The 57,671-nt window shown below is 65.6% G+C and carries 36 protein-coding genes and 1 riboswitch (2 of these 37 running past the window's edge); of the genes, 24 read left to right on the top strand and 12 right to left on the bottom strand.

Annotated elements, in window-relative coordinates; all coding sequences use genetic code 11:
• The 8 genes from C1A13_RS12035 to C1A13_RS12000 all read right to left on the bottom strand — a co-directional run.
• Positions 1 to 1,264, bottom strand: partial view of a hypothetical protein gene (locus tag C1A13_RS12035; protein WP_101552330.1) — the 5' portion only. Its footprint begins 536 nt before the window's first position; only the first 1,264 of its 1,800 coding nucleotides appear in the window; it begins with the start codon at positions 1,262 to 1,264; the stop codon falls past the left edge of the window.
• Positions 1,265 to 1,312: 48 nt separating this feature from the next.
• Positions 1,313 to 7,858: a chitobiase/beta-hexosaminidase C-terminal domain-containing protein gene (locus C1A13_RS12030; RefSeq protein WP_101552328.1), complete on the bottom strand. Its 6,546-nt coding sequence runs from the start codon at positions 7,856 to 7,858 to the stop codon at positions 1,313 to 1,315.
• A complete protein-coding gene (locus C1A13_RS15145; protein ID WP_101552326.1) occupies positions 7,855 to 9,654 on the bottom strand; it encodes an ATP-binding protein in 1,800 nt (599 codons plus the stop codon). Before C1A13_RS15145 ends, C1A13_RS12030 begins: the two co-directional genes overlap by 4 nt.
• On the bottom strand, positions 9,651 to 10,448 hold the full coding sequence (locus C1A13_RS12020; RefSeq protein ID WP_101552324.1) for a hypothetical protein: 798 nt from the start codon (positions 10,446 to 10,448) through the stop codon (positions 9,651 to 9,653). Before C1A13_RS12020 ends, C1A13_RS15145 begins: the two co-directional genes overlap by 4 nt.
• A 102-nt stretch (positions 10,449 to 10,550) precedes the next feature.
• A complete protein-coding gene (locus C1A13_RS12015; protein WP_101552322.1) occupies positions 10,551 to 12,056 on the bottom strand; it encodes a LuxR C-terminal-related transcriptional regulator in 1,506 nt (501 codons plus the stop codon).
• A 61-nt stretch (positions 12,057 to 12,117) separates the two neighbouring features.
• On the bottom strand, positions 12,118 to 12,498 hold the full coding sequence (locus tag C1A13_RS12010) for a hypothetical protein (RefSeq protein ID WP_101552320.1): 381 nt from the start codon (positions 12,496 to 12,498) through the stop codon (positions 12,118 to 12,120).
• A gap of 172 nt (positions 12,499 to 12,670) precedes the next feature.
• The gene (locus tag C1A13_RS12005; protein ID WP_172439272.1) at positions 12,671 to 14,779 is read right to left on the bottom strand and encodes a dynamin family protein; all 2,109 of its coding nucleotides are present in this window, start codon (positions 14,777 to 14,779) and stop codon (positions 12,671 to 12,673) included.
• Positions 14,763 to 16,352 carry a dynamin family protein gene (locus C1A13_RS12000; protein ID WP_172439271.1) on the bottom strand — a complete coding sequence of 530 codons (1,590 nt, stop codon included), beginning with the start codon at positions 16,350 to 16,352 and terminating at the stop codon, positions 14,763 to 14,765. Before C1A13_RS12000 ends, C1A13_RS12005 begins: the two co-directional genes overlap by 17 nt.
• A 184-nt stretch (positions 16,353 to 16,536) precedes the next feature.
• Between C1A13_RS12000 and C1A13_RS11995 the strand changes: the two genes are divergently transcribed.
• The 10 genes from C1A13_RS11995 to C1A13_RS11950 all read left to right on the top strand — a co-directional run bounded on the left by C1A13_RS11995 (position 16,537) and on the right by C1A13_RS11950 (position 38,244).
• Positions 16,537 to 17,247 (top strand): response regulator transcription factor, encoded by a 711-nt coding sequence (locus C1A13_RS11995; protein WP_101552313.1) that lies wholly within the window; start codon positions 16,537 to 16,539, stop codon positions 17,245 to 17,247.
• Complete coding sequence (locus C1A13_RS11990) at positions 17,244 to 19,694, top strand: hypothetical protein (protein ID WP_101552311.1); 2,451 nt, start codon at positions 17,244 to 17,246, stop codon at positions 19,692 to 19,694. Before C1A13_RS11995 ends, C1A13_RS11990 begins: the two co-directional genes overlap by 4 nt.
• Entirely contained in the window at positions 19,684 to 21,594 is a 1,911-nt protein-coding gene (locus C1A13_RS11985) for a sensor histidine kinase (protein WP_242970870.1), read from the top strand. The genes C1A13_RS11990 and C1A13_RS11985 overlap by 11 nt, the downstream gene beginning before the upstream one ends.
• Positions 21,595 to 21,896: 302 nt before the next feature.
• Positions 21,897 to 24,467 (top strand): EAL domain-containing protein, encoded by a 2,571-nt coding sequence (locus tag C1A13_RS11980; protein ID WP_101552309.1) that lies wholly within the window; start codon positions 21,897 to 21,899, stop codon positions 24,465 to 24,467.
• On the top strand, positions 24,455 to 28,060 hold the full coding sequence (locus C1A13_RS11975) for a response regulator (protein ID WP_242970869.1): 3,606 nt from the start codon (positions 24,455 to 24,457) through the stop codon (positions 28,058 to 28,060). The genes C1A13_RS11980 and C1A13_RS11975 overlap by 13 nt, the downstream gene beginning before the upstream one ends.
• Before the next feature lie 3 nt (positions 28,061 to 28,063).
• A complete protein-coding gene (locus C1A13_RS11970) occupies positions 28,064 to 28,432 on the top strand; it encodes an Hpt domain-containing protein (RefSeq protein ID WP_101552305.1) in 369 nt (122 codons plus the stop codon).
• On the top strand, positions 28,429 to 33,093 hold the full coding sequence (locus tag C1A13_RS11965; RefSeq protein WP_101552303.1) for a PAS domain-containing protein: 4,665 nt from the start codon (positions 28,429 to 28,431) through the stop codon (positions 33,091 to 33,093). Before C1A13_RS11970 ends, C1A13_RS11965 begins: the two co-directional genes overlap by 4 nt.
• Before the next feature lie 21 nt (positions 33,094 to 33,114).
• Positions 33,115 to 34,458, top strand: coding sequence for a GntR family transcriptional regulator (locus tag C1A13_RS11960; protein WP_101552302.1), 1,344 nt, complete (start codon positions 33,115 to 33,117; stop codon positions 34,456 to 34,458).
• Positions 34,459 to 34,526: 68 nt separating this feature from the next.
• Positions 34,527 to 36,983 (top strand): hybrid sensor histidine kinase/response regulator, encoded by a 2,457-nt coding sequence (locus C1A13_RS11955; RefSeq protein WP_101552300.1) that lies wholly within the window; start codon positions 34,527 to 34,529, stop codon positions 36,981 to 36,983.
• A complete protein-coding gene (locus tag C1A13_RS11950) occupies positions 36,967 to 38,244 on the top strand; it encodes an ABC transporter substrate-binding protein (protein ID WP_101552298.1) in 1,278 nt (425 codons plus the stop codon). The genes C1A13_RS11955 and C1A13_RS11950 overlap by 17 nt, the downstream gene beginning before the upstream one ends.
• Positions 38,245 to 38,375: 131 nt before the next feature.
• On the opposite strand, the gene C1A13_RS11945 is transcribed toward C1A13_RS11950, so the two are convergent.
• Positions 38,376 to 39,509, bottom strand: coding sequence for an aldo/keto reductase (locus C1A13_RS11945; protein ID WP_101552296.1), 1,134 nt, complete (start codon positions 39,507 to 39,509; stop codon positions 38,376 to 38,378).
• A 44-nt stretch (positions 39,510 to 39,553) separates the two neighbouring features.
• Positions 39,554 to 40,708 carry a serine hydrolase domain-containing protein gene (locus C1A13_RS11940; protein WP_101552294.1) on the bottom strand — a complete coding sequence of 385 codons (1,155 nt, stop codon included), beginning with the start codon at positions 40,706 to 40,708 and terminating at the stop codon, positions 39,554 to 39,556.
• Between the two features lie 313 nt (positions 40,709 to 41,021).
• Here C1A13_RS11940 and C1A13_RS11935 point away from each other — a divergent pair, with 313 nt between their 5' ends.
• From C1A13_RS11935 to C1A13_RS11890, 10 genes are all read left to right on the top strand, one after another.
• A complete protein-coding gene (locus C1A13_RS11935) occupies positions 41,022 to 42,170 on the top strand; it encodes an aldo/keto reductase (RefSeq protein ID WP_101552292.1) in 1,149 nt (382 codons plus the stop codon).
• Positions 42,171 to 42,186: 16 nt separating this feature from the next.
• Entirely contained in the window at positions 42,187 to 42,567 is a 381-nt protein-coding gene (locus C1A13_RS11930; protein WP_101552290.1) for a MerR family transcriptional regulator, read from the top strand.
• Between the two features lie 344 nt (positions 42,568 to 42,911).
• Positions 42,912 to 43,829, top strand: a complete 918-nt coding sequence (locus C1A13_RS11925) for an ABC transporter permease (RefSeq protein WP_101552288.1) — start codon at positions 42,912 to 42,914, stop codon at positions 43,827 to 43,829.
• A 13-nt stretch (positions 43,830 to 43,842) separates the two neighbouring features.
• A complete protein-coding gene (locus C1A13_RS11920; protein WP_101552285.1) occupies positions 43,843 to 44,892 on the top strand; it encodes an ABC transporter permease in 1,050 nt (349 codons plus the stop codon).
• A 16-nt stretch (positions 44,893 to 44,908) separates the two neighbouring features.
• Complete coding sequence (locus tag C1A13_RS11915; protein WP_101552283.1) at positions 44,909 to 45,913, top strand: ABC transporter ATP-binding protein; 1,005 nt, start codon at positions 44,909 to 44,911, stop codon at positions 45,911 to 45,913.
• The gene (locus tag C1A13_RS11910; RefSeq protein WP_101552281.1) at positions 45,910 to 46,965 is read left to right on the top strand and encodes an ABC transporter ATP-binding protein; all 1,056 of its coding nucleotides are present in this window, start codon (positions 45,910 to 45,912) and stop codon (positions 46,963 to 46,965) included. Before C1A13_RS11915 ends, C1A13_RS11910 begins: the two co-directional genes overlap by 4 nt.
• A gap of 313 nt (positions 46,966 to 47,278) precedes the next feature.
• Entirely contained in the window at positions 47,279 to 48,925 is a 1,647-nt protein-coding gene (locus C1A13_RS11905) for a peptide ABC transporter substrate-binding protein (RefSeq protein ID WP_101552278.1), read from the top strand.
• Positions 48,926 to 49,058: 133 nt separating this feature from the next.
• The gene (locus C1A13_RS11900) at positions 49,059 to 49,526 is read left to right on the top strand and encodes a nucleoside-diphosphate kinase (protein WP_101552276.1); all 468 of its coding nucleotides are present in this window, start codon (positions 49,059 to 49,061) and stop codon (positions 49,524 to 49,526) included.
• 90 nt (positions 49,527 to 49,616) lie between these two features.
• Positions 49,617 to 50,240, top strand: coding sequence for an AAA family ATPase (locus tag C1A13_RS11895; protein ID WP_101552275.1), 624 nt, complete (start codon positions 49,617 to 49,619; stop codon positions 50,238 to 50,240).
• 236 nt (positions 50,241 to 50,476) lie between these two features.
• Positions 50,477 to 51,661, top strand: a complete 1,185-nt coding sequence (locus tag C1A13_RS11890; protein ID WP_101552273.1) for a hypothetical protein — start codon at positions 50,477 to 50,479, stop codon at positions 51,659 to 51,661.
• Positions 51,662 to 51,757: 96 nt separating this feature from the next.
• On the opposite strand, the gene C1A13_RS11885 is transcribed toward C1A13_RS11890, so the two are convergent.
• Positions 51,758 to 51,979 carry a helix-turn-helix domain-containing protein gene (locus tag C1A13_RS11885; protein ID WP_101552271.1) on the bottom strand — a complete coding sequence of 74 codons (222 nt, stop codon included), beginning with the start codon at positions 51,977 to 51,979 and terminating at the stop codon, positions 51,758 to 51,760.
• A 93-nt stretch (positions 51,980 to 52,072) separates the two neighbouring features.
• Here C1A13_RS11885 and C1A13_RS11880 point away from each other — a divergent pair, with 93 nt between their 5' ends.
• The 4 genes from C1A13_RS11880 (at position 52,073) to thiT (ending at position 56,446) form a co-directional block, all read left to right on the top strand.
• Entirely contained in the window at positions 52,073 to 52,300 is a 228-nt protein-coding gene (locus C1A13_RS11880; protein WP_101552269.1) for a DUF6809 family protein, read from the top strand.
• Between the two features lie 347 nt (positions 52,301 to 52,647).
• Positions 52,648 to 53,862 (top strand): hypothetical protein, encoded by a 1,215-nt coding sequence (locus C1A13_RS11875; protein WP_101552267.1) that lies wholly within the window; start codon positions 52,648 to 52,650, stop codon positions 53,860 to 53,862.
• 461 nt (positions 53,863 to 54,323) lie between these two features.
• Positions 54,324 to 55,577 carry a hypothetical protein gene (locus tag C1A13_RS11870; RefSeq protein ID WP_101552264.1) on the top strand — a complete coding sequence of 418 codons (1,254 nt, stop codon included), beginning with the start codon at positions 54,324 to 54,326 and terminating at the stop codon, positions 55,575 to 55,577.
• A 122-nt stretch (positions 55,578 to 55,699) separates the two neighbouring features.
• Positions 55,700 to 55,811, top strand: a riboswitch (TPP riboswitch).
• Between the two features lie 62 nt (positions 55,812 to 55,873).
• Positions 55,874 to 56,446 (top strand): energy-coupled thiamine transporter ThiT, encoded by a 573-nt coding sequence (gene thiT / locus C1A13_RS11865; protein ID WP_101552262.1) that lies wholly within the window; start codon positions 55,874 to 55,876, stop codon positions 56,444 to 56,446.
• A 393-nt stretch (positions 56,447 to 56,839) separates the two neighbouring features.
• Here the strand turns inward: thiT and C1A13_RS11860 are convergent, their stop codons facing one another.
• On the bottom strand, positions 56,840 to 57,671 hold the 3' portion of the coding sequence (locus C1A13_RS11860) for a lipopolysaccharide biosynthesis protein (protein ID WP_101552260.1). It continues 557 nt past the right edge of the window; the window shows 832 of its 1,389 coding nt (coding positions 558–1,389); its start codon lies beyond the right edge, outside the window — the gene reads right to left on this strand; it ends in the stop codon at positions 56,840 to 56,842.

Here is a 57,671-nt window from a genome sequence, read left to right as displayed (position 1 = left end):
CGTCCACGTAGACCGGGCCCTTGCCGAGCCCGTGCATGATCTCCTCTGAAAAGGCGGGGCCCTTCTGGTCCGCGCCCAGCCCCAGCGAGAGGTTGAAGATGCCGCAGGCGGTGCTGCGCAGCCCGCCGGGCTCGGGGGCCGATACGGCCGGGGCTTCCGCCGTCCGGCCGGCGGGCGGGGCTTCCGCCTCCCCGCGCGGCGCGGGGTAGTATTCCTCCAGCTCCCGCAGCAGCATGAGCTGCTGGGCGTTGTAGCTGTACTGGCCAAAGGGCGGCGGCAGCACCCGGTCGACGATGATCGAGCTTCCGCGCCGCAGGAGCAGCAGCTTCGCGATCCAGAGCCGCTCGTCGAACGTTTCGGTGAGCTGCTTATCCATCGGCCTGCCGTAGCAGGCCGAGAGGTAAAAGGCGTCGAGCGTCTGGTCCACCGGCTTGACCACCGCTTCCATCCGGCGGTTGAGGGTGAACTCCTCGTCGCCGCGGCGGATCGCGAAGTTCTCCACGGCCAGCGTCACCGCGCCGCCGCCCCACAGGTAGGGCTCCGGGCGCAGCAGATAGTCGAAGGACCGCTGTTCCCCGTGGGAGAGCTTCACCTTGTCCGCCGAGATCTCCAGCGCCGCCCCGCTCCCGGTCTGGAAGCCCGGGGCCCCGAGCCGGCAGGAGAAGGCGTATTCCCCGGTGCCGGGCGTCTGGCGGGTGATGGTGAAGCGCACCCGCAGCGCGCTCTCCCTGGGCAGGCAGGCGGGAACCAGCAGCGCGGCCTCCACATCCTCGGCGGCGTAAATGACCACGCGGTTGACAAATTCATCCAGCTCCCGCGGCACCCTGGCGGCCATTGACTCGTCCGTCAGCGTGAGCTTGTAGCCCTCCGCCAGCTTGTTGAAGCGCGGCGCGCCGTTCTCGTCGCTCATCACCGAGTAGACCTCCTCCTCCGGCGTCTCCCCGTAGGAGATGCCGAGGTAGGCGCAGTTGGAGGTGAGCCGGTCGTAGCCCTCCACAGTGGGGAGCTTGATGACCCGGGTCTCCGGCACCACGATCTCGCGGCCGCTGGCGTCGAGCGCGCAGCCCGCCTGCAGGATCACCGAGGCGTCGTCCGCCATGATGACCCCCAGGCCGGCCACGATGCCGCTGCCGCCGAAGAGCCGGTTCATGAGGCGCCGCTTGTCGTTCATGTACCGCTGCTCCGCCTCGAAGTCGCGGGCGGTGAGCAGCTTGCCGGGATAAAAGGAGTTCCGTTCAAACGGAAAATACCTGCGGTTTTGCATCCGATCGACCTGCTTTCTCTATAGATTTGGAAGCGGACCCCGCGGCCGTCAGGCCTCCGGTAAATCCTCGCTCCGCTGTTTTTTCCTTCTCCGGCGGAGCGCCGCCAGGACGATCCCGGCCGCGGCCGCGGATGCGGCCAGGCCGCCGAGTGCCCATGGGAGACCGGAGCGCGCGCCCCCGCTCATGGCGGCGGCCGCTTCCGGGACGATGATCGCGTATTTGGAAAGATGGTCGCGCATGGCGTAGGCGATCCCGCCGGAACGCCGGGTGTCGCAGGCCTCCACCGACCCGTCCTCGGCCAGCCGGCAGATCATGACCACGCCGTTCTGGTAGTCCGCGGGGACCGGAAGCCCGAGCTCGGCCTCGCCGGAGAGCCCGATCTCCTCGCCGCCGCGTTCGAGCGTCACCTCAAAGGCGGAGACGATGGCGTAGCCGAACTGGGTCTGCACCGCCTGCCGCTCCTTCCTCGAGGGCTCCACCCTGCGGATCACCAGCCGGGCGTCCCCGGGGACGCTCCCGTCCGGTGCGGAGAGCACGGCGTTGAACTGGGTATCCACGAGCACGACGTCGGAGAAGCTCGGCCCGGCGGTCTCGTCCGAATAGGTCCGGCGGCTTGCCAGCCGGTCGGTCTCCAGACGCAGCAGCTTATCGGCTTCGTTTTCGGTTTCCGGCTTTTCCGGTTCGAAGACGGTGTAGGTGGCGGCGTTCACCACGCTGTCGTGGAGTCCGGGCAGCGCCGCCTTCGCCTTGAGGGTCACCGGCCGCATGATGGTCACCGGGGCGGTGTAGGTCATGCTCTGCTCGGTGGGCTCGGTGCCGTCGGTCGTGTAGTAGATGACCGCGCCGAGCGTCTCGGTTTTCAGCTCCACCTTGGTGCCCTGCTCGATCTCGCCGCCCGGCACGCTCATCACCGGCGCGGCCGTCTGGCCGGCGTGGGTGTAGACGTACTGGACGATCTCGCTGGGCTCCTTGCCCTCCGCGACGGCGACGGCCTTGAGCACCATCGAGCCGGTGACGGAGATGGGGCCTGTGTAGAGGGTGCTGGAGGTGGTCGGGTCGGCGCCGTCGGTCGTGTAGAAGATGTCGCCCTCCTTGACGGTGAGGACCACCGCCGCGCCGTCGAGCGTGACCGCCCCGGAGGGGATCGACGCGGTGGGCGCGGGGGTGCGCTCGGCGATCTGGTAGGAGAAGACGACCGTGGTGCCGCCGTCGCCGCCGTCCTGCACCGCCGTGGCCCGGATGGTGAAGGTGCTGCCGGGCTCTCCCTCCACCGGCACGGTGCTGCCCTCGACGGCGTCGCCCCGCGCCGAGTGGCGGTAGCTGCTTCCGGAGGAACGCACGTCGGGCGCGTCGCCGCCGACCGTGTAGAAGATCATGCCGTCGGTGAGCGAGGTGGTGAGGGTCACCGAGTCGTCCGGCCGCAGGACGCTGCCCGCCGGGGGAACCGCCGTCAGGTAGTCCTCCTTTTCACAGATGGTGTAGGTAAAGGTCGACGTCTCGCTGGGGGTCTTGCCGCCGCCGTAGCAGAAGGCGGTCACGGTCACCGATTCCCCGAAGTCGGCGTCGATCACCACGTTCTCGCCGTAGAGCACCTGGTCGTCCTTCTCCTTTTCGCCCGTGGTCACGGTGATGGTGGTGCCGCCGCCGGAGGAGTCCTTCTTGTCGTCCTCCTTCAGGATGGCCTTGGGATCGCTGCCGTCCACCGTGTAGGCGATCGTCTCCTTGCCGGAAAGCCTGATGCGGGTGCCCTTGTAGACCACCGAGCCGCTGTCGAGCGAGGAGGAGGGCTTCTTCAGGGTGCCCGCCACCTCGTAGTCGTAGACCGCCTCGGCGCTTTGCATCCCGTCCTTCTCGGCGATGGCCCGGATGACCGTGTCCTCGTCGATCTGGATGGGGGAGGAGTAGACGGGGCTCTTGTAGGGCTCGGGCGTGCTGTCGTTGGTGGTGTAATAGATGGTCGCGTCCCTGGTGGTGCAGGTGAGGGTGACCTTGGTGCCCTTCACGATCTCATCGCTGTCGTCCGGGCTGGCCAGCACCGCCTGCACCCGCGCGGGAAGCTGGTAGCGGAAGACCGCGACCTCGCTCTGGTCGTAGCCCGGGGTGACCGCGAACGCCCGGATGATGTAGAAGGTGAGGGCGTCCTTGTTCATGGGGATGCCGGTCTTCGGGTCGTAGAGCCTGGTGGTGCCGTCCGGAGTGCCGTCCGACTTCAGGGCGGGCGGAGTGTCGTCGTCAGTGTAGTAGATGCTTGCGCCGGCGGTCTTGCTGGACAGCTTGATCGTCTCGTCCGGCCGCAGCTCGAGCGCCTCGTCGTCCGGAGGCTTCGGCGACGCCTCGGGCGCCGCCGTCCGGTCCAGCAGCCGGTAGAGGAAGGTGGAAACCGCGCTGTTGTCATAGGTTTCGCTCTTGGTGAGCACCGCCGCCTTCACGGTGACGGATTTCTTGGGTTCCCCCTCGAGTGTGATCGTCTGGGGATTGCGATAGCTGACCGTGTAGGTCGTGACGCCCGCGTCGTCGGTGGTGCTGGTGACCGTCCGCAGCCCGTAGGAATAGGCGGTGCCCGCCGCGATCGGATCCTCGTCCCCCATGACATACTGCAGGGTGGGCATGGCGAAATTGTCGAGGGTCAGGATGCAGTTGATGTACTCGGCCCCGTCCTGCGGGGCGTCGCTGGCGCGGTCCAGCGAGATGGAGGCGTCGTTTTCGGAACCGGAATCCTGCATGACAAGATCGGTCAGCAGCTTGCCGCCGCTGTCATGAAGCCCGTCGGCGGCGTGATAGGTCACCCGCTGCAAAAAGGCGCCGGAGGTCCCATAGTTGCTGTCGAGCTGTTCGAGCGTCTTGTCCGAAAGGGTGAACAGCAGGCTTTGCCCGTTGGTCACCGACGTGTTGGGATTGACGCTCGCGGCCGGACCGTCCAGCGCCTGGCGCACGCGCACGGGGAAGCTGACGGTGTCGCTCACCTTATCCGGCACGTCCGTTCGCTTGAAATACGCCCGGATGGTCACCACCGCGTAGTCGCCGGGCAGGTCGAGCGGCTCCTGCTCGTTGTACTCCTTGGCGTTCGCCTCGGTGGGGGTGCTTCCGTCGATGGTGAAGCGGACGGCGCCCTTCCCCAGGAAGGGGTGGGTGAAATGGATCTTGCTTCCGGAGGGATAGGTCATGGCCGGGTCGAAGGCCAGCCCGTTTAGCCTGAGCTCCGGCGGGTCGGGCCTGCCGATGTTGGTCGTGGAGTTGTAGCGGATATACGACACCGTGCTGGGCAGCTTATCCCCCGCGGTCGCGATCGCCTTGATGCCGAAGGTCGTCTTGTCCGTGGGGAAGGGGATCGGCCCGGCGTAAACGGTGCCGGTGTCCCTGGTCGGGTCCGTGAAGTTCTCGCCCTCGTCCACGACGGAGGTGGTGTAGCGGATGACGGCGTCCGGCTCCCCCGGCACCGTGATGACGATGCCGATCGATTCGTCGATGATCCCGTCCTTGCCGGTCGAAAAGACCGGAGGGTTGGTTCTGCCGCCCGAGTTGCCGCTGCCCGAACCGGACGGGAGGAAATACTCCTCATAGAGGGCGTCGAAGGGAACTCTGGAGAGCCGCACGTTGGTGATCTCGATGTCCTTTCCGGAGACGAGGTCCTTTTCCGTGAAGCCGGTATGGCTGGTGGAATCCCTCGAATCCAGATACTCCAGCCTGGAAAGGTCCATCGCGGTCGGACTTTCCGCCCCTTCCGGCGTGTGGTCCGGTTTGTACGGGTTCACCGAGGCCGTATAGCTGCCGACCGGCTTGCCCTCGTCGGCGGTCCAGCCGGGCTCCGGCGGGAGCGCGGTGCTCCAGGACGCGAGCGGGACCTTGTAGACGACCGCCCCGCCCCTTGTGCGGCTGGCGTTGTCCCCATCGATATAGAGCTTAAGATAGACGGCGTTATCCGCCGCGGGGTCCTTCAGAGAGAAGCCGATCCCGGTCTCCGCGCTGCCCGAAAGGTCGGTGACGTTGTCGTCCTTTTCGCTCTCGGCAAAGCCGCTCTCATTCACGTTCGCATTCGCCTTGACGAACTGGTACTTATAGTACGCAAGCACGTCCATGACGGTTTTGTTGTCCCTGTCGGACACCGTGTGCGCGTTGAAGGTCAGCGTATAGTGGTTGCGGACCGGCCCGCCGGGATCCCCCGCCTCGACGTGCTTGCCGCTTCCGTCGAGCCGGTCCGGCGACGGGACCGTCACGGTTACCCTGCCGGCGGTGGGCGTGTCCGGCGTGTCCGGCGTCTTCGCGGTGATGGAAAAGACCGCGGTATAGTCGACCTCTCCGGGTGCGTCATCCGTGCCGGCGCCGACCTTCAGAGTGGCCGTGATCGTAACCGTGCCGCTGACGCCGTCCGCGGGCGCGGTATATTCCACGCTCGCGCCCGTGGCGCCGTCAAGTCCGCCGCCCGACCAGGCCGTGGTGGAAAGCGCGCCGGGGACCGCGCCCTCCGGTACCGTGGGGGCCGTCACCGAAAGCTTCACCTTTTGCCCGGGGAGGAGCTCTCTGCCGCCGCCGGAGCCGCCTTCGGCGGGAGCCAGCTGCAGTTCGTCGGCATATTCCGGGCCGGGGGCCTTTTCTTTCAGCGTGATCTCTTTGGAGGCGGTCAGCCGCGCGCCGGGGAAGCCGGCATTTTCAGCCGTGGCGGTGACGGTGAGCTTTCCGCCCGTCCCCGTTTCGTCCGGCGCGGCGTTCAGCAGGTATCCGCCGCCCTCCTTTGTCACTTCGGTGCCGGGCTTTCCCTCGACCGAAAAGACGACGTCCCATCCCTCCGGCAGCCCGGAGGTGACTTCCGCGCCGACCCCGACGCTCCCGCCGGGCTCCACCTCTTCGGCGGTGCTGGTGACCTTCAGGTCGCCGGCCTTCGGCGTAAAGGAATAGCTGCCGGTACCGACCGTGGAACCGCTCGCGGTGCTGACCGCGGCGGCGGTGACGGTGACCGCGATCCCGGCGGATTCCGCCGGGATCGCGAGCGCGCCGTCGGCCGTTGCGGCGGGCTCCGGCCCGGCGCTCCAGTTCACGCGGAACCCGTCCGTGGACGTGACGCCCGACAGCCGGGCGACAAAGTCGTAGGTCAGCCCGGCGTAAAAGTCGTCCTTGCCCGCCACGCCGTGCGGCGCGACCACGACCCCGGCCATGCCCGCCGAGGAATCGATGGTGATGCCTGCGGGCGGGTTGGCGGTGGGCATTGTGCCCATGACCGGGACCGACGCGTCGAACCGCCAGTCGTTGCCCGCCATGGGGTAGGGGGTGATGGCCACGGTGGGCGGCCAGGGACTGCCTGTCACCTTGACCTCGGGCGCGCCGCTTCCGACCAGCCATTTCAGGTTGGGGATGCTGGTGTTCACGTCGATCCACGAGGCGCCGAGCCTCGAGGCGGTGGCCGTCGTGCCGGTCTTGCCGTCATAACTGAGGCCGTTTGAGTTGACATGGCAGGTGAATTGGCTGTAAACGCTGCTGAAGCCGGCGGCGGTGTTGCCCGCCACGGTGCCTGCCGCGCCGCCGCCGATGACGGCGGGAAATCCCGAGAGGGGATTTGTACGGTTCCCCAGGTCATTTATCGTATTCCGAATATCGGTGCCGCCGTTCCCCTCCTGGATGTCGTAAATCCGCACGGCGCCCTTGTGGGCGTAGCTGTTCTGGAGCCCCGCGCCGCCCTCTGTGCCGCCGGCCAGGGCGCCCGCCGAGGCGGAACGCCTCGAGATGCTGGGGCACCTCTCTGGGTCGAAGTCGTAGACATAGACTTTTTGTCCGTAGTAGGCGCAGTTGCTCACGGCGGTGCTGCTGTCGCCCATCAGGCCCACCAGGCCGCCCACATACTTGTAGGTGCCGGAGATGTTGCCGCTTCCCAGACCGGCGTAGACGTCGGCGTCGGAATAGCATCCGTCGATGGACGTGCCGCCGTGGGCCCACCCGGCGAGACCGCCGACGCTGTAGGAGCCCAGGCCCATCGAAACGTTACGGATTTCCAGGCTTCCGGTCTTCACCCTGCTGACGACGGCGCAGTTTTTGATGTTGCCGCCGTATATCTCCCCCACGAGGATGCCCGCGTGGTAGACCGCCTGGCCGATGCTGGGGGAAGCGGGCTGGATATAGAAAACCCCGCCCTCCAGCAGGACCGTGATGTTTTTGAGGCTGCCGCCTTCGACGTAAGGGAAGAGACCGGCCGAATACCGACCCGTCTCGGGCGACAGCTCGGTGCCGTCCGCCAGCGTGATGGTCTTGCCGGCTCCGTCGATTTCCGCGGAAATGGAGCGCGCCGTCTTACCCTCAATTTCGAGCCCCTTCAGCTCGCTTCCGCTTGCCTCGATATTTTTCTGTTGTACCGCCTTGGTGTAAGTTGCCGCCGAACCGTTCTCTTGGCGCCAGCCGCGGCGGACATCGTTGAGGGACCAGGTTTCTTCGGTCTTTCCGTCCGAGAGGGTCACCAGAAAGGCGGTTTTGTCATTTGGGCCCACGGCCTCCGTATCCTCGTCCGCCGCAAAGACGGGCGCCGCCAGCGGCGCGGGCAGCTCCGGGACGGCCCCCAGCAGGATGGCAAAGGCCGCCAGCGTCGCGAAAGTCCGTTTCCAAAAGTTCATCCGTCCAGCTCCTTTCCTGTGGGGAACCTCTGCCCGAACCGTGCCGGGAAGGTTTTTCCAAGCTTCTGATATTCCTCGCGGGCGGCCCGGCAGAGCCGCTCCAGGTTGATTTCTCCGTTTTCTGCCGCCGCCATGCGAGCGGCGTTGAGGGCGCAGGCGCGGATTCCCGCGCCGGTCAGCTCCAGCTCCCTGGCCAGGAGCGGATAGTCGATATCGGAGAGCGGGGCCTCCTCCGGGAAGATCCCCCGCCAGAGCGCCTCCCGCATCGCCTCGTCGGGCGTGGGGAAGCGGATCATGAAGCCGATCCGCCGCCGGAACGCCTCGTCGAAGTTCTGCAGCAGGTTGGTTGCCAGCAGGATGATGCCGTCATACTGCTCGGTGCGCTGCAAAAGATAGGCGATTTCCGCGTTGGCGTAGCGGTCCTGGGCGTCGGCCGCCTCGGTCCGCCGGGAGAAGAGGGCGTCCGCCTCGTCGAAAAAGAGGATGCAGTCGGCGCTTTCCGCCGCGTCGAAGATTCTGCCGATATTTTTCTGGGTTTCCCCGATGTACTTGCTGATGAGCTGGGAGAGGTCCACCCGGTAGAGCGGCAGTCCCAGTTCGTTCGCGACCACCGAGGCGGCCAGCGTCTTGCCGGTGCCGCTCGCGCCGTAGAAGAGGGCGGTCAGCCCCTGACCGCCGGGGATTGTGCGCGCGAACCCCCAGCGCTTCCAGACGGTCTCCCGTCCCCGGGCGAACGCGCAGAGGCTTTCGAGCTGGCGCTTCTGTTCCGGCGGGAGCACGAGGTCCTCCATCCGCTTGCCGTTTTGAATCCGCTGGGCGCTCTGGTTGAGCGCCTGCCCGTTTTCACGGCGCAGGGCCTCCCGCAGGTCCCCGGGCCCGCCCGCGGCCGTCTCGGCCCGCAGCCGGGCTGCGGCCTTCACGAGCGCGCCCACCGGGGTGCGGCAGAGGGACGCGGCGCGGGAGAGCTCCGCATCCGGCTGGCCGGGGAAAAGCTCCCGCATCGCCCGCAGGCGTTCGGGGGCGGCGGGCGGCGGGACCTCCCGCTCAAAAAACGCCCGGCAGCCCTCCGGTGCCGAAACCGGCGTCCGCGCGCTGCACAGGACCAGCGAAAACCACCGGAACAGCCCCTCGGCCAGCGGCGCGTGGGCGTCCTCATACCGGTCGAGGCAGACGAGCGCGTCGAAGAGCAGCGCCAGCCCCGCCAGTTCCGGGAGGTCGTCCGTGCCAATCGCCGCGCAGTCGGCCGCGAGCATCCCGCAGCCCCGGCGGAAACAGCATTCGTTCAGCAGATATTTTTTCCCCGTTCCGGGCCCGCCCGTCAGGCAGGCCATCGCCGGGACGAGGTCCTCCCCGGCGGAGCAGCGCTCCAGAAAGGCGTCCAGCGCCGCCGGGAGCGCGCCGCCGTGGTAGCTTTCGCCGGCGGGCGGCGCGATCGGCCGCACCCAGGCGGGAAGCCGCGGCTCCCGGCCGAACGCGCATTCGCAGGCTGTCCGCAGAAGGCCGCCCGCCTCCGGGGAGAAGAGCAGCGGCAGCGGCGCGGGCGCGCCGCCCTCCGCAGCGCACAGCGCGGCCAGCTCCCGGGGCTCCGGGAAGGGCCGCAGGCAGGCGGCGCGGTAGAGGCACCAGGCGAACGCGGCGGTCGCGCGCGCGTCCAGTCCGAAGGCGGCGCACACACGGCCGAACGCCCCGTCCTCCGCAAAGCCCTGCGGGGCGCGGAGAATTTCGCCCCCGTCGCAGCGTTTTCCCAGCGCGAGGACGGCCTGCAGCGGTTCGCGGTCGGCTGTCTCAAAGGTCATTTCTTCTCATCCTTCTCCGGGGTCTCGGGCGTCAGGTTTTCCGCCTCGAGGCGGCGTGCGGCGATCCGGCCGCGGTAGTATTCAAACATCTTCTGCTTTTGCAGGTCGAAGGCGATGTTGAGCTTGCGGAAGAACCCGCGCGACTGCGCCTGCTTGCGCCGGACGATCGAACCGAGGAAGTCGAGCTCCCGGGAGAGCTCCCGCCGCTCGGCCCGCACCCCCGCGCGTTCCGGCCCCCGGACATCCCGCTCCGCCGCGGAGAGCGCCCGGTCCCTTGCCAGCAGGCCTCTGCGCTCCGTCCGCTCCTGCGCGGCGTTCAAAAAGGGCATCGTCTTCTGGAGGGCCTCCAGGCTCTGCCGCTGTAAGTAGGGGCGGATCGACTGCTCGCTCCAGGGCTTGTTCTCCGCCTTGTAGAGGAGCACCGAGCTGTTGGCCCGCCGCCGGGCGGAAAACGCCCGGTTCTGGTTGCCGGTCTTGAGCTGGCTCATCCGCTGGCGGTCGTTCATCTTGCGTTGCTCCTGGCTCGCGGCCGTGTCGAAGATCGAGGTTTTGATGTTCGCGAAGAGGAAGCTCTGGCCCCGCTTGGGGTCGTAGCCCATCTGGACGGTGCCGTAGAGGGTGTCCCACTTCCACAGCCGGTCGCAGCCCAGAAAGTCCGGCACCGTCCGGTCCTCGAAATAACCCTCGATGCTCTGATGCTCCTCAAAGCGGTTCTGGAGGATGTGTGCGGGGGAGGTCAGGCGCGCGGCGGCCTCCCGCCGCTGCTTCTGCCGCAATTCGGATATGCCCCGCATCCCGTTCGCCCCCTTCCCGCCCGCAGCTCGCTTTCATGAGTTTAAAGTAACACACTTTTTCTTTTCGTAAACTGGACTAAAGTATTGTTTCGGAAGAAAAATTTACAGGATTTTGAGCTCCTTGGCGATATTGACCGCCTCGATGCGGTTTTTCGCGCCGAGCTTTTCAAGGAGGTTGGAGACGTGGAACTTCACCGTCTGGAGCTTGACGCCGAGCTGCTCGCGGATCTGGTTGTTGGATTTGCCGGCGGCGAGCATCTGCAGCACCTGCAGCTCGGTGGGGGTGACGTCGGGCATGTAGCCGGCCGAAGCCTTCGGGGCCGCGCGGTCCTGGTCATAGAGCAGGGGGAAGAGCAGCGCGTAGTTTTTCGCGGTCTCCAGCACGCTTTGCAGGTAGGAGGCGGGCAGGCTGCCCGTCCGGCGGTTCTCTTTCACCAGCTGCCCCAGAAGCCGGGCCGCGACCTGTCCGCCGTCCGCGATGACCCGGACGTACCGGAAGGGCGCGGCCAGCAGGAGCGCCTCCTCCAGCTTATCCAGCGCCAGGTTGCGGCTCCCCAGCAGTTCGCAGGCGATGGCGCTGTCCACGAGGCATTCGATGGTGTCGAGCGGCCGGATGTCCGACCGGAACACGAGCATCAGGCTCTCCAGCAGCGTCACCGCCTCCCGGCAGCGCCCGAGGGCGATGAGCGCCTTGGCGCGGGACATCAGCTCATAGGCGTTGCTGAGGCAGCAGTCCTTCAGCGCGTCGACCTGGCTCGCGGCCGCCCATTCCTCCACCGCGTCCAATTGGCCGCGGTGGATATCGAAGCGGATGCACAGCGCGCGATAGTTGGGGAGCAGGTGGGCGGCCCCCCGCTCCTCCAGAAGAACCCCCAGTTTTTGCAGGACCTCCTCCGGCCGCCCGTTTGAAACGCCGTCCAGCCGGGCGATCCGCGCGAGCTGCGCGTAACCGGCGAAGGCGATCTCCACGTTGGGGCTGGAGAGCGCGCCGGCGACCTCGATGCTCGCGGCGTCCAGGCTGCCCCGCTCATAGAGCAGCTCCGCCACCGCCGCGGAGACCGCGCCCGCCCCGCCGTCCGGCAGCACCGAATCCTCCAGGGGGGTCACGATGTTGGCCACCGCGCGGTAGTTCCTGCCCCAATCGGAGAGGTCCTTCGCCCCGCGCAGCACGCTGGGCCTGCGCCCGGTGGCGCTCAGATGGACGGGCGGCAGACGGTGGCTGATCGTCTCGTTGTGCAGGATGGACAGCAGCAGCAGGATCTGGGCGTTGTCCGTCTGCGGCAGCATGATGCCCGCAAGGCAGACATACCGCACCACCGCCGCGCGCGCCGGGGACCCCTCCGGGCACTGGTCGCGCAGGACGGCGAGCTGGTTGAACCACTGGCGCGCCGAATTCGCCCGCCCCAGGCGAAGGTCCGCCGAGAGGGCGAGAAAGCACCCCTCGGGCGACTGCTGAAGCACCTGCTCCGGCAGCGAGGACAGGCAGCGTTCCATCCGCTCGAAGTTCCCGTCGTCCAATATGGAGACCGGTTCCGCCGCCAGCAGGGCGATGGCCTCCGGATATTTTTCGGTCCCGATCAATGCTTCCGCCTTTTCGTAGTCGATCATAAGGATCTCCCCCTCCAATCAATCTGTGTTCTCCCAAGCGCCCGCCCCGCCGGGCGGGGGCCTAGCACTCCAGCTTCATCCGCAGCTGGAAGCTGTCCTCGCATTGGGTCAGTTCCACCGAGGAGACGCCTTCCGGCGTCTTCCCGGATTCCAGGTAATACTTTCCCGCCGAGGAGCATTCCAGCAGCAGGATCTGCGGCTGGATGCTGACATGCAGGCTGATCCAGCGGTCCGCGGGCGCCAGGCGCAGGCAGTTTTCCGCGACCGGGGGCAGGATCACATCCAGAAGCTCGGCAATCCGTTCCTCGCCGCCGTTGTTGTCCTTCACCACGCCCTCGATCTCGTACTCGAGATAGGCGCCCACCTCAGCCGCCCGCTGGAACCACTGGTCGAGCACCCGCGTCAGGCGGAAAGCGGATTTTGCATTGCTGCACGCATCCATACGATCCCTCCCTTTCTGTAAAGTCACGGATTTTCCGGGGGATTAGTCCCCGGAAAAAAGGAAAGCACCGGCGCCCGATAATCCGGGCAGCCGGTGCGAATGATATTGTCCCCATTATAGCATGCCATGCGAAAAAAAGACGGAATTCAACAAAAATTGACTGGCGGGGCGCTCACTGGTAGTGCCCCAGCAGCTCCGCCAGGGTTTGGAGCCGCCCGCACTCCCGTTCCAGCGCGGCGCTCCGCGCGCCCAGCGCGTCCCGTTCCCGCAGGAGCGTCTCGCACAGGGCGGCGGAAAAAGCGCCCGCCGCCTCGGCGGCCTGCTCCCGCAGGCGGCGGGCCGCCTGGACGGCCGCCTGCCGGCGTTCTTCGACGATCTTTTGCGCCGCGCTTCGCGCCGCCTCCCGCAGCGCGGCCTGGCCCGGGGCGTCCCGCACGGCGGCCTCCCCGGGAAGGGAAAACGCCGGGAGCAGCCGGTCCGGCTGAGGACGCTCCTTGGCGGGCAGCCGGGAGAGGGCGGACCGCAGCGCCGACCGCAGCCGTTCGGGCTGGCGGGCCGGGCTCTGGAGCGGAAAGTTTTTGGCCGCGGCCTCCATCAGCCGGTTTTGCAGGCGGGAGGTGTCCGCGAACAGCAGGAACGCGGCCGCCTGAAGCTGGGCGGAGAGCAGCCAAAGCTGCTCCAGGTTGCGCCGGGCGTCGGCGGGGTCCAGGAAGGCGTAGGTTCTCTGCTCGCTGGTGTAGATGGTGCGGCGGCGCCCCCAGGTCCAGGGGCGAAGCGGCTGCGCGGCCGATTCGGTGCGCACCCGCGGGATGCTCTCCACACCCTCGCGTGAGTCCAGCTGCGCCCAGTCCCCGCCCAGGCGGTCAAGCTCGCGGGACACGTCGAGGCGGGCCTGCTCCAGAGGGGCCAGGTATTCCGCGAAGGCCTCGTCCACATCGGCCCGCACCCGGACGAGGTGCGCGCTCAGCTCCCGCTGGCGCTCCCCGATGGCGGCCTCCTCCGCCAGCAGGCGTTCCCGCTTTTCGAGCACGCCCGCCCGCAGACGTTCGAGCAGCATCCCAAGCTCGCCGCGGGCCGCGGCGGTGAGCTGCCCCGCCCTGCGGCGGAGCAGGTCGTCCTTTTCGGCGGCCACCCGGAAAAACGCCGCGCGCGCCTCTTCAAAATTGCCGATCCGTTCCAGCTCCTCCCGCCCGGGCTCCCCCAGCAGCCGGAGCAGCAGGCGCTCCCGCTCGCCGAGCTCCCGCGCGGGCCTGTGCGCAAGATCCTCCGCCAGCGAGGAGAGGAAGACCGGGCGCCGGCAGCGCTCGAGGGCCGCCGTCACCGGCTCGGGACAGCCGGCGCGCCGCAGCTCCCGCACCGCCGCGCCCACGCTGCGGGCCGCGTGCTCCTGCAGGGCGCCGCGCAGGTCGCGCGCCGCGCTCTCCAAGTCGGGATATCCGGGGAGCATGTCGATGAGCGCGCTGTCGAACTGCGTGGCCGCAAGGACGAGCTCCGCCGCCCCCTTCTGAGGGAGCTGGGCGGTCAGCAGGTCCAGGTCGCTGCGGTCCAAAAAGCTCCCGCACCGGGAGAGAAAAAAGATCGCGTCGCAGGTCTCCAGACACCGCCGGGTCTGTTCCGTGCGGGAGAGGACGGGATCGTTGAGTCCGGGGGTGTCCACCACGGCCAGGTCGCGCAGGCTGTCGAGCGGCAGCCCGAGCGTCAGGCTGTTCACGGCGGGGGCGAAACGCCCGCCCTCGCCGACATAGTCGTTCAGAAGCGGTTCCAGCCCGTCGGTCTCCTCGAGCGGGATCCGGCGGGTCCCCTCCGCGAAGCATTCCTCCAGCGGGGTGCCGAAGCGGCCGGCGCGGGCGGCCGTCTCCTGCGCCGCCTGGGCCTGAGGGGTGTCCATCCCCGAGCCCGCCAGACGGCAGAGCTCCTCCCACTCCGCCCGGGTGAGAAACCGCGCGGTCAGGGAGGCATCCTCGGCGTACTCCATCCGGGTGAGCACCGCGGTCTTCGGGGTGAGGCCCCTGGGCAGGACCTCGCGCCCGCCGAAGAGCAGCGTGTTGAGGAAGGTGGATTTCCCAGCCTTCACCCGGCCGGCCACCGCCAGCGTGAACCGCCGGTTCTCGCGGAAGAAGTCCTCCGTCCGGCGCCGAAAGCTGCGCAGCAGCAGTTCCAGCCCGCCTGCGTCGACCTCCGCGGAGTAGGGCTCCAGAGCGGCGCAGAGGGACGCGACGCGCGCGGCGAAGGCCTCGGCCCGCCTGCGCTGCTCCTCGATCTTCTCAAAGATCGGTTCCATACGCGTCCTCCTCATCCTTCCGGCAGCAGGCGGACAGGGCGGCGTCCGCCGCCTGCGCCTGCGCGCGGATCTCCCGCAGCAGCCGGGTCTGCTCCGCCGCGTTCGGCTCTCCCCGGCGCTCGAGCTCCTCCAGCGCGGCGCGCCGCAGGAGCGACTGCTCGCGGACGGCCTTTCCGGCGGCCTGCCGCACCGCTTCGAGCGCCGTCCCGCCCTCCTGCGCGGTAAACGCCAGCGCCCGTTCGGAGAGCTTCGGCAGCACCCGCACCGGCAGCATCACCCGCAGTGACTCCCGCCGCCGCCCCCGGGGAACCCCGCGCAGCAGCGCGAGGATTTCCGCGAACAGGCCGTCCGAGCCGGGGAACCCGGCGAGGACCCCCCAGGACGGGGACACGGCGCACCGCGCGGCCGCGTCCGGTCCGGAGGCGACCCCCTGCAGGCGGAGCAGGGCGTTCACGCTTTTCTGGTAGCCCCTGAGCGCGGGCTCCAGTTCCCGGCGCAGGCTGTCGAGCGCGGCCGCGCGCAGGGTGTCGTCCACATAGGACGCGGGATTCTGTTCGCAGAGCAGCATCGCCTCCATCGAAGGCGCCGCGCGTTCCACCGTCCCGGCGAGACGCGCGGCCAGCGACCGCTCCCAGTCGCCTGCCTGCTGCTCCAGCTTCCGCGCCTGCTCCTCCAGGGGGCCGGCCAAAAGCCGGCTGCGCTCCTCCAGCAGCTCGATCTGGCGGGCGGACTCCGGGACCGTGAGCCCCGCCGCGTCCCGGCGCATGCGGAGATATTCGCGCAGCTGGTTCGCGGCCAGCAGGAGCGCTTGTCTCAGCCTGTTTTCCGCCAGTCGCGCCGCCCGGGACTGCAAACCGCGCAGCAGCTCGCGCACCGGCTCCACGTCGCCCCGCGCGCTCACGCAGGCGACCGTTTCCGGGACCGTGCCCGTCAGGTCGGCGAGGCTCTCGCGCAGGTACGCGGCCGCCTGCTCCCGTTCGGCGGGCAGCAGCTTGTCGCACTTGGTCAGGACCGGGTGGAAGGGCGCGCCGCGCAGGGAAAGCTCCCGCAGGAAGGCCGTCTCGCTCTCCCGGACGACCGGGTCGTCGGCGGCGAAGACCAGCAGGCAGGCGCAGGGGTCGGGCAGGGACTCGCGCAGGGCGCGCTCCGATTCCAGGGTGCCCGCGCCGAGGCCGGGCGTGTCGATCAGGCAGAGGCTCGGGAGCTCCGCGAAAAACGGCAGCGCGCAGGAGGCGCGCAGCATGGTCACGCCGGCAAGGTCGATTCCCGCGCGCAGGTCCCCAAGGCCGATCGGCAGCAGCGCGCCGCCGCGCTGCGCGAAGGCCCCGTTCTCTCCGAAAACGAGCCCGGTGGGGACCGCCGTCGTGGCGGTGATCCCCACCGGCAGCAGCGGAAGGCCCGCCAGGGCGTTGAGCAGGGAGCTTTTCCCGCTGTTCATCGCGCCGATGAACGGGACCGCCAGCCGAAATTCGGCGCAGTCGTCCAGCGCGGCCCGCAGCGGTCCCGCGTCGAGGCCGTTGCCGCGCAGAATGGGAAGTATTGACAGAGCGTGCTCCCGCAAACGGTTTTCCATGGCGCTCCCTCCAGCCCTCTCGGGGCCCGTCCGGCCCGTCTTTTTTTCAGTATAGCATAACTCCCGGCGGATTGCATCCGTCCGAAGAAACGGCCGGTTCCGCCTTTTTGCTCGCTTGCAATCTGTCGATCCACTCACTATAATAAAGAAAACGGGCGCGATTCGGAGAGAAGGAAGTGATGCCGTGGAGCCGCCGCACATCCTGCTGGTCGAGGACATGACCAAGATCCTGAATTACAACCGGATGGCGCTGGAGAAGCGCGGATACCGGGTCACGGCCGTCCGGACGCTCTCCGAGGCGCGCAAGCGGATCGAGGACGCCCCTCCGGACCTGGCAGTGGTCGACATCCTGCTGCCGGACGGGTCGGGGCTTGACCTCTGCCGTCAGCTCCGCCACAGCGACGCGCCGATTCTCCTGCTGACCAGCCTCGGGGACAGCGACCAGATCGTGCGGGGGCTGCAGGCGGGCGGCGACGACTACATCATCAAGCCCTATAAGATCGAGGAGCTGATCGCCCGCATCGAGGCCCAGCTCCGCCGCGTCCACTGGCTTCTGCAGGCGGAGGTCGAGACCCACGCCGGCCGCCTGGTGCTGAACGCCCGGATGCAGCGGGCTTTTCTCGGCGGGCACGACCTGCTGCTCAAGCCCAAGGAATTTCTGCTTTTGTCCACGCTGCTGCGCAACCGCGGCAGGACGATGTCCGCCGAGGAACTCTATTCCGAAATCTGGGGGCAGGCTCCCAACGACGCGCTGCGCACCGTCTTCGTCAATATCTCCTCGCTGCGGATCAAGCTGCGGAAAAACGCGGGAGAATGCCCCTCCATCGTCATTGAGCGGTCAAACGGGGGGTACCGGCTGGTTTTTCCGGATGAAAAGCAAGGAGGCCGTGAATGAACGGTTCGGCAAGAAAGGTGGCCCTCTGGCTGCTCCTGCTGTTTTGCTGGGGCGCTTTTTCCCCGTTTGCGGCATCCGCCGCGGATGGGGAAAAAGCGCCTTTTTCTGCCGTTCCGGCCGTTGTGGAGGCCGAATCCTCCGCGCCTCTTCCGCCCGGCGGCGCGGAGGAGGACACCGCCGGGGAGCCGTCCGGAGAAGCGTCCGCGGAGCCGCCCGGGGAGGGACCCGCGGGAGAAGAGGAGCCGCCCGCGGACCCCGCGGAAGACACGGAGCCGCCCGTGGAGGAACCGGCGGAGGAACCCGTGGAACCGTCCGGGGAAGCGCCGGCGGAACCGTCCGCGGACGACGGGCTTTCCGGCGAGGCCCCCGTCCCCCCGGCGGAGCGGGAGCCGGAATTTTCCGTTCCCCCTCCGGACGGCGCGTTCGGCTGCGGGAGCGCGGCGGAGCTGCGGGAGCTGGTCAATGAGCGGGGGGCCGCGCACATCGTCCTCACGGCGGACATCGTGTGGGAGCGCGGCGGAGATTCCTTCAGCATCCTGAAGCCCCGGAAGCCCACCCTCGTGGAGATGGGCGGGCACGTCATCGAGATCCCCGGCGGGAGCTCGATGGAGGTGAGCGGCCCGGTGCGCTTCGAGGGCAGCGGCGGCCGGCCCCTCATCACGGTGTCCGGAAGCTTTTCGGGCGAGGAGGTGGAGATCGCGGCCTCGGGGGAGGGCGCGGCGGCGCTCTGCGTCGAATCGGGCGCGAGCTGGACCGCGGACTGGATGGAGCTCTCCGCCGAGGGCCCGGACGCGGTGGCGGTTTGGCTCAAGGACGAAGAACTCCAGGACCTCTATTATTTTTCGGCCGCGGCGCGAGGCGAGGGGGCCGTCGCCATCCGCACGGACGGCCCGCTCGAGCTCTACTGCTGCTCGGTCGTGGCCGATGGCGAATCGGTCGTGTGCGGCGGCGATCTCCTGCTGGACGCCTGCCGGGCGGAGCCGTTACCGGAGGGGGCCGAGACCGTCGGCCGCCACGCCGTCCCGCCCGGGCGGATCGAACAGATCGGCTACAGCGTCGTGGAGGGGACTCCCTGGGAGCAGGCCTCGCTCGACCTCAGCCTGGAGCCGGGCGTTCCCCGCACCAGCGAGTATTTTCTCTATGACCTGAAAGGCCGGGCGTCCACCCTCAGAGTCCGCGTTTCGGTGCTTACGGAGGGGATTCCGGTGGACTGTTCCACGGCGGGCGCCCATGAGCTCGCCTGCCGGCCGGTCGGCGTCCCGGATTGGTTCCCCGTGGAGATTCCCCCCTACACCGTTCCCCTCCATGTGGTTCCGCCCGACGCCCCCTGGATTGAGAACGCCTACCTGACGTCCGCCGGGGACCTGCACCTCGCCTTTTTGACCCCGATCGCGGGCGCGGAGCGGATCGCTGTCCAATATTCGGCCGACGGGGACGAAACCTGGCGGGACGCTGCTGCGCTCCCCCATTTTGAGCTTTTGCCCGGCGACGAAGCGGGAACGATGGCTTCGGCGGACCTGGGCGGGCTGGAAATCGATCACCGCTACTATTTCCGCCTGGTGGTGGAGGGCGGCGCGTTCGAGGGAATCTCGAACGCGCTGGAGTTCCCCTACGCCTCCGGGGACCCCACCCAGCTCGGCGGCGGCGACCGGGACGACGACGGCCGGGGCGAGCAGGGCGGCCTGCCGCCGATCGGCGTCGTCCCGCCGCCGTCCGGCGGCGGGAGCGGCGGTTCGGACGGCGCGCGGGAGCGGCCGTCTTCGGAGCCGGCCGGTTCCCGTTCAACGACGCTGGTGCAGTCGTCTCCGCCCGAACCGGGCGCCGAAGCGGCGCCGCGGCGGCCCGCAGGGGCGGACGTTTCCCTGACGCCTTCCGAGCTGGCGGCGCAGAGGACGGCCAACCCGGAGGGGATCACCCTGATCGGGCAGGGCCTGAGGGTGACGCTTCCCGCCGCGCTGCTGGATGCCCTTCCGGCGGACGCCGCGTTTTACGCTCAGTTGGAGAAGCCGGAGGAGGACCGGTTCCTCGTCCGGTTCTGGTCGGGGGAGGAGGCGCTTGCCGGGTTCGGGGGTCTTGCCTTCCGGGTCACGGTGGACTATGCCCCGGCAGATGAAAACGCGGCGTTTTTCTGCACCGGTCCGGACGGCCGGGAGAGGCCCGCCGACGGCTGGGAAGACGGCAGGCTGCGTTTTGAGCTGGAGACGGCCGGGGCGTACCTGATATCGGAGCGTCCCGGACAGGCGGAGGGCCGCGCGGCCTCTGATCCGCCCGACGTCCCCGCGGGCGTCCCCTCCGCGGACGGCGCATCGCCCGCGGTCGAAGCCGCCGCGCCCTCCAAGGCCGGCGCGGCGCCGGCCGGTTTGGCCGCGGCGCTGTGCGCCGCGCTCGCGGGCGGGGCCTTCCTGTATCTGCGCCGGAGGAAGGGGGGAGGCCGCCGTGGAGGATAAACGAAAAAACGCCCGGTTTGCGCTCCTGCTGGCGGCCGTGCTCCTGTCGAGCGTCCTTTATTTCTGGCTCTGCTGGCGGTTCGATAACAAATACACCTATCCCCGCCCCGCCGCCAAGATGGGCGTCGTCCGGCTGGACGGGGACTGGTATGAGGACTCCCCGTTCTTCTATCTGGCGGACGGATGGGCCTTCTATGGCGGCCGCCTGCTTTCGCCGGAGGAGATCGCCGGGGCCGAACCGGACGCCTATCTCTACATCGGGCAGTATGGGGGCTTCGATCTCGGCGATCCGGCGGCGCCCGCCCACGGGCGGGCCACCTACCGCACCGTACTGCTCACCGACGGGACCGAGCGTGACTATGCGCTGGAACTGACCGAGATTTTTTCCCGCTGGCGGCTGTGGATCAACGGACGGCTCATGCAGAGCGTGGGAATGGGGGACGCGGACGCGCCCGCGCCCGGAAGCCCCATGGTCACCTTCACCGCCGGGGAGCGGATCGAAATCGTCGTCGAGGTGGAGGACCGGGACGGCGTGTACAGCGGCATGGTCTATCCGCCCGCCTTCGGCAGTCCGTCGGAAGTAAGCCGGGCGAGCTTTTTGCGGGTAATCATCCACTGTGCCGCGTGCGCCGTCGCGGCGCTCATCGGCCTGCTCTGCCTGCTGGTCCGGTCCGGCTATCACTTCTCCATCCCATACGGCGCGCTGGCGCTGCTCTGCCTGTGCTTCTGCCTGAGCACCGCATGGCCCATCGCCCAGGCGCTCGGCTGGCAGGGGGGCGTGTGGCCGGTGCTTGAGCGGCTCGGGACCTACGGCCTCTTCCCGACGCTGGCCTGGCTGCAGGCCCGCATCATGGCGCTGCCCCGCCGCGCATATTATCCCGCCTGCGCGGCCGGCGCGGCGGTCTGCGCCGGGATTCTGCTGGTGCGCGTCTTCCCGGCCGAAAGCGCCGGGGCACTGATGGCCTGGTCGGGCGTGCTGTCGGCCTACAAGTGGGCGACAGCCCTCTGTATGCTTGCCTCCTGCTGGTGGGCCCTGCGCCGGAGCCTGCGCTATTCGAGGGCGCTGCTCGCGGGGAGCTGCGTCTTCGCCTGCGCGCTGATCATGGACCGGCTCCTGCCCTTGTACGAGCCCATCCTGCTGGGGTGGTTCATCGAGCAGGCGGGCGGCGTCCTGATTCTGGTGATCTGCGGCGTGCTCTGCTTTGACACGGTGCGCGTCTACCGGGAGCGCGACGCCCTGCACATGCGGGAAAGGGTGGCGGAGGTCCAGCTCGCGGCGCGCGCCGAACAGGCCCGCCTGTCGGAAGAGTATGTGCGCCGCACCCGGGAACAGCTCCATGAGAGCCGCAGCCGGCTGACGCTCATCCGTTACTATCTGGACGTCGGCGCGCTTGGGGAGTTGTCCGACTACCTCGACGAGATCGCCCCGAAGCTGGGCGGCACGGCGCCGCAGGACTATACCGGCCACAGCCTCATCGACGCCGTCCTTGCGGTTCAGCTCGCCCGGGCGGCGCAGATGGATATTTTCGTTGAACTCGACCTCGCCCGGCTGCCGGAGAAGCTCCCGTTTGACGACGGCGATCTCACCTCGCTGCTGATGAACCTGCTGGACAACGCCATGGAGGGCTGTCAGCGTTCGGCCGCGGCCGAACGCTGGATCTCCCTGGGCGTCTCCTGGACGGACGGCGAAATGGAGGTGCTCTGCCGCAACAGCGCCTGTGAGGACGCGGCGGACAAGGGCACCAGCAAAGCGGATAAACGCGCCCATGGCTTCGGCCTGCCGATCATCCGGGAGATCGCGAAACGGTATGGGGGCGCGGTCACGGCGGGCCGGGAGGAGGGGTGCTTCTCGGTGGAGGTGCGGATGGAAGCTTCGCGGGAAGCCCATGCGTGTCCATAGCTCCGAATCGGCGCGGGCGTCCGCTTGCATATCCGGACGCGGCCGCGCGCAAGGCCCCGCCCCTCTCCAGAGGAGGGGGACGGGGCCTTCTTTTTTTCCAGCCGAAATCCAGTATCTTACAGAGATGGAACAAGAAGGGCCCTCCTGGCGGAATATCCGCCTGTTTGGTCATAATACGCCGAAAAAGATTGCACAAGCCGCCTCCGCCGTGATAGAATGTAAACATCATGTGAACAGAGTAAACGGAGAAGCCGCGGGCGTATGCCCACGGCCGGGTCCGTGTTGGAGCAAGGGGCAAAGATATGGCTGCACAAAAAACGGTTTTGGTAGTGGAAGACAGCGAGATCAACCGGGCGACGCTCAGCGGGATCCTGTCTTCGGAGTACCGGGTCCTCGAGGCGGGGGACGGGCGGGAGGCGCTCGGCCTTCTGGAGCTGTACGGGGAGAGGATCGCCCTGATCCTGCTGGATATCGTCATGCCCGTCATGGACGGCTACACCTTCCTCTCGATCGTCAAGGCCCACCCCGATTACGCGTCCATCCCGGTCATCGTCACCACGCAGAGCGACAGCGAGGCCGACGAGGTGGCGGCGCTGTCCCATGGCGCCACGGATTTTGTGGCCAAGCCCTATAAGGCGCAGATTATCCTGCACCGCGCCGCCAGCATCATCAGCCTGCGGGAGACCGCCGCCATGATCAACCAGTTCCAGTACGACCGGCTGACCGGCCTGTGCAGCAAGGAATATTTTTACCAGCGGGTCCGGGAGACCCTCCGGCAGAACCCGGAGAAGGAGTATGACATCGTCTGCTCCGACATCGACAACTTCAAGCTCATCAACGACATTTTCGGCATTCCGGCGGGGGACCGCCTGCTGCACGACATCGCGGCGCTCTACCGCACGGTCATCGGCGACGCGGGGATCTGCGGGAGGCTCAACGCGGACCAGTTCGCCTGCCTGCTGGAGCGCCGGACGGACTACAGCGATGAGATGTTCGTCCGGGTGAGCGGGGAGGTAAACGCCCTCGCGAACGCCCGGAGCATTGTGATGAAGTGGGGGATCTACACGGTCGAGGACTGCGGCGTCCCGGTCGAGCAGATGTGCGACCGGGCGCTGCTGGCCGCACGCAGCATCAAGGGCCAGTACGGCAAGTACTTCGCCGCCTACGACGACCAGCTGCGGGGCAAGCTGCTGCGGGAGCAGGCCATCATCGACAATATGGAGTCCGCCCTGGCGCAGGGGCAGTTCCAGGTCTATCTCCAGCCCAAATACCGGATCAGGGACAGCCGCCTGGCGGGCGCGGAGGCGCTGGTGCGCTGGGCGCACCCCGAGTGGGGCCTCCAGTCCCCCGCGGAGTTCATCCCCCTCTTCGAGCGCAACGGGTTCATCACCAAGCTGGACCGCTTCGTCTGGGACAGGAGTTGTTCCTTCCTGCGCAAGTGGGACGACGCCGGCCTGCCGTCCATCCCGGTCTCCGTCAACGTGTCCCGGGCGGACATCTATCAGGCGGATATCGCGGAGATCCTGCTGGGAACGGTGCGGAAATACGGGCTGGCGCCCGCGCGGCTCCATCTGGAGATCACGGAGAGCGCCTACACCGAGGACCCCAACCAGATCATTGAAACGGCGGCCCGCCTGCGGGAGCTGGGCTTTGTGATCGAAATGGACGACTTCGGGAGCGGGTACTCCTCCCTCAACATGCTCAACCGTCTGCCGATCGACGTGCTGAAGCTGGACATGCGCTTTATCCAGAGCGAGACGGCAAAGCCCGTCGACCAGGGGATCCTGCGCTTCATCATGGATCTGGCGCGCTGGATGGAACTGCATGTGGTTGCCGAGGGCGTGGAGACGCGGGAGCAGCTCGAACGCCTGCGGGAGATCGACTGCGACTATGTGCAGGGCTACTACTTTGTGCGCCCGGTGCCCAGCGAAGAGTTTGAAAAGCTGCTTCGGGAAGAGGGGGCCGTCGCGGAGCAGGAGCCGGGCGCCAAACGCCGGCGGCCGGTCTTCCTGGCCGCCGATGAGGACGCGGCCTACCGGGATCTGGTGCGGGAGACCTTTGAGGATCTCTTCCAGGTCATGGAGGCCGGGACCGGGCGCGCCGCGCTCGACTGCATCGCGGCGAACCGGGACAAGCTCGCCGCCGTGCTCCTCAGCGCCACGCTGCCGGGGTCGGACGACTTCTCGGCGCTGGAGGCCGTGAAGCGCAGCCGGGCCGTGTGGAGCACGCCCGTCATCGTCACCGGCCCGCCGGACGCGCTGCTGGAGGAAAAGGCGCTGGAGCTGGGCGCGGAGGAGTACGTGGACAAGCCCCACACCGCCAAGAGCCTGCGCAGGCAGGTGCTGCGGGCGATGGGGACCACCGCCTTCCAGGAGTGGAAGGACTCCCTGCAGGAGGAGGCCTGCCGGGACTACCAGACGGGCCTTCTGAACCGGCGGGGCTTCACCGCCGCCGCGGGCGCGCTGCGGGCGGAGGACCTGCCGCTGGCGGTCTGCCTCTTCGACCTGGACGACCTGAAGAAGACCAACGACACCTTCGGGCATGTGGAGGGCGACCGGCTCATTGAGGAATTCAGCGCGCTCCTGCGCGCGCACACCCGCGAAAACGACATTCTCTCCCGCTACGGCGGGGACGAATTCGTGGTGGTCATGAGACAGGTGCGCTCCGAGGAGGCGGCGCTGAAGAAGGGCGGGGAGATCTGCCGGGCCGCCCGGGAGATCTGCGCCCCAAAGGGGGCCGCGGCCGCCTGCACCGGGGGGATCGTTTTCAGCGTCTCGGAGGAGCCGGTGACGGAGCTGATCGCCCGGGCGGACCGGGCGCTCTACCGCGCGAAGGCGGAGGGCAAGGGGAAATGCTGTCTATGGAAAGGGTAAGGGATATGGGTTATCGGGGGACGGCCATGGGGGCCGTGGAGGCGTTCTGCCGCGACTGGTTCGAACGGCGGGACGCGGAGGCGGCGATCGGGTTTTTGTCCGACGCGGTGGATTTCGTGGGCACGGGAGAAGACGAGCTGGCCCGCGGGAAAGAGGAGATGTCCGCCTACCTGCGGGCGGACGTGGGGGAGCTCCGGGAGCCCTTCGCCTGCGTGCTGGAGGCGCTCCACGAGCAGATGGCGGCGGAGCATGTCTGCTGCCTGTCCGCGGAGATGACCCTGAAGAATACGCAGTACACCTGGCGGCTTCGCATCTTCTGCACCCTCGTGCGGGAGGACGGCGAGACCTGGTTGGTGCGCAGCCTGCATTTCGCGGAGCCGGGCGGCAGCCAGCGGGGGAAGGAGCACTACCCCCAGACCCTGGTGGTGGAGCAGATCGCCAGGCAGCGGCAGGAGCTGCTCAACGATTCGCTGCTGGGCGGCATGATGGGCGGGTACATCGAGGAGGGCTTCCCCTTCTACTTCATCAACCGCCAGATGCTCCGTTACCTCGGCTATGAGAGCGAGGCGGACTTCGTGGCCGATATCGGCGGGCTGGTCGCCAACTGCATGCACCCGGACGACCGCGGGATGGTGGACGAGCAGGTGGAGGCCCAGCTCGCGGAAAAGGGAGAATACGTCGTCGAGTACCGGATGAAAAAGAAGGACGGCTCCTACATATGGGTCCACGACGCGGGGCGCAGGACGGTCGCGGAGGACGGACGCCCCGCGATCGCGTCGGTCTGCGTCGACATCACCGCGCAGAGGGAGGCGCAGGAGGAGGTCCTGCGCCTTTACAACAACATCCCGGGCGCGGTCTTCCGCTGCCGGTCCGACGCGGATTTCACGGTGATCGAGGCCAACGACGGCCTGTTTGAGTTCATCGGCTACACCCGCGAGGAATTCGCGGCCATGGGGAACCGGATGTCCGCGGTGATCCACCCGGACGATTTCGCCCCGTCGGCCGCCCTGCTGGAGGAGCAGCTTCTGCGGGGGGATACCATCCAGCTGGAGCACCGGGTCATCTGCAGGGGCGGCGCCGTCAAGTGGGTCTCCATCAAGGCGCAGCTCTTCCGGGAGCGGGGCGAGGAGCAGTATTTCTACTGCGTCTTCGTGGACGTCACCGACGAGCGGCGCCTTCGCGACCGGGTCCGGGAGCTCTACGAGGAGGAGCTTGCCTATTTCTCCGAGCTCGCCTCGCGGGAGGGCAGCATCCAGGGGACCATCAACGTCTCCCGGGACCGTCTGGAGAGCTACCAGGCCACCCTGGACGTGGCCGTCGCGCATGTGGGGGACACCTACGTGAAGACGATCCAGAACCTCTCCGGGTCCGCCGTGGACGCCGCCTACGGGGTGGAGATCCGCCGGATGCTCGCGCGCGGCAAGGTATTGGAGGACTACGCGGCGGGGAAGGTGGACTACCGCCTGAGCTTCCTGCGCAGGCGCAACGACGGGAGCCTTTTCTGGGGCAGCACGAACCTGCGGACCTGCCTGAACCCCGCCACCGGCGACGTCATCATGTTCTTCTATACGGCGGACGTCACCGAGCAGCGGCTGCAGGAGCAGCTGCTCAACCGGATCGCCGAACTGGACTACGACGTCATCGCCGACATCGACCTGAACGGCGGCGGGTACCGCGTGGCCGCCTGCGGCGGCAAGCGTCCGCTCTCCATCCCGGCACAGGGGGATTTCCGGGAGGAGGCCCAAAAATCCGCCGAGCGCTGCATGGACGAGGCGGAACGGGCGGAGTTTTTACAGAAGCTCGATTTCGGCTACATCCGGCGGCGGCTTGCCGGACAGGACGCCTACACCTTCGTGCTGGAGCTTCGGGAGGCCGGGGAACGGCGGGTCAAGCGCTTCCAGGTCTTCTACATCAGCCGGGAGCTCGGCCGGGTGTGCATGACGCGGGCGGACGTGACCGACGTGGTGCGGCGGGAGCAGAAGCAGAAGGAGGAGCTGGCCGCGGCGCTCGTGGCCGCGGAGCAGGCCAACGCCGCCAAAAGCGACTTCCTCTCCCGCATGAGCCACGAGATCCGCACCCCCATGAACGCGATCATCGGCATGAGCACCATCGCGGCCAATTCGATCGGGGACGACGACCAGGTGGCCGACTGCATCTCCAAAATCGGGATCTCCTCCCGTTTCCTGCTCTCCCTCATCAACGACATCCTGGACATGAGCCGGATCGAGAGCGGCAAGATGCTGATGAAGAGCGAAAAAATTCCCACCGAGGACTTTTTGGGCGGCATCAGCACCATCTGCCACGCGCAGGCGGCCTCCAAGGGGGTGGACTACGAGTGCATCGTGGACCCCGTGCTCGACGACTACTATATCGGGGACGCGATGAAGCTCCAGCAGGTGCTCCTCAACATCCTTTCCAACGCGATCAAGTTCACCGGCGAGGGCGGGAAGGTCACCTTCTCCGCCGCCCAGCGCCGTCGGACCCAAAACGACGCCGAGCTCCGCTTCATCGTCAACGACACGGGCGTGGGCATGAGCGAGGAGTTCCTCCCCCACATCTACGAGCCCTTTTCGCAGGAGTCCACCGGCACCACCGCCCTCTTCGGCGGCACCGGGCTGGGCCTTGCGATCTCCAAGAACATCGTGGATCTGATGGGCGGGAAGATCACGGCGCGTTCGATCAAGGGGATCGGCACCGAGTTCACCGTCGACGTGAAGCTGGGCATCACCGAGGAGGAGAAGCTCCGCCATAACCTGAAGAAGCACCACAACTTCTCCCACCTCAAGACGCTGGTGGTGGACGACGACGTGGCGGTCTGCGAGAGCGCCGTCGTCACCCTCCACGAGATGGGCGTCATGGCCGAATGGGTCGACAGCGGCCGCAAGGCGGTCGACCGGGTCCGGGAGCTGTGGGGCGGCGGGAAGTATTACGACATGATCCTGATCGACTGGAAGATGCCCGAGATGGACGGGATCGAGACGGCCCGGCAGATCCGCGCCATCGTGGGGACGGAGGTCACGATCATCATCATGACCGCCTACGACTGGATATCGATCGAGCATGAGGCGAAGCTGGCGGGCGTCAACCTGCTGATGAGCAAGCCGATGTTCAAATCCTCCCTGGTCTCCGCCTTCTCCAGGGCGCTCGGGGAGAAGGAGGAGCGGGCGCAGCAGCCGGACGGCGCCGATTACGACTTCACCGGCAGGCGGGTGCTGCTGGCGGAGGACAACGCCCTCAACACCGAGGTGGCGGTCATGCTGCTGGAGAGCAAGGGCTTCGCGGTGGAGACGGCGGAAAATGGGCTGCGGGCGATGGAGCTGTTCAGCAAATCCCCAAAAGGGTATTACGACGCGATCCTGATGGACATCCGGATGCCGCTGATGGACGGCCTGACGGCCGCCGGGACCATCCGCCACCTGAGCAACGCCGACGCGGCGGCCATTCCGATCATCGCCATGACGGCGAACGCCTTCGACGACGACATCGAAAAGAGCAAGGCCGCCGGGATGGACGCCCACCTGGCCAAGCCGATCGACCCGGACCGGCTCTACCAGACGCTCTACGACTTTATTTTCCGGAAACAGGAGGGTTAGGAGATGGGGAATTTTCGTGCGGCCTTCGAGGCCTACGGCGCGGATTACGACGGCACGATGCGGCGCTTTTTGGGGAACGAGGCCATGTATCTGCGCGTGCTCGGCATGCTGCCCCGGGACGGCAGCGTGAATCGGCTGGGCGACGCGCTGGAATCCGGCGACCTGGGCGGCGCGTTCGAAGCCGCCCATTCGCTCAAGGGGGTCGCCGGGAACCTGGGGCTCGACCCGCTTTACAAGGCGGCGTGCGCCGTCGTGGAGCCGCTGCGCCTGCGGGAGGAGCGAAACGACTACCCCGAATTGTACCGGGCCGTGCGAAAGGAATTCGAGCGGGCGGGGCTGTTTTTGGAAGCCCTGAAAGGAGAACCGACATGACGTGGGAAAGCCCTCTCTCTGCGCCGGAGGTCCGGCAGCTCCAGGCCATCCTGGACAACGACCCGGTCGCCATCTTTGTCAGCGACGTCGAGAGCCGGCAGGTGCTCTACGCCAACCGGCGGGCGCGGGAGACGCTCCTGCCGCCGGACGGCGGCGAGGCCTGCTGCTACCACATCGCGGGCTACCAGTCCGCCTGCCCCTTCTGCCACGCGGGTAGAATGAGCCGGGACGACGTCCTCGTCCGCGAGTACCGCCACCCCCTCAACGGGCGCGTCTACCAGCTCAGCGGGAAGCTCGTCGACTGGGGGGACCGGCCCGCGCATATCGAGTACGTCAGGGACGTCACCGAGCAGCGGGCGGAGTCGGAGCGCGCCGACCGGCTGCAGGAGGGGCTGAAGGAGACCTTTACCAGCGTCCCCTGCGGGCTGTGCGTCTACCGGATCGAGTGGCCCGAAATCGTGCCGCTCTTCCACAACCCCGCCTTCTATGAGGTCGTGGGCTATTCCGACGAGCACATCCGGTCGGTCCGGGAGAAGACCGACTACCTGGGCGTGCATCCGGAGGACGTCGGGCTTTTGCGGGAAAAGATCGCCGCCGCGTACCATGGCGGCGGCAGCGTGCGGCACTCCTACCGGCTGTGGAACGACCGGCGGGGGGAATACCGCTGGATCAACCTCGACGGAACGATCAAGACCCATGAGGACGGCGCCAAAATCTTCTACGGCATCTACACCGACGTCAGCGAGCGCGTGCATTTGGAGGAAGAGCTGAAGGCTGCCAACGAGAAGATGCAGGACATCGTCAACGCCATCCCGGGCGGGGTTGCCATCTACCGGGTGTCGGACATCTTTGAGACGGTCTATTTCTCCGACGGCGTGCCGGAATTGACCGGGTACACCGTGGAGGAGTACCGGGAACTGATCAAACGGGACGCGATCGAGATGACCTATCCGGAGGACGCCGCGATGGTGGCCGCGAAGGCCAGGGAGGCCCTGCGCGACCGGACGGTGGCGGACTTTGAATTCCGCAAGCTGCACCGGGACGGGCACATCGTCTGGGTGCACGCCCAGGCGAAGCAGGTGGGGGAGGAGCGCGGCCGCCCCCTGCTCCAGTGCGTGTTCCACAACATCACCGCGCTCAAGGAGACCCAGCTGGAGCTCGACCACCTGGTCAACTCGATCCCGGGCGGGATCGCCGGCTACCGGGTGGAGGAGGGGCGGTTCGTCCCCACCTATTTCTCCGCGGGCGTGCCCGCCCTCACGGGCTACACGCGGGAGGAATACGGGGAGATCGTCCGGCGGGACGCCTTCGACGCCGTATATGAGGCGGACAGGCCCCGGGTCCTCGCCGCGGCGCGGGCCGCGCTGGAAAGCGGGAAGGTACTCGACATCTCCTGCCGGATGCGCCATAAGAACGGGACCCTCGTCTGGCTGCACCTCAACGGCCGCCGGATGGGACCGCTGTCGGAATCCACCCGGTTTTACGGGGTCTTCACCGGCATGTCGGCGGAGGCGCAGCTCTTCCAGAGCATCGCGAACGAGACGGCGGACGGCATTTACGTCATCGACCGGAAGAATTACGACCTGCTCTACATCAACGAATCGCGGGAGCTGTTCGCGAAGAGCGGCGGCCGCGTCGGGCAGAAATGCTACGCCGCGCTGCACGGGAGGGACGCGCCCTGCGTGTTCTGCACGCTTCACAGCCACGCGCCCGACGGAAAGGCGCACGAGATGGCGGTGGACGGGAGCGGGCGGTTTTACACCACCCGCTTCATGGAGAGCGACTGGAACGGCATCCCGGCCTATGTGAAGTACGTCCACGACGTGACCGAGGAGGTCCGGACCCAGAAGGAAAAGGCGCGCCTGGAGCAGTATTTCCAGACGGTGGTCAAGCACCTTCCGGGGGGTGTCGCCGTGGTCCGCTACAAGCCGGACGGCAGCATGATCCCCGAGTTTTTGTCGGACGGGTTCGCCGCTATGACGGGGATGACGCAGGAGGCGGCGTGGGAGCTCTACAGGCGGGACGCCATGGCCGGGGTGCACCCGGACGACCGGGAGGCGGTCGCCGCGCGGATGGCGGAGTTCATCGGCGGCGGTGAGAGCAGCTGTGAGCTGATCTACCGGCTGAAGAAGGGCGACGGCGGCTACATCTGGGTGAAAAACAGCCTTTCGATGCTCCAGAGCGAGGACGGGGAGCTCCGGATCTACGCGGGCTACCACGACATGACCCGGGAGCGGGAGGAACGGGAGGAGCTCCGGAAGCAGTTCAACGACCGGATCCTCCAGCACTACCGCACGCCCGGACCCAACGCGCTGGTCGTGGGCCACTGCAACGTCACGCGGGATCAGATCCTCGAGATCATCGACCACACCGACTCCGGCCTGCTGAGCACCTTCGGCACCGAGCGGGAGACCTTTTTCATGGGGCTTTCGAACCTGGTCGTCGACGAGGAGGGCCGGCGGATTTTTAGGGAGGCTTACCTGAACGGGCCCTCCCAGGCGGCTTTCGACCGGGGCGACACGGAAATCATCCGGGACTTCTTCGTCCGGCTCCCGAAGGAGAAGCGCGGGCGCTACGTGCGCTTCAAGGTAAATCTGGTGGAGACCCCCGACACGGGGGACGTCACCGGCATCCTGACCGTCACCGACATCACCGAGCAGACCATCTCCGAACGCATCCTGCGCCGCCTGTCGGTGGCGGGCAGCGACCTCGTGGTCGACGTGGACGTCCCCGAGGACCGCTACCGCGTCCTCAACGGGGAGATGGACGCGGGCGACATCCCGGCGCAGGAGGGCCGGCATTCCGACCGGATCGCCTACATGCTCCAAAAACAGGTGGTGCCCAGGGACCGCGAGCAGGTGAAGACCCTGCTGGACCCGGACTACATCATGGAGCGCCTGCAAAGGGAGGACTCCTATTCCTTCCACTACGCCATCTTCGGGGAGCGGGGGGAGGTCCTCACCAAAAAGCTCACCGTTTCGGCCATCGACCTGCGGCTGGGGCGGGTCTGCCTTGCGCGGGCGGACATCACCGATTCGGTGCGGGAGCAGCAGGGGCTGCTGAACGTCGTGGCCTACACCTTCGAGCTGCTGGGCCTCATCCAGGTGGTCACCAGGCGCATGACGATGCACACCCGCCAGACGGTGCTGGAAAACCTGCCCCCCTTCGTCGTGGAGGACTACAACGCCTCCATCAAACTGATCGCCAGGCGCTATAACCCAGAGGGAGGGACGGAGGAGCTGGAGCGCCAGCTCCGGCTGGAGACGATGCTCCGGCATCTCGAGGAGCAGCCCGCGGGCTATGACTTCGTCTTCCCGCACCGTTCGGAGGAGGGTCTGCGCTATAAGCAGATCACCGTCCTGTGGGGGGATGGAGAGCACAAGACGGTGTGCATGGTGCGCGCCGACGTGACCGATATGCTGGCGGAGGAACGCCGGTCCAAAAAGGCCCTGGAGCAGGCGCTGGAGTTGGCGGAGGAGGCCAGCCGCGCCAAGAGCGACTTCCTCTCCTCCATGAGCCACGACATCCGCACGCCGATGAACGCGATCATGGGGATGACCGCGCTCGCCAGCGCCTACATCGACGACCCCGCGCGGGTCGCCGACTGCCTGCGGAAGATCTCCGTCTCCTCCCGGCACCTGCTCAGCCTGATCAACGACATTCTGGACATGAGCAAGATCGAGCGCGGCAAGATCACGCTCAACCGGATGGAGATGTCCGTCCCCGGCCTGCTGGAGCAGCTCTCGACCATCATCGAGCCGCAGGCCCGCGCGGCGGGGCTCTCCTTCTGCGCGCGAGCCGGCCGGGTCCGTCAGGAGCGGTTCATCGGGGACGCCCTGCGCGTCAGCCAGATTTTGCTCAACCTGCTGAGCAACGCGGTCAAGTTCACCCCCGAGGGGGGAAGGGTGGAGTTTTTCGCGGAGGAATTGTCCGCGGAAAGCGCGGGCCGCGTCCGCTACCGCTTCGTCGTGCGCGACACGGGGATCGGGATGTCGGAGGAATTCCTCGCCTCGATGTTCGACCCCTTTTCCCGCAGCAGGGAGGCGACGCGCGTCGAGGGGACCGGCCTGGGGTTGAGCATCGCCAAGGGGCTGGTCGACCTGATGGGCGGCACGATCTCGGTGGAGAGCCGGCCCGGCGAGGGTTCCGCCTTCACGGTGGAGCTCGAGTGCGAGGCCGGCGGGGCCTCGGGGCTCCCCGCCGGGAAGGCGGCCGGGCCGCAGTCCGCGGCCCCCTCGGAGGAGGCGCCTTTCGCCGGCCGCCGCATCCTGGTGGCGGAGGACAACGAGATCAACGCCGAGATTCTCTGCGGCCTGCTGGAGATCTACGGGGCGGAAACGGTGGTCCGGACCAACGGCGCCAAGGCGGTGCGGGAGTTCCGGGAGCGGGCGCCGGGCACCTACGACGCCGTCCTGATGGACATCCAGATGCCCGAGATGAACGGCTACGAGGCCGCCCGGGCGATCCGGGGGCTGGACCGCCCCGACGCCCGGACGGTCCCCATCATCGCCATGACGGCGAACGCCTTTTCGGAGGATGTGCAGGCGGCCCTCGCGGCCGGAATGACCGCCCACGTGGCGAAACCGATCGACACCGCCATCCTGCAGAGCACGCTGCGCCGCGCGCTGGAGGATGCGGGCGGCGGTCCGCCGCGGGCGTGAGAAAGGGAGGAAGGCGCGCCCGTGGAAGGGACATACGAACGGTATAAGCTGATATATGATTATTATGCGGCCAGAATCTGCTTCGGCCGCTGCGCCTTCGGGGATTCCCTGCCCGCGATCCCGCGGATCGCTTCCGAGTTCCATGTGGCTGTCCCGACCGTCCGCAGCGCGCTGGCCCGGCTGGAGGCGGACGGCCTCATCCGGGTGGAGGCGAAAAAGGCCGCCCGGGTGGTCTACCGGGCGGGATCCGCCCGGTTCCGGGAAAACGCCGCGCGGTATTTCGTGCCGCGCCGGGAGGGGATCCTCGATATCGTCCGGACCGGCGGGCTCCTGTACGACCCGCTCTGGGAGGCGGGGCTCCGGACCTGGAACCGGGAGAGGACGGGGGCGCCGCCGGCCGCGGCGGGGTTTTCCCTGACCGTCCTCTCCTCGCTGGGCAACCATCTGGTCATGAACCTCTGCTGGGAGATGATCCGGTACCTGTGCTTTCCCCTGCTGGACGCCCACGGCGCGGCGGAGGACTGCCTGCGGGAGCTGAGGGCCGGCGGGGACGCTGACCGTGCGAAGCGCGCCTGTCTGGCCGGCTGGAAGCAGGACATCGACGAGCTGTTCGCCTTCCTCGAAACGGCGCGCGCGGAGTACGCGCTGGAGGACGTCCGCCCGGTCCCGTTCGAGTGGAACATCTACCGGCAGCGTCCCCAGCTGCGCTATTCGATCGCCTCCCGCATCATCCGGGAGATCCTGGAGGAACGCTACCCGGTCGGGAGCTTTCTCCCCTCCCTCCCGCGGATGGCGGAGCGGTTCGGCGTCGCGGTCTCCACGGTCCGGCGCACGCTGGACCTGCTGGCCGGGCTCGGCGTCGCCGCGTCCTTCCAGGGGAAGGGGACGCGGGTCCTCATGGACCCCCGGCGGATCGACTTTTCCAAACCGGAGGTCCGCGAGGCGCTGGGGCTCTACGCGGAGAGCCTGGAGTTTCTGGCGCTGACCGTCCGGAAGGTGTCCCTCTTTACGCTGGAGGCGGCGTCCGGGGAGACGCTGGACCGGCTGGCGGAACGGTTCGCGCGGATCCGGGAGGAAAAAAAGAGCTACCTTGTCTTTGAGGCATACCTCGCCTTCATCACCGACGCCTGCCCGTCCGCGGCGGTGCGCCAGTGCTACCGCAAGCTCAACGAGCTGCTGGCCTGCGGCTATCCGGCCACGCTGAGGCGGCTCGGGGAAAACCGGCTTGACAATGCGTTTTCCGGGACGATCGCACAGGCGCAGGCGGATTTGCGCGCGCGGGATTTCGAGCGCATCGCCGCCGGCTGGCAGGGCTTTCTGGAAAACGAGGCGGAACGGTTCCGCGCTTTCGCGGCGCGGCAGTGATCCCGCGCCGCGGGGAAAAGCATCACACACGGGGCCCGTCCGGGCCCCACGGTCAGGAGGGACGCGAGATGAAGAAAGGATCCGGCCGGGAACCCGGCGGCGGGCGGTCGATTGCCGGGGCGGCCCTGATTTTGCTCCTCATCCTGCTGGGGGTCGGCGCGTTCACCTTCCACCTCTATACGCGCATCGTGAACGAGAGCAAGACCCTCGCGTGGGAGATGACGCTGAAATCCGCCGAGGTGATGGAGCTGCGGCTGGAGGATATCCGTTCGTCGCTGGCCGCCTTTTCACGGAGCGTCGCCTCGAGCGGCGCGGGCCCCGGCGAGGTGGGGGAGATGGCCTCCCGCCAGCTGGACGGCCACCCGATCTTCCGCCTCCACGTCGTGACGGAGGAGGGCGCGCCGCTGACGGAGGACTACGGCCTGACCGCCGGGGACGCCGCGCGGCTGGAGGAGCTCTGCCCGGAGGACGGCGCGTTTTCCGCGGGGTACCTCGGAAAGAGCGGCCGCTGGCAGACCGCGGTCGCCGTCTCCGGCACGGTGGCGGGCGTCCCCTGCCGGTTTTACGCCGAGTGCGTGCTCGACGACCTGTACATGGACGACTTCATGGAGTTCCACAGCCAGCAGGGCTACTGCTATATGATCTCCGGCGGCGAGGGGACCTTCATCATGCTGCCCCACAACAAATTCGGGCAGGGGCTCTACTCCGGACTGTTCACCATGCTCGAGGCCTACCGCAGCAACGACCCGGCGGTAATCGCAGAGATCCGCGCCGTCTTGGCCCGGGGCGAGGCCTGCACGGTGCAGCTGGATTTCCGCGACGAGAACTGTTATTTCTGCTTTGTCCCGCTCGAAGAGCGGGCCGACTGGTTCATCGTTTCGATCATCCCGTCGGACGCGCTGCAGGAAAACGGCATGATCGCCATCGCGGCCATCGTCCTGCTGGGCGTCACGGTGCTGCTGGGCGCGGCGCTCCTGCTCTGGATGAGCCGCCGCCGGTGGAAGCTGCGTTCGGAGGTGGAGGCGGCAAAGCTCGCCAGCGAGGCCAAGAGCAGCTTCCTCTCCAACATGTCCCATGAAATCCGCACGCCGATGAACGCCATCGTCGGCATGACCGAGATCATGAAGCTGAACACCGGCGACCGGGACCGGATCGCCGCCTGCCTCGACAAGATCGGCGTCTCGTCCAAATACCTGCTCGGGATCATCAACGACGTGCTGGACATGTCGAAGATCGAGAGCAGCAAGATGACGCTCGAACACGCCCCCTTCCCGATCGGCGCGGTGGTCGAGGAGGCGGTCGATCTCGTCCTGCCGCTGATGCGCGGTCGCGGGCACGCGTTCGACGCCTGCGCCTTCTGGGACGGCCCGGAATGCCTGGTCGGGGACGGGATGCGTCTGAGCCAGATCCTCGTCAACATCCTGTCCAACGCGGTGAAATACACGCCCGAGGGGGGCCGCATCCGCCTGCGGCTCTTTGGCGGGCGGGATCCGCAGCGCGCGGACAACATGCTGGTGCGGATCGAGGTGGAGGACAACGGCGTCGGCATGAGCCCCGAGTACCAGGCGATGGTGTTCGAGCCGTTCACGCAGGAGAAAAATTCCCTCAGCCGGGGCACGGGGCTCGGCATGGCGATCAGCGCGCAGCTGGTCCGCCTGATGGGCGGGGAGATCACGGTGGAGAGCGCCCTCGGGCGGGGCAGCGCCTTCCGCGTACGGCTTTCCCTGCCCGCGGCGCTGCCGGACGGGGACGGCGGGCAGCCGGCGGGCAAGGCCGTCCTGGTGGCCGACGCCGACCCCGAGACGCTGGAGGCCGCGCGGCTCACGCTTTCGGCGGCGGGATACCGGGTATCCTGCGCAGGGTCCGTACCGGAGACGCTGGAAATGCCGGACGGCTCGGGACCGGATCTTGTGATCGTGGACGACCGGCTCGGAAGCAGACCGGAAAAAGCCGCGCGCCGGTGCGGCGCCGTCCTCTGCCTGAGCGGGTTCAGCCTGCCGTCCGCCGGGACGACGGAGGGAACGGGCTGCCTCGGCAAGCCCCTGCTTGCGTCGAAGGTCGCGGCGGCGCTGGGCGGCGGAACCAATCCCGCCGCGGACCGTACGGAGGACCGCCCGCTCGACGGCCTTCGCATCCTGCTGGCGGAGGACAACGAACTGAACGCGGAGATCGCGGTGGAGCTTTTGAGCCACTTTGGCGCCGAGGTGGACCGGGCGGCGGACGGGGAGGAAGCCGTGGACCGGTTCGTTTCGGGCGGGGAGGGCCGGTACGATCTGGTGCTCATGGACATCCAGATGCCGCGCATGAACGGCTATGACGCGGCGCGCGCGATCCGGTCGCTCGGGCGGGCCGATTCCTCCCTGCCGATCCTCGCCATGACCGCGGACGCCTTTTCCGAGGACGTTTCCCACGCGCTGGAGACCGGTATGGACGGCCATATCGCCAAGCCGATCGATATCCAGAACCTGCTCCAGACCATCGAGCGGGCGGTGAAGGGGGAGAAACGCGATGAAGCTGCGCCGTAGAGCCGTCTGCGCCCTCATGGCCGTCCTGCTCGCCCTTCTCCCGGCAGGGTGCCGGGAGAAGGGGGTCCAGGTGGTGGACGGGGCCGGGGAAACGGTCAACCTGCGCTTTCTGGGCTTCAAGGTGGGCGCGGACAAGGTGGAGGAGATCGACGGCATCCTCAACCGCTACATGGAGCAAAATGAAGATGTGGTGATCGTCTACGAGGGGCTGGGGGACAATTTCGTCGACATCCTGACCAACCGTCTCGAGAACGGGTACGCCGACGACCTGTTCATGATCAGCGACCAGGCGCTGACCACTTACGAAACCAGGGGCTGGTACGGCACGCTGATCGCCGACCTTTCGGGGGAGAAATTTGTACAGCGATACAACCCGATCATCCAACAGCTTATCACGGTGGACGGAAAAATTTCGGCGGTGCCCATGTGCCTGAGCGTCGTGGGGATGCTCGGCAATATGGACGTGCTGCGCGCCTGCGGGATCGGGGAGATGCCCCGCACCTTTGACGAGTGGGTGCGGGACATGGAGATCGTCCGCGACCATGGCTACACGCCGATGGTCAACTATCAGGGCAACGCCGCGAGCATCTCCTTTTTGATGTCGGGGCGCTCGGCCGCGCCCTTTATCGAGGGCGCGCGGACCGTGTCGGAAGGGCTGACCGCGGAGGAGGTCTACGCCGGGGGAATCCGCGACGTGTACGCCCTGGTGGAAAACGGCCTGATCGACCGGGAGCAGATGTCCGGCGAGACGGACGCGCGGTCCTACCGCAAGGTGCTCGGGGAACAGTTCGCGGGCGGCGGGGTGGCCTTCGCCGTGGCGCCGAGCTGGAGCCTGTCCGCCTTTCTGGCCGGGGAGCCCGGCTTTCAATACCGGTACGCCGGCCTTCCGGTCGGGGACGAGGGCCCGCTGACCTGCGTGCGCGCGTCGGTCCTCGTGGGGGTCAACAACGAGGGCCCGCACCGGGAGGAGGCACTGCGGTTTCTGGATTTCCTGATGCAGCCGGAGCACATCGAGAGCTACGCGGCGGAACAGAACAGCCTGAGCCCGCTTCAGGGCGCGCAGAGCGGCGACCCCCTGTTTGCCGAGCAGCTCGCGCTGATCGGGGAGGACCGGATATACAGCGACACCGATTCACGGATTCCCTTCAACCTGCTGAAGCTCCTGAACGGCGCGGCGGCGCAGATGGTGCGGGGGGACCCGCTGGACCGGATCCTGGCGGATTTTTCCGCGGGCGTGCAGGCCGGCCGCCGCCCGAAATGACAACGGAAAACAGGGGACGCCTCGTTGAGGCGCCCCCTGTTTTCCGTCAGAAGATCCGATCCGCGGCCGACCCCGGAGGGCCGCCGCCAGCACCGGAGAATCGTCCCGCCTGGACGCGGGGGCGCGGACGGTCACGCGTTCAGCTTCGCCGTGAAATCCGCCATGGCCTCTGAAATCCTGATCTGCTGGGGGCAGACCGCCTCGCAGCTGCGGCAGCCGAGGCAGGCGGGCGGGCGTTTGTCCTCGGGCAGCGCGGACAGGGCCATCGGCGCGAGGAACCCGCCCTCCGTGAAGCAGTGCTCGTTGTAGAGCGCCAGCAGCGAGGGGATATCCAGCCCCTGCGGGCAGTGGGAGGTGCAGTAGCGGCAGGCGGTGCAGGGCAGCGCGATCTTCCGGACCATGCCGTCCGCGACCGCGAGCAGGGTCTCCGTCTCGCGGGCGTCGAGGGGCTTTTCCGCCTCGAAGGTGCCGAGGTTTTCCTCGAGCTGCGCGAAGCTGGACATGCCGGAGAGCACGACCGTGACGCTCGGGAGCGACTGTAAAAACCGGAACGCCCAGGCCGGGACGCCCTCCCCCGGGCGAAGCGTCTTCAGCTTCGCGGCGTCTTCCGGGGAGAGGGAGGCGAGCCGCCCGCCGCGCAGGGGCTCCATCACCCAGACGGGGATGCCGTATCCGTCGAGCAGGGCGATCTTCGCCTTCGCGTCCTGGAAGGTCCAGTCGAGGTAGTTGAGCTGGATTTGGCAGAACTCCATCCGGTCGCCGTAGGCCTTGAGGAACCGCTCGATCACCCCGTAACTCCCATGGGCGGAGAAGCCCAGGTGCCGGATGCGCCCGGCCTCCTTCTGCCTGACCAGATAGTCGAAGATGCCGTGCCGCTCATCCAGATAGGCGTCGATATTCATCTCGCAGACGTTGTGGAAGAGGTAGAAATCGAAGCGATCCACCCGGCATTTTTTCAGCTGCTCCTCGAAGATCTCCTCCACCCTGTCCATATTGGAGAGGTCGTAGCCGGGGAATTTGTCCGCGAGGAAAAAGCGGTCCCGCGGGTAGCGGGAAAGCAGCTTCCCCATGACGAGCTCGGACCGCCCGCTGTGATAGCCCCACGCGGTGTCGAAATAGTTGATTCCCCGCTTGATCGCGTAATCGACCATTTTTTCCGCCGCGGCCTCGTCGATCCGCGCGTCGTCCCCGTCGACGACGGGCAGGCGCATGGCGCCCAGCCCGAGCGCGGAGAGCTTCAAATCCTGAAAGTCTTTGTAGATCATGTCCGGTTCCCTCTTTCCTTCCTCATTGCCGGTTTCGTTGTTTTTTATTCAGGCCGCCGCCCGTCGTACGCCGCGAGGACGTAGTCGGTAAAGAAGGGGCGCGGCGCGTAGCTGTTCTGCGGGTAGTGGCTGGCGATGACCGTCACCAGGTCGAGCTCGGGCACCACGAAGACGTACTGCCCCCATGCGCCGAAGGCGTAGTAGGTGTCGTAGCCCCCTTCGCCAAAGGAACGCACCCACCATTGGTAGCCGTAGCCGCCGGTGCCGTCCCCCGCGCCGTTGTTCTGCGCGGCCGTGGACTGGGCGAGCCAGTCCGCGGGGATGAGGCGGCGGCCGTTCCAGACGCCGCCCTCGAGGTAGAGCTGCCCGAACCGGGCCGCGTCCCGGGCGGTCATGGAGATGCCGTTGCCGCCGTCGGTGACGCCCTGCGGGTCGGCCCGCCAGACGACGCTGTCCATCCCGAGTGGCTCAAAGAGCTTCTCCCGCCCGTATTCCAGCAGGCTTTTGCCGGCGGCCTGCTGAAGGGCCGCGGAGAGCAGGTGGGTGTTTCCGGTGCTGTAGTTGAAGGCCGCGCCCGGCTCGGCCGTGAGCCGCCGCCCGAGGATATAGGCCACCCAGTCGGGGGCCGACTGGAACTCCGCCCAGTTGCTCTGGCCGCCGCCCCACTCATACCACTCCAGCCCGGAGGTGTGGGTCAGCAGGTGGCGCAGGGTGATCTGACGCTTGCGGGCGTCCTCCGGCTCCGCCGCCTGCGGGAGGTAGTCGGACAGCGGATCGTCCACCCCGCCGAACAGCCCCTCGTCGATGGCGATGCCGACGAGCGCGCCGGTGAAGGATTTGGAGCAGGAGTGCAGCGGGAACACGCTCGTTTCGTCGTACCCCTCGCCGTAATACTCGTCGATGAGAACCCCGTCTTTCGCCGTGACCATGGCGTAGACCGACGAGCCCGCCAGCGCCTCGTGCAGCCGCGTAAGCACGGCGGGGTCCATCCCGTGATTTTCCGGCGCGTCGAGCGTCCAGCTGTTGTCAGGCTCCGGTTCGGGGGCGGGCGCCGGTTCGGGGGCGGCGGGTTCCGCCGCGGCGCTGGAGGGCGGGGACCCGGAAGCGGCCGCGCCGGCCGCCCCGGCGCCGCACCCCGTGGCCACGCAGAGGGAGAGGAAGACGCCGGCTGCCGCCGTCAGTCGTTTTTTCAGGTTCATCGGGATACCTCCTTTTGGGTCCGGCCTTCTGGAAAAAGTATAATTTCCCGCGCAAAGAATAGCAAATGCTTATTTTTGATGGTGTAAAATGCCCGGAAGGCATGGAGCGCCGCGCGGCGCGCGCTCCGGGCCCCGTTTTTTGCACAGGGGATCCGGTTCGTTTAAACCCTACACCATGGAGTGCGCTCCAGGTCAAGTAAACAAATTGTGAACGGATCGATTTGGCGGAAATACGCAAAATTGGGGGTTGACTTGGAGTGCGCTCCAAGTGTTACAATGGGCTCACAAACGATAGGAGAAATGGGGAACAGCGATGAACTACCGTGAACTTGGAAAAACCGGCCTGCGGGTCAGCGAGATCGGACTGGGCTGCGAGGGCTTCGTCCTCCGGGACGACGCCTTTGCCGAAGAGCTCTTCCAGCTGGCCTTTGAAAACGGGGTCAACTGCATGGACCTCTACACCCCCAACCCCGACGTCCAGCGCCGGACGGGCAGGGCGATCCGGGACCGCCGGGGGGCGTTCGTCCTCCAGGCGCACCTGTGCGCCGTCTGGGAGGACGGGCAGTACCGCGCGACCCGCAGGATCGATGAGGTCCGCGCCGCGTTTGAAACGATGCTCGCCAACCTCGGCACGGATTACGTGGATGTCGGCATGATCCACTATGTCGATTCCCCCGCGCTGTGGCGGGAGATCGCGGAGGGGCCGGTGATGGCCTACGCGCGGGAGCTCCGTCGTGCGGGCAGAATCCGGCACATCGGCGTCAGCAGCCACAACCCCGAGGCCGCGCTCGCGGCGGTGGAGAGCGGGCTGGTCGAGGTGCTGATGTTCAGCGTCAACCCCTGTTACGACCTTCAGCCGCCGAACGAGGACGTGGAACAGCTGTGGGCTCCGGACAATTACAGCGGCGGCCTCACCAACATGGACCCCACGCGGGAGCGGCTCTACGAGACCTGCCAGCGCATGGGGGTGGGGATCACCGTCATGAAGGCGTTCGGCGGCGGCGACCTGCTCAGCGGGGAGCTCTCCCCGGCGGGCAAGGCGCTCACCCCCGTCCAGTGCCTGCACTACGCCGCCACGCGCCCGGCGGTGGCCTCGGTCATGGTCGGCGCGCGCAGCCTGGACGACCTGCGCGCCTCCCTCGCCTACGAGACCGCCTCCGACGGGGAGCGGGACTACGCCGCGGCGTTCGCCTCCTTCCCGCGGATCCGCTGGGAGGGCCACTGCATGTACTGCGGACACTGCGCGCCCTGCCCGAAGGGGATCGACGTGGCGACGGTGACCAAATTCCTCAACCTCGCGAAGGCGCAGGGCGGCGTGCCCGAGACGGTGCGGGAGCATTACGCCGCGCTCTCCCATAAGGCGGGGGTGTGCGTCGCGTGCGGGGCGTGTGAAAAGCGCTGCCCGTTCGGGGTCCCCGCCGTCGAAAATATGAAGCAGGCGGCCGACATGTTCGGGAAATGATGGGAGGGGAACGGCCATGACGATTGCGGAGGTCAGCAGGAAATATGAGATCAGCGCCGACACCCTGCGCTACTACGAGCGCATCGGGCTGGTCCCGCCGGTGCCCCGCAGCAAAAGCGGCATCCGGGATTACGACGAGGCGTCCTGCGGCTGGGTCGAGCTGATGAAGTGCATGCGGGCGGCGGGGGTCCAGATCGAGGCGCTGATCGAGTATGTGAACCTCTTCCAGCAGGGGGACGGGACGATCGACGCCCGCAAGGAGCTGCTCAAGGAGCAGCGCTGCCAGCTCGCGGCCCGGATGGCCGAAATGCAGCGGTCGCTCGACCGGCTCGACGAGAAGATCGACCGGTATGAAAAGGGTCTGATGACGGGCGCGCATCTGCGAAGGCAGGGCTGAACGAAAAGAGCCCCGGTTTCCGGAAAGGAAACCGGGGCTCTTTCGCGCCGCCGATTCCGGGATTGGCCGGCGCGGGCCTCCGCGCGGGTCTCATTTCGGATACAGGCAAACATTTCTCGGCAGAAAAAGGGAATATCCGGCTGTGCGCCGTTGACAAAATCCGCGAAAATCGGTAAAATTAATATTTATGGCGACGAAGTGCGACAGGCCGGTGTTTTTTGGCTGGAAACGCCTGTTTTTGCTCCAGAAACAGGCGGAGCCGCACTCTTGCGGCCCCGCGGCGGCGGGGCTGGGCCGTCGAAACGGCCCGGATTTCGACGCAAACAAATGAAGGAAGTGATACTGTGGGAAAATACATCCTGAAGAGGGTGGCGATGGCGGTGCTGACCATCTATCTGGTATCGACCATTACCTTTTTCCTGATGAATCTGGTGCCCGGCGGGCCGTTCCTGGCGGAAAAGGCGGTCAGCCCGCAGGCGCAGGCCGCGATGGAGGAGAAGTACGGGCTGGACAAGCCCCTCTCGGTCCAGTATAAGAACTATATGCTCGGCCTGGTCAAGGGCGACCTCGGACTCAGCGTCAAGCAGCGCGGGCGCACGGTGGCGCAGATCATCGCCACCAAATTTCCCGTGTCGGCGCGCCTGGGCGGGCTTTCGATCCTGACGGCCGTCTGCGTGGGCATCCCGCTGGGAAGCATCGCGGCGTTCAACCGCGGCAAATGGGCGGACAACGTGGTCATTTTCATCGCCACCTGCGGCATCGCGGTGCCCAGCTTCGTCATCTGCACCCTGCTGCTCATGCTGTTCGGACTCAAGCTCGGATGGCTGCCGACGGTGGGGCTCAACAGCGTGCTCCACTATATCATGCCGGTGACGGCGCTCGCCTTCTACCCGACGGCGTATATCGCGCGGCTCATGCGCTCGTCGATGCTCGACGTGCTCGGGCAGGACTATATGCGCACCGCGCGCGCCAAGGGCCTCGGGCAGTTCAAGTGCATCTTCAAGCACGCGCTGCGCAACGCGGTCCTCCCGGTGGTCACCTACCTCGGCCCGCTGCTCGCCTATACGCTGACGGGCAGCTTCGTGGTGGAGAAGATCTTCACCATCCCCGGGCTGGGCAGCGAGTTCGTCGGCTCGATCACGGGGCGCGACTACCCGCTGATCATGGGGACGACCATCTTCCTGGCCGTGCTCATCGTCTCGATGAACGTGATCGTCGACATCGCCTATAAACTGATCGATCCGCGGATCAAGCTGAAGTGAGGGGGGAAGATTGATGTCGGAACAGAATAAGAAATTCCCCACCTTCCAGCTGAACGTGGACGACTTCCTCCCGGCCGACGAGGCGGAGAAGGAGAGCCTGGTCACGATGCGGGCGAGCGTCGGGTTCTGGAAGGACGGCTTCCAGCGCCTGCTCAAAAACCGGGTGGCGATCGTCAGCTTCGTGGTCATCCTGATCGTCATGATCTTCTCCTTTATCGTCCCGAGCTTCTATCCCTACAGCTATGAGCACCAGATCCGCGGCGCGGAAAACCTCGCGCCCATGCAGTATTCGGACGGCGAGCTCGAGCAGATCGCCGCAGGGGAGAGCGTCTTCCCGCACATCCTCGGCACCGACCACCTCGGGCGCGACTTCGCCGTGCGCGTGATGATGGGCAGCCGCATCTCCCTGCTGGTCGGCCTCATCGCCTCCGGCCTCATCCTGCTGATCGGCTCGATCTACGGGTCGGTCGCCGGCTTCTTCGGCGGATGGGTGGACATCATCATGATGCGCATCGTCGACATCATCTACACGGTGCCGGACATCCTGATCATCATCCTGCTGGCGGTCACGCTGAAATATCCGCTGCAAAACCTCGCCGAGCAGCCGGGCTTCGGCTGGATCGCGGCGGTGGGCGTCAACCTGACGAGCATCTTCATCGTCTTCGCGCTGCTCTACTGGGTCGGCATGGCGCGCATCGTGCGCAGCCAGATTTTGCAGCTCAAGGAGCAGGAATACGTCACCGCCGCCCGCGCGCTCGGCGCGAGCAGCGGCCGCATCATCCGCAAGCATCTGCTCACCAACTGCATCGGCACCCTCATCGTCACCACCACCCTTCAGATCCCGTCAGCGATCTTTACCGAGAGCTTTCTGAGCTTCCTCGGCATCGGCGTCGCGGTGCCGATGCCGTCGCTCGGCTCGCTCGCCAACGACGCGCTCAACGGCCTGCAGTCCTACCCCTACCGGCTGCTCGCGCCGGCGCTGCTCATCAGCATCATCATCCTCAGCTTCAACCTCCTCGGGGACGGCCTGCGGGACGCCTTCGACCCCAAGATGAAAGAATAGAAAGGAGAGGATTTTTATGGGAAACCTGTTGGATATCAAAGATGAACGCCTCTCCTTCTTCACCCCCGCGGGCGAGGTCAAGGCCCTGGGCGGCGTCTCCTTCTCGATGAAGGAGGGGGACGTGCTGGGCATCGTGGGCGAATCGGGCTCGGGCAAGTCGGTCACCTCCTATTCGGTGATGGGGCTGACCGCGCATCCGGGACGCCTCATCGGCGGCTCGATCGAGTTCAACGGCCACCGCATCGACCAGATGTCGGAAAAGGAGATGCGCAGGATCCGCGGCAACGAGGTGTCGATCATCTTCCAGGACCCGATGACGAGCCTCAACCCGGTCTATACGATCGGCAACCAGATCTGCGAGGTCATCCGCCTGCACACCAAAAAGAGCAAGGCCGAGGCGCGTGCGCGCGCCACGGAGCTGCTGACGCTGGTGGGCATCAACGAGCCGGAAAAGCGCCTCAAGCAGTACCCGCACGAGCTTTCGGGCGGCATGCGCCAGCGCGTCATGATCGCGATCGCGCTCGCCTGCGAGCCCAAGCTGCTCATCGCCGACGAGCCGACCACCGCGCTCGACGTGACCATCCAGGCGCAGATCCTCGAGCTCATGATCGAGCTGCGGGAGAAGCTCGGCATGAGCATCATCATGATTACGCACGATTTGGGCATCGTTTCGAGCATGTGCGAGAAGATCGCCGTCATGTACGCCGGGAAGATCGTCGAGTACGGCACGGTGGACGAGATCTTCTACGAGACGAGCCATGAGTATACCAAGGGGCTTCTGCGCAGCATCCCCAAGCTGACCAGCGAGACGCACGAAAAGCTGGTGCCCATCGAGGGCACGCCGGTGGACATGCTCAACCCGCCGAAGGGCTGCCCCTTCGCGCCCCGCTGCGGCGCCTGCATGAAGATCTGCCTGCGGGAGATGCCCCCCTACACCGACCTGAGCGACACCCATTACAGCGCCTGCTGGCTGATCCAGAAGCGGGAGTTTGAAAAAGCGGCGGGAGGGGAGAAACAATGAGCAAGCTGATCCAGGTGGAGCATTTGAAGCAGTATTTCCCCGTCGCGGGCGGCAAGCTCTTTGAAAACCGCGTGGTCAAGGCGGTCGACGACGTCTCCTTCTACATCGAAAAGGGGGAGACGCTCGGCCTGGTGGGCGAGTCGGGCTGCGGCAAGACGACCACCGGGCGCACCCTGCTGCGGCTCTATGAGCCGACGAGCGGGCGCATCGTCTACGACGGAAAGCCGATCTTTGACAGCGGCGACGTTCCGCTGACGGATGAAAACGGCGAGCCCAAAAAGGACGCCGCCGGCAGGGCGGTCTGCGGGCCGAAGACGGCTGTGAACATGATGCCCTACCGGCGCAGGATGCAGATCGTCTTCCAGGATCCCTACGCGAGCCTTGACCCGCGTATGACGGTCGGGGACATCATCGGCGAGGCGATCGACATCCACAAGCTCTGCAAAAGCAAGCAGGAGCGGCACGACCGGATCATCGAGATGCTGCGGCGGGTCGGGCTCAACTCGGAGCACGCCAACCGCTATCCGCATGAGTTTTCGGGCGGGCAGCGGCAGCGCGTCGGCATCGCCCGCGCGCTCGCGGTCGACCCCGAGTTCATCGTCTGCGACGAGCCGATTTCCGCGCTCGACGTTTCGATCCAGGCGCAGGTCGTCAACATGTTCGAGGAGCTCCAGGAGCAGATGGGGCTGACCTACCTGTTTATCGCGCACGACCTGTCGGTCGTCAAGCACATCTCCAACCGCATCGGCGTCATGTACCTGGGCAAGCTGGTCGAGCTGGCGGACAGCAGCGAGCTGACCTTCCACAGCGTGCACCCCTATACCCGCTCGCTCATCTCGGCGATCCCGGTCGCCGACCCCAGGCTGAGCCGCACCCGCCAGCGCATCGTGCTCGAGGGGGACGTGCCCAGCCCGGTGAACCCGCCCAGCGGCTGCCGGTTCCGCACCCGCTGCCCCTACGCGACCGAACGGTGCGCGCAGGAGGAGCCCGCCTTCCGCGAGGTTTCCCCCGGCCATTACGCGGCCTGCCACAACCTGGAGCAGGTAAAATAGAGGAAAAAACGGCAAAAATAGGTTACAAACCGGAGACATGCCTTGCATGACCGGCCGGATGCGTGTATAATAAAAGGCGATCTCATGCCGGCCGAAGGGCCGCGCGCACTCCCGGCGGAAACAGAATCCTGGACAAAAACAGCGGATATCCGCTGTTTTTGATCGCTCGTTTTACGAGCGATCATTCCTTTTGTTACCGCCGCGCGTCCGGGAAGGACGCCGCGGAAGACCGCGCGGGCGGCCGCAGCGCCGCCGGCTTGAGGGCTCCGTACGCATGCCCACGGTATGCAAAATGAAGAGGAGGAAAAAAAGCATGAAGAAACTGGCACTAGCCTTGGCAGTCGTGATGATTTTCTCACTGGCGTTCAGCGGCTGCGGACCCAAGACGGAGAATCCGTCCGGAACGGATGCCACCACCCCGTCGACGGACAACCAGCCTGCCGGCAGCGAGCTGGCGGTCTGCATCGGACCCGACCCCGAGACGATCGACCCGGCGCTCAACAGCGCGGTTGACGGCGCGAGCCTGATCATCCACGCGTTCGAGGGCCTTATGACGCTCGACCAGGGCGGCTCGGTCGTCCCCGGACAGGCCGAGACCTACGAGGTCTCCGACGACGGCCTCAACTGGACCTTCCACCTGCGCGACGGCCTCAAATGGAGCGACGGCCAGCCGCTGACCGCGGCCGACTTCGAGTGGTCGTGGAAACGCGCCGTCTCCCCCGACACCGCCGCCCCCTACGGTGAGTTCTTCAACGTCATCGCGGGCTACGACGCTGCCGCCGCCGGCGATTTCGACGCGCTGCAGGTCAAGGCGGTCGACGACAAGACCCTCACCGTCACGCTGGCCGCTCCCTGCGGCTATTTCACCCAGCTGCTCGCCTTCCCGACCTACGTTCCCGTCCGCAAGGATATGGTCGAAGCCAACGGCGAGGCGTGGGCCACCCAGGTCTCCAGCTATATTAGCAACGGCCCGTACAAGATGATCGAATGGACCCCCGGCGAGTACATCAAGTACGCGAAGAACGAGAACTACTGGAACTATGACGCGCTCGGCAGCGACACGATCAAGTTCCTGCTCATCGAGGACCCGAACGCGGTGCTCACCGCCTACCAGAGCGGCGAGATCGTCTGCGCCAAGGACCTGCCCTCCCAGGAGATCCCCGCCCTGCGCGAGACCGAGGACTTCCACCTCGACGACCTCATGGGCACCTACTATATCAGCCTCAACACCAAGCGCGAGCCGTTTGACAACGCGAAGCTCCGCCAGGCGCTGAGCCTCGCGATCGACCGCAACTATATCGCCAACACCGTCATGCAGGGCACCTACACCCCGGCGACCGCGTTTGTCGGCCCCGGCCTGCTCGACGCGGACGGCAAGACCCCCTTCATCGACAACAGCCCGCTCTTCATCGACCCGAACGACTATGAGGGCAACCTTGAAAAGGCCAAGCAGCTCATGGTGGAGGCCGGTTATCCGAACGGCGAGGGCCTGCGCGAGATCGAGTACTTCACCAACCAGCAGGGCTATCACAAGCCGGTCGCCGAGGCGCTCCAGCAGATGTGGGCCGAGCTGGGCGTCAAGCTGAACGTTCAGGTCGCCGACTGGGCGGTCGTCACTGCGGACCGCCGCCAGGGCAACTACGATATCGCCCGCAACGGCTGGGTCTTCGACTACAACGATCCGTCGAGCATGCTCGACCTGTTCACCACCACCAACGGCAACAACGACGGCAAATACAGCAATCCCGAGTATGACAAACTGATGGAGACCGCCCGCACCACCGGTGACGCGAACGTCCGGTTCGATTCGATGCACCAGGCGGAGCAGATCATCATGGACGAGGCGGGCGCGATCCCGGTCGCGTTCTACAGCGAGTTCTACCTGCTCAACCCGAAGGTCAAGGGCTTCTGGCATTCCCCGCTCGGCTACTTCTACTTCATGTACGCGACTGTCGAGTAATCAAATCGTTTCTCTGCCGCGCGGCGCCCTATGGCGCCGCGCGGTTTTTTTGCGTCCGGGAGTTGCCAAACGGGGGAAAAGGTGCTATGCTATATGCGTTAAAAAAATAACGATAGTAAGGAGTGCCGGACAGATGCATTACAGTTTTATCATGCTCAAGCCCGACGCGCTGGAGCGCGGGCTTGTGGAGGAGATTATGGACTACCTGCGGCGCGGCGGGGTGGAAATCGAGCGGCTCGGCTGCACCAAGGCGGGCGAGGAGCTGCTCTCCAAGCACTATGCGCAGGTCTTTGCCGAGCTGGGGCCCGACTTCAAACGCAAGATGCTCGACTATTTCAACGACAAATACGTGCTGCCGATGGTCGTGCGCGGCGAAAGCCCCGACCTCGTGGCCGACATCCGCAGGATTGTCGGCGCGACCAACCCCGCCAACGCGGACAAAGGCACCATCCGGGGCGATTTGGGGTGCGACTCCTACGAGAAGTGCAACCGTGAAAACCGCAGCTGCCAGAACCTCATCCACGCGAGCGACAGCGCGGAGAACGCGCGGATTGAAACCGCGCTCTGGTTCGGCGGAGAGGTGGCGGCGCGGTACTTCTGAGGCCGGGGGTCCGTCTTGATTTCGGCGGGCGAATCGACTATACTATAGGCGGGGAAACCGACCAAATTTTGTGAGGGACGGAGGGAGAAGTTGAAAAACTACGTCATCACGATCGCCAGGCAGTACGGCAGTGGAGGCAAGACGATCGGCAGGATGCTCGCCAGGGAGCTGGGCATCGGCTACCATGACAAGGAGCTGCTCGTCCGCGCGTCGGTCGAAAGCGGCATCAGCGCCGAGCTCTTTGCGCAGGTGGATGAGAAGATCAAAAAGAAACCGCTGATCAAGCCCGGGAAGCCGCTCTATACCGGGGAGGTGCTCCCGCCGGAGAGTCCCGATTTCACCTCCGTGCAGAACCTCCTGAACTATCAGGCCAAGGTCATCCGCGACCTCGCGCAGAAGGAGAGCTGCGTCATCGTCGGGCGCTGCGCGGACTTCATCCTGCGCGACCTGGACAATGTCCTGCGCATCTATGTGCATGCGCCGATCGACTACTGCATCGAAAAGACGATCGAGCTCCACCCCGATTTTGACGCGGAGGAGGCGCGGCGCTTCATCCAGCGCACCGACAAGGGCCGCAGCGATTATTACCGCTGCTTCACCGGGAACGACTGGAAGAACGCCGACAATTACGATCTGTGCATCAACAGCGCGGTGCTCGGCTGGGACAAGTGCGTCTCGCTCGTAAAATCCTATCTCGACATCAAGCTCTCCTGACGAACAAGGCGGATCGGACAGGATGCGGCCATTCGGCCGCATCCTGTTTTTGTTTACATGAAGTTCATAAATCAGGAAAATATATCCTAGAAAATGGAAGTAAAGTTACGGATTGGTTACAGATTCCGCGAAAAAGATTACAATTTGGTTACAAAATCCGTTGACTTTTTCCACCCGTCCGGGATATAATAAGGAAAAGAAGCCTGAAAAAGCATTTTTCGGAAAGGAAGCCCAACATGAAACGTCTGCTCTGCCTGCTGCTGGCCCTGCTGGCTGCGCTGGCCGCCGGGACCGCGTCCGCCGGCGCCGCGTCGTCCGGCAACGGTTCGGTCGCGGTACAACTCAATCGCGGCGGCGAGGCGGAGCTTGTCGACGGAGGTGGGGCCGCGGTCGCGTCGAGCGGGCCCGCCAGCTGCGACGCGGGCAATTACACCTTCGAAGTGGCCCCCGGCCAGACGGTCTACCTCTGCCTGGGCGAAAGCGGCTCGGCGGATACGACCGCGCTGTGGGACGTTTCCGCGGAGGCGATGGGCGCGGCCGCGACGGCCGACGAGCTCGCGGACAGCGGGCTGTTCCGCCTCAAGGCGGACAAGAGCGGCCCGGGCGGCAGCCTGCTGAAGATCAAACAGTACGGCGAGAAATCGCTGGGGGACGGCCCGCGCAGCTCCTGGCTGCGGATCGAGATCGCGGAGAGCGAGGCGGTCGAGGAGCAGAAGGCGGTGGCCGACCTCACCTTTTCCGCGCGCAAGGACGGAGACCGCTACGGCACGGGCGACTATGCGCTGCTGCGCCTCACCCTGTGGATCGCGAGCGAGGAGGCGTCGGGAGGCGACGCCGATTTGGAAGCGGGGGAGGGGGTCGTTTACCGCCCTGTCTCGAACGACAAAAATACCGCCGAGTGGGAGGGGATCGCCTCGGTGAGCTTTTCCGCGAGCAATGACGCGGACAAGTTTTACGCGAAGCTCTCCACCCGGATCGATCCCGATATTTACGGGCTTTACGGCGACCCGGCCGACGCGGACCTCTATTTCCGAGACTTCACCGGCGCGCTCGCGGCCGACTCCACCTCCCGCGCCACGCTGATCCTCTATAACCCGTGGGAGGACGAGGACTACCAGCCCGACCCCGCCGGGTGCCATATCTACCAGTTGGAGGCGGACGGAACCCTCAGCGACATCACCGGCATCTTCACCTATCTCGACTATGACGAGGACGGCAACGAGATCAACGGCTGGCGCACCCGCACCCGGACCCTCGGCTGTTATATCATCTCCGACGTGGCGCTGGACGTTTCGGTGGTCCCCGACCCGCCGCCCGAAGCGCCCGAGATCAGCGTGAACGCGAACCGGAAGGCCATCCCGAACACCGGCCTGGGGGAACTTTCGAGAAAGTTCCCCCAGGAACCCCCTCAAAGCTTTTGATGCAGGCGGAACGCGGCAGGTTGCCGGATGCGCCGCCCGTGCCGGAAGAGAAGCAAAAAATAAAAAGGAAGGGATGACGTGCCGTCATGCCTTCCTTTATTTGTTGCGGGGATATGGGGTGCGCCTGTCTGTAAGGCCCATCAAATAATCCACGCTTGTCCTATAATAGGAGGCAAGCGCTTCCATTACGGACAGGGGCGGCTCAACCTCGCCGATCTCATACCGCGAATAAGTTTGCTGTGTACAATGCAGATACTCCGCAAGCTCTTTTTGCAGCTTATGGTGTTCATCGCGGATATCGTATAATCTCAACCGCATCGCATCACCCCTGCCTTTATTATATGTACACAGAATCTGTGTATTGACGCATACACGGAAACTGTGTATGACAAAGGGAAAGGAGGCGTAGGAATGGCTTCGATTTTGAAAAAAGAGTATTCGGAGAGAAAACGATATCTGCTTGAATTGCTTCTGGAACCCTGCGATGCGGAAAAAAGTTTACGCAACTCTCTCGACGATCAACAGATGAGCTTGTTCCTTGACACTCTTGACCATCGGGATCGGCTTTACAATCATTTTGCTTGGCATTGTTATAAAGCCGCCTTCCGCAAGGGTGCGCGGACGATGATGGAACTGTGACCAAAGGGAACTTTTTTAAAAGTTCCCTTTGGAATCCTTTAAAACATTTGGTGCAGGCGGGGCGCGGCGGCTTTCCGCACACGCCGCCCGTGTTTCACACCGGCCTCTCCATAACCCTGTCTCACGGGCCGCGGATGCGGGGCGGGCGGCGGCTCGCCTGATCAAAGTCTTTGGGCGCTTTCTTCAGAAAGCGCAAAACGGACGCCCGGCTTTGTGCCGGGCGGTTCGCTTTCCCGTTCTTCTGCACGAAATCTTGCAAAGACGGTTATCGTGTGGTACACTGGTGGCACGGAGGGGCGACAGAAAAACAGGCCCCGGAATCCGTGACAGCGAGGGAGGACTGGACGATGAAAAAGATGTTGGCAGTGCTGATGGCGGCGGTGCTCGCGGGGAGCTTTGCGGGCGTGTGCGCGCTGGCGTACAGCATCACGACGGATACCCATCTCACCGGGGAGGCCTATGACGCGGACGGCGATTCGGTCGTGGGCGACTACAATTTCGCCTTTGGCGACAAGGTGTCGGCCGACTTTGTGCCCGCGGGCAAAAAAATCTACATCGAAATCGGCGACGGCACCGAATTTCACGGTGGCGCGGGGACGGTTTCGGCGGACGAGCTGGCCGACAGCGGCGAGTTCAATTTCCGCCTTGACCGCGACAAAAACGGCAGCCTGCTCGATTCCGTCAAGCTGGTGACCAAGAACCTCGACGGCAGCGGCCGGAAAAATTATATTGAGATCAAGCTCAAGGAAACGACCAGGACGGAGGAGCGCAAGGTCACCTTCGACGTCTATTTCAAGGCGCGCCACGCGGACGACGGCGACCGCTGGGAGAGCGGCGACATCGCGAACACGCGGTTTGAGCTGTGGGTGGACAACCCCGTGGAGGACGGCGACTACGCCGACATCGAAGCGGGACAGAACGTCGTCTTCAACCCGATCTCCAACGAACGCAACACGATTTCCTGGGGCGCGGACGACGACGTGGCCTGCCTCGAATTTGAGGCGGACGACGATTCGCGCAAATTTTACGCGAAGCTGTCCACCAAGATCGACCGCGACATCTACGAGGAGTACGGCGACCCGGTCAACGCGGAGCTCTTTTTCCGCACCTTTGTGGGGAGCCCGTCGATCGACTCGACCTCCCGCGCGACGCTGACCCTCTACAATCCGTGGAACGACTGCTACGACTGGTACGGCTCCCGTTACCGCGACGTGCGCCCGCGCGACGTGCACATCTACCTGGTCGACAGCGACGGCTACCTCGAGGATCTGACCGACCGGATGACCTACGCGGACGAGGACGACACCGAGGCGGGCATCGACGGATGGAAAATCCGCGTGCGTTCGCTCGGCACCTATGTGATCTCCGACCGCGACCTCGAGCTCGACTGGGGCGGGATCGAAGAGGCCCCCCCGATCGAGAAGACGGAGGAGACCCCTCCCCCCGCGCCCAAGCCGGGACCCGCGCCCGCGCCGACCGGCTCCCACGACGCCGTCGGCGTTGCGGTCATGCTCGCGGCGGCTTCCGCGACGGCATTCGCGCTTACGAGAAAACGCAGATAAGGATTCGCGCGCGTACGCGTATAGAAGAAAGACTGTAGCATCGCCGTCGGCCGATTCCGGCCGGCGGCGGTTTTTCATCCGCGCGAGGGCAAAGGCATTTGCGTTTTCGGTTTTCGGGAACCAAACGGCATTGCGCATTCGATTTTCCGCGTTTGCACACGGCAAATTTTGCCGCATCTCCATTTTCGCGGCGGATATGCGCGATGGTTGCATGGGATTGACAGAAATCCTGCATTTGCGTTTCCATTTTGCATAACTAATATCTAGAAATTGCTGAAAAAATCAAAAAATGAAATTATTATATGCGGTTTAATGTGCAATATGCACGATAATTATTACAATTTGGTAACAAAAACCTCTTGAAAAGTGCTTGATTCTCGGATATACTCAGTCTCGTTCCAAGCGGCTCGGATGTGCTGAGCCGGAGGATCGAAACTATTTTTCAGGAGGAACCCAATACCATGAAAAAAGTGCTTGCTATGATGCTTGCAGCCGCTACGACTCTGTCGATCGGCGTGACCGCTCTGGCTGATGACATCACCACCCTGGAGGATCCCACGAGCTCTTCGTCTTCCGAAGAATCCTCGTCCGAGTCCTCTACCGAGGAAAGCTCCTCTGAGGCTTCTTCTTCCGAAGCGTCCTCTTCCGAGGCTTCCTCTTCCGAGACTTCCTCTGATGCGACTTCTTCCGATGTCGTGACCGACGTTGACTTCAAGGATGCGACCGGCATTGCGATCGGCGCCGACGAAGACGGCGTTGTCCTGGGCGACGATATCCTCGAGCCCGGCACCGAGTACAAGTTCCCGGTTTCCATGATCGTCGGCGGCAAGTCTGTCAAGATCACCGACGAAAACATCAAGGATTTCAAGTTCCGCTACTCCAAGGTTTCCACCAAGGGTATGAGCCGCTTCGAGATCGAGGAGCACAAGGGCCAGTACTACCTGTACGTTGAGTCCCGCGACACCATGACCACCAAGCCTGTCGATATCAAGTACAACGTCAAGCTGACCCCGAAGTCCACCACCCTGCCGGTCTTCAGCCAGGAAGTCAAATTCCAGTACGGCTATGAGGAAATGGGCGGCGACTACATCGACAGCCTCGACAAGGGCGACACTGTCGAAATCGACAACAGCAACCCGGTCATCACCGCTTCCCAGTTCAACAAGATCGCGAAGATCAACGACTACAAGAACGTCACCCTCGCGGGCAACGGCTGGGAGTTCACCGTCAACGTGAGCGATGAGTCCACCAAGAACCTGACCCACTCCAACGCGGGTATCAAGGAAGTTCTCTCGAAGTTCCCGGATCAGGATTTCAAATTCTTCACCTTCGGCGCCAAGCCGACCTTCTCCGGCACCGGTAAGCTCTCTCTCGACGTTGACGACATTGTCGACGACTTCGACAAGATGTACACCTACCGCTATGCGGATGGCAAGCTCTACCGCATCAACGCGACCTTCGACGCGGATGAGAACACCCTCTCCTTCCGCACCAACAAGCTGGACAACTTCCTCGTCACCAACGAGCTCATCAAGGATGGCACCGTCGTGACCGAGGTCGACAACGACAACTCCTCCAGCTCCGACAAGGAAGAGAACACCGACAAGAACAACCCGACCACCGGTGCCAACGACATGATCAATGTCGCTGTCATGGCTGCGATCGCCTCCCTGGCGGCTGCCGGCACCATGGTCACCAAGAAGCTCTCCAAGTAATTTTACAAAGAGGCTGATTAGAGCGGACGGGGACGGGCGTATGCCCGTCCCCGTTTGTTTTGTTTTCCTCGGGCTTTACAAACCGGACCGGATGGTGTATAATAAATACCGCAAACAGAATAAGCCACGTAACGGGGGGCTGGCGTCAAGCCGGCTGAGATAGCGCGTATTGCCGCGCTGACCCGAAAACCTGATCTGGGTAATGCCAGCGTAGGAAGAGCGTTTCTCCTTTTACGCCGCAGGGATTATCTGTGGCGTTTTTGTTTGGAAAAAACAAGTGGAAAGGGGAAACCACCATGAAGCCAACCACCCGCAAACTGACCCACAGCGCCCTGATGCTGGCGCTCGCGCTGCTGCTTTCGATGATCAAGTTCTACCACTTCCCGAACGGCGGCTCGATCACCGCCGCGAGCATGGCCCCGATTATCATCATTTCGCTCATGTACGATACCCGGTGGGCGCTCTTCACCTCCTTCGCCTATTCGCTGCTCCAGATGCTCGAGGGCTTCTATCCGCCGCCGGTCCAGTCCTTCGGCATGTTCGTCGCCCTCATCCTGCTCGACTATGTGGTCGCCTTCGGCGTCCTCGGCCTCGCGGGCCCCGTCGCCCGCCGCTTTCAAAAGAAGCCCCTCGGCGCTGCGGTCGGCTCGATCGTCGTCGTCTTCTGCCGCTTCTTTTGCAGCTTCCTCTCCGGCATCATCGTCTGGGGAAGCTACGCCCCCGAGGGTACCCCCGTGTGGATCTATTCCCTCACCGTCAACGGCCCCATCATGATCGGTGAGATGATCACTACCTCCGTCGTCGTCGCCCTCCTCGTCAAATTTATCGACTTCCAGAAGCTGGCCGGCAAAAGCTCGGCGGCTGCCTGAGAAGGACGGAAAAAAAGGATCCCCCGGCATCAGCCGGGGGATCCTTTTTTGCGCTTTCGCGGGAGGACGGAAAAGCCAAACGCCCGGCGTCAAGCCGGGCGTTCGTTTTTGCGCTTTCTGAAGAAAGCGCCCAAAGACTTTGATCGGGCCGGCCGCGCGTCCTCCCCGCATTCGCGGCCCGTGAGACGGGGCCGTGGCGGGGCCAAAACACGAACGAAACGTTTTGAGGGATTCCAAAGAGAGCTGATGAGAAGACGGAGATCGGGTTGGGCCGCGAAACCGGTATGCGGGTTCCCTCCGGCACGGGCGGCGTGTGCGGAAAGCTGCCGCAGACCGCCTGAACCAAACGTTTTGAGGGTTTCCAAAGGGAACTTTTTCAAAAGTTCCCTTTGGCTACCGCTTCTTCAGAATTTTCTGCGCGTTGGCGAGCATCTGGCGGAAATTGAGGGCGAGCAGGAGGGCGCAGAGGAGGGCCTCGGGCAGGATCCAGCCGGTCTCAAGGTTGAGGAGCACCCACGTCTGGCCGAGAAGGATGGCGAGGTTGAGCAGCAGCTTGAAGGGGCTCCAGTGGAGCTTGATGAAGCGGCGGGTGTCGACGATGCGCACGGCAAAGACGATGAGGTAGCTGGCGAAGGTGGCGAAGGTGCCGCCGTTGATGCCGAAGCGGGGGATGAGCAGGGCGTTGAGGATGACGTTCGCGCCCGCGCCGAGCGCGGTGGTGACGAGGGTGGCGACGCTCTTCTTCTCGGTCATGTAGATGCTGCCCAGGAAAGTGACGAAACAGGAGAAGGAGGTGGCCAGCAGCAGGAAGGGGGTATACTTCCACGACTCCAGGTATTCGCCGTGCGCAAGAATGTGGATGACGAACTTGCTGAAGAGCAGCAGGCCCGAGGCGGCGGAGAAGATAAACGCCTGATAGGCGGCGAAAACGTTGCTGAAAAAGCGGGTGCGCCCGGGGCCGTCCTCGGTGAAGGCGGACATCTGCCAGGCGTCTGTGAAGATGCCGGAGAGCAGGTTGATGATCGTGGGGACCTTGTAGGCGATGGTGAGCAGGCCGTTTGCGTCCGAACCGATGTAGTATTTGATGAAATAGGTGTCGGAGGCGTTGGTGACCCACCAGAAGATATTCGCGGGGATGAGGGGGACGGCATAGCGCAGCATCGAGCCGAGCACCGACCAGTCGCAACCCCGGAAACGGATATACCGGCGCAGGCCCGCGATAGTG

The organism is Anaerotruncus massiliensis (ex Togo et al. 2026) (assembly GCF_900199635.1).
GTDB lineage: Bacteria > Bacillota > Clostridia > Oscillospirales > Ruminococcaceae > Anaerotruncus > Anaerotruncus massiliensis.
The sequence above is the reverse complement of the archived record's forward strand: the minus strand, read 5'-3'. Positions and strand labels throughout refer to the sequence as shown.

Coding starts and splice junctions, on each gene's coding strand:
- C1A13_RS11940 (WP_101552294.1), bottom strand. CDS start 40,708: ATGAACCTGAAAAAACGACTGACGGCGGCAGCCGGCGTCTTCCTCTCC.
- C1A13_RS11965 (WP_101552303.1), top strand. CDS start 28,429: ATGACGTGGGAAAGCCCTCTCTCTGCGCCGGAGGTCCGGCAGCTCCAG.
- C1A13_RS11880 (WP_101552269.1), top strand. CDS start 52,073: ATGGCTTCGATTTTGAAAAAAGAGTATTCGGAGAGAAAACGATATCTG.
- C1A13_RS11975 (WP_242970869.1), top strand. CDS start 24,455: ATGGAAAGGGTAAGGGATATGGGTTATCGGGGGACGGCCATGGGGGCC.
- C1A13_RS11970 (WP_101552305.1), top strand. CDS start 28,064: ATGGGGAATTTTCGTGCGGCCTTCGAGGCCTACGGCGCGGATTACGAC.
- C1A13_RS11945 (WP_101552296.1), bottom strand. CDS start 39,509: ATGATCTACAAAGACTTTCAGGATTTGAAGCTCTCCGCGCTCGGGCTG.
- C1A13_RS15145 (WP_101552326.1), bottom strand. CDS start 9,654: ATGACCTTTGAGACAGCCGACCGCGAACCGCTGCAGGCCGTCCTCGCG.
- thiT (WP_101552262.1), top strand. CDS start 55,874: ATGAAGCCAACCACCCGCAAACTGACCCACAGCGCCCTGATGCTGGCG.
- C1A13_RS11935 (WP_101552292.1), top strand. CDS start 41,022: ATGAACTACCGTGAACTTGGAAAAACCGGCCTGCGGGTCAGCGAGATC.
- C1A13_RS12020 (WP_101552324.1), bottom strand. CDS start 10,448: ATGCGGGGCATATCCGAATTGCGGCAGAAGCAGCGGCGGGAGGCCGCC.
- C1A13_RS12015 (WP_101552322.1), bottom strand. CDS start 12,056: ATGATCGACTACGAAAAGGCGGAAGCATTGATCGGGACCGAAAAATAT.
- C1A13_RS11910 (WP_101552281.1), top strand. CDS start 45,910: ATGAGCAAGCTGATCCAGGTGGAGCATTTGAAGCAGTATTTCCCCGTC.
- C1A13_RS11990 (WP_101552311.1), top strand. CDS start 17,244: ATGAACGGTTCGGCAAGAAAGGTGGCCCTCTGGCTGCTCCTGCTGTTT.
- C1A13_RS11875 (WP_101552267.1), top strand. CDS start 52,648: ATGAAAAAGATGTTGGCAGTGCTGATGGCGGCGGTGCTCGCGGGGAGC.
- C1A13_RS12000 (WP_172439271.1), bottom strand. CDS start 16,352: ATGGAAAACCGTTTGCGGGAGCACGCTCTGTCAATACTTCCCATTCTG.
- C1A13_RS11905 (WP_101552278.1), top strand. CDS start 47,279: ATGAAGAAACTGGCACTAGCCTTGGCAGTCGTGATGATTTTCTCACTG.
- C1A13_RS11915 (WP_101552283.1), top strand. CDS start 44,909: ATGGGAAACCTGTTGGATATCAAAGATGAACGCCTCTCCTTCTTCACC.
- C1A13_RS12005 (WP_172439272.1), bottom strand. CDS start 14,779: ATGGAACCGATCTTTGAGAAGATCGAGGAGCAGCGCAGGCGGGCCGAG.
- C1A13_RS11980 (WP_101552309.1), top strand. CDS start 21,897: ATGGCTGCACAAAAAACGGTTTTGGTAGTGGAAGACAGCGAGATCAAC.
- C1A13_RS11955 (WP_101552300.1), top strand. CDS start 34,527: ATGAAGAAAGGATCCGGCCGGGAACCCGGCGGCGGGCGGTCGATTGCC.
- C1A13_RS11920 (WP_101552285.1), top strand. CDS start 43,843: ATGTCGGAACAGAATAAGAAATTCCCCACCTTCCAGCTGAACGTGGAC.
- C1A13_RS11930 (WP_101552290.1), top strand. CDS start 42,187: ATGACGATTGCGGAGGTCAGCAGGAAATATGAGATCAGCGCCGACACC.
- C1A13_RS11870 (WP_101552264.1), top strand. CDS start 54,324: ATGAAAAAAGTGCTTGCTATGATGCTTGCAGCCGCTACGACTCTGTCG.
- C1A13_RS12030 (WP_101552328.1), bottom strand. CDS start 7,858: ATGAACTTTTGGAAACGGACTTTCGCGACGCTGGCGGCCTTTGCCATC.
- C1A13_RS12010 (WP_101552320.1), bottom strand. CDS start 12,498: ATGGATGCGTGCAGCAATGCAAAATCCGCTTTCCGCCTGACGCGGGTG.
- C1A13_RS11950 (WP_101552298.1), top strand. CDS start 36,967: ATGAAGCTGCGCCGTAGAGCCGTCTGCGCCCTCATGGCCGTCCTGCTC.
- C1A13_RS11885 (WP_101552271.1), bottom strand. CDS start 51,979: ATGCGGTTGAGATTATACGATATCCGCGATGAACACCATAAGCTGCAA.
- C1A13_RS11900 (WP_101552276.1), top strand. CDS start 49,059: ATGCATTACAGTTTTATCATGCTCAAGCCCGACGCGCTGGAGCGCGGG.
- C1A13_RS11890 (WP_101552273.1), top strand. CDS start 50,477: ATGAAACGTCTGCTCTGCCTGCTGCTGGCCCTGCTGGCTGCGCTGGCC.